Below are 54097 nucleotides of genomic sequence, written 5' to 3'. Positions count from 1 at the left end.
CCGGCCGGTCCAGCAAGCCGCTCAGGGACAGGGCGTCGAGCACGGGCGTCGCCACCTTCAGTGACATGCCGTGCAGCCCGGCCCAGAACCGAAGGCCCTGGCGCAGGGTTTCGCCCGGCTTGAGCCCGTCGACATGCCCCAGCCAGGCGATCGAGCCGGCCACAGGCGCCCGCCGTCCGGCGGCATCTTCCAGCCGCACGCTGCCGCTGTCGGGTTGGACAAACCCGGCCAAGGCACGAAGCAGGGTCGTCTTCCCGGTGCCGTTGGGCCCGGTCAGCAGCAGCGCCTCGCCCGGCTTGACAGTGAAATCGAGACCCCGCAGCAGCGGCCGCTCGCCCCGCGACAGGCCGACCCCGGCGACGCGCAGGGTGACCGGCTCGTGGACCAGGTCAGGCAGGAAAGAGGCGGGCTTGGCTGTCATGTCCCGCATGTCGCCCAAATGACAGCCATACGTCAACGGCGGGAACGCCGCATTGCCGCGCGCCGTTGCAGGGGTTAAAACCCGCCAAAACAAGTGGTCGCGTCAAACCGGCCACCCCTCCCCAAGCGGGCGCATCCGGCGCCTGCCCCGACGACAAGGACATGGCATATGGCCTCTCTCGACAGCTTTTCCTGCAAGCGCACCCTCACTGCCGCCGGTGAGACCTACACCTATTACGACCTCAAGGTCGCGGAAGAGAACGGGCTCAAGGGCGTGTCGCGCCTGCCGGCCTCGCTCAAGGTGCTGCTGGAAAACCTGCTGCGCTTCGAGGACGGCACGACGGTGACCAAGGCCGACATCCAGGCCATGGCCACCTGGCTGGAAACCCGCACGTCCAATCACGAGATCGCCTACCGCCCGGCCCGCGTGGTGATGCAGGACTTCACCGGCGTTCCGGCCGTGGTCGACCTGGCCGCCATGCGCGACGCCGCCACCAAGCTCGGGGCCGACCCGCAGCGCATCAACCCGCAAGTCCCCGTCGACCTGGTCATCGACCACTCGGTCATGGTCGATTTCTTCGGCGGCGCGCACAGCTTCGAGAAAAATGTCGAGCGCGAATACGAGCGCAATGGCGAGCGCTACAAGTTCCTCAAGTGGGGCGCCAAGGCGTTCGAGAACTTCCGCGTCGTCCCGCCGGGCACCGGCATCATCCACCAGGTCAACCTGGAGAACCTCGCCCAGGCCGTGTGGACGCGTGAGGAAGACGGCGAGAATGTTGCCTATCCGGACACCTGCGTCGGTACGGACAGCCACACCACGATGATCAATGCCCTCGCCGTGCTCGGCTGGGGTGTCGGCGGCATCGAGGCGGAAGCTGCCATGCTCGGCCAGCCGGTCTCCATGCTGATCCCGGAAGTCATCGGCTTCGAGCTGACCGGCAAGCTCCCGGAAGGCGCCACCGCCACCGACCTCGTGCTCAAGGTCGTGGAAATGCTGCGCGCCAAGGGCGTGGTCGGCAAGTTCGTCGAATTCTACGGCAAGGGCCTCGACAATCTGTCGCTCGAGGACGAGGCGACGATCGCCAACATGGCCCCGGAATACGGCGCCACATGCGGCTTCTTCCCGGTCGATCACGAGACCCTCGACTATCTCAAGTCGACCGGCCGCGACGACAAGCGCGTCGCGCTCGTCGAAGCCTACTCCAAGGCCCAGGGCCTGTTCCGTCCGGACTATGAGTCTGACCCGGTGTTCACCGACACGCTGCATCTCGACATGGGTGACGTGGTGCCGGCCGTGTCCGGTCCCAAGCGCCCGCAGGACTGGATCGAGCTGTCGAAGGCCTCCGAGGGCTTCGCGCGGATCATGGAAAGCGAGTACGGCAAGGGCGACGAGCTCGACAAGTCGGCGCCGGTCGAGGGCGAGGACTTCGAGTTCACCAACGGCAATGTCGCCATCGCCGCCATCACCTCGTGCACCAACACCTCCAACCCGTCGGTCATGCTCGGCGCCGGCCTGCTGGCCCGCAACGCCGTCGAGAAGGGCCTGACCGTCAAGCCGTGGGTCAAGACCTCGCTGGCCCCGGGCTCCCAGGTGGTCACCGACTACCTGGAGAAAGCCGGCCTCGACGACGATCTCGACGCCCTCGGCTTCAACCTCGTGGGCTATGGCTGCACCACCTGCATCGGCAATTCCGGTCCGCTGCCGCCGGCCATCTCCAAGGCCGTCAACCAGCATGACCTGGTCGCCACCTCGGTGCTCTCGGGCAACCGCAATTTCGAGGGCCGGATCTCGCCGGACGTGCGCGCCAACTACCTGGCCTCGCCACCGCTCGTGGTGGCCTACGCCCTGGCCGGTTCGATGAAGGTCAATCTGGTCAGCGATCCGCTCGGCCAGGACAAGGACGGCAATGATGTCTACCTGAAGGATATCTGGCCGTCCTCGCAGGAAATCGCCGACGTGGTGCGCTCGTCGGTCACCCCGGACATGTTTGCCAAGCGCTATGCCGACGTGTTCAAGGGCGACAAGGCGTGGGCCTCGATCGATGTCGCCGGCGGCCTGACCTACAATTGGGACCACACCTCGACCTACGTGCAGAACCCGCCCTATTTCGAAGGGATGACGATGACCCCGGAAGCCCCGGGCGATGTCGTCGACGCCAAGATCATGGGCCTGTTCGGGGACAGCATCACCACCGACCACATCTCGCCGGCCGGTTCGATCAAGGCCGACAGCCCGGCCGGTCACTACCTGCAGGACCGCCAGGTCCCGGTCACCGAGTTCAACTCCTACGGCTCGCGGCGCGGCAATCACGAAGTGATGATGCGCGGCACCTTCGCCAATATCCGCATCAAGAACCAGATGCTGGACGGCGTCGAGGGCGGCTATACCAAGAAGGATGGCGAGCAGAAGTTCATCTATGACGCCTGCATGGAATACCAGGCCGCGGGCACCCCGCTCGTGGTCTTCGGCGGCAAGGAATACGGCACCGGCTCGTCGCGTGACTGGGCGGCCAAGGGCACGCGCCTGCTGGGCGTCAAGGCGGTCATCGCGGAGAGCTTCGAGCGCATCCACCGCTCCAATCTGATCGGCATGGGCGTGCTGCCGCTGCAGTTCGCCGAGGGCCAGTCCTGGGACGGGCTGGGCATGACCGGTGACGAGACGGTGACCATCAAGGGCGTCGCCGAGCTCAAGCCGCAGGCCGATATGGAGATCGAGATTACCTTCCCGAACGGCGACAAGAAAACCGCCCAGGCGAAGGCTCGCATCGATACTGAGAACGAGCTGGAATATTACCGCCATGGCGGCATCCTGCACTACGTGCTGCGCAATCTTGCGGCCCAGTAGGCTGTCCTCAGTCGATCACGCAACGGCACTGCCCGCGTCACGTCCAAGTGATTGGTCGTCGCGGGCAGCGTCGCCTATCTAGTCGTCATGCGACTTGTTGCGTTGATATTGTCAGCCTGGCTGGTTGGAGCGGTGGCCCGGGCGGAAGGTCCGGCGATCGACCCGCCCGAGCTCTGGGCCGGTCCGGAAGCGCGGCGGCCGGTGCTGGTGGAGCTGTTCACCAGCCAGGGCTGCGGCCTGTGTCCCGCCGCCAACCGCTATCTCGGCCAGCTCGACCGGCGCGACAATGTGTTCACCCTCGCCTATGCGGTGTCCTACTGGGACATGTATGGCTGGGAAGACACCTACGCCCGCCCCGAATACGTCCAACGCCAGCGCAAATACCTGTCCCGTCTCAACGTGTCGCGCCTGTACACGCCGCAATTCGTGGTCGACGGCGTGCTCGACGCGCCCGGCTGGGAGCAGGACGCTGTAGCCGATGCGGTCGAACAGCGCCTCTGGGTGATGCCGGACAGCCCGATCATCGAGATCGAGGACGGCCCCTTCGGCTCCTACATCGTGCGCCTGTTCGGCGACGCCCCGGAAGAGGACCTCGATGTCTGGCTGGTCGCCTACGCGCCGGGCTGGCACCAGGTCGAGATCGCGGGCGGCGAGAATGAGGGCCTCGTGATGGACCATTACAACATGGTCAAATCACTCACTTACCTGGGCATGTGGTCGGGCGGCGAGGCCGAGTTCATGGGCGAGAGCCTGCGCCAGTACGGCATTGTCGCCATCGTCCAGGGCGCCCATGGCGGCCCGATCTACGGCTATGCCCGCATCGAGCCTGAAGGCGAATAGGCGCTAGCGCGGCGCCCGCTTCGCCAGGATCCGCTGCAGGGTGCGCCGGTGCATGTTCAAGCGCCGGGCGGTTTCCGAGACATTGTGGTCGCACAGTTCGAAGACGCGCTGGATGTGCTCCCAGCGCACCCGGTCGGCCGACATCGGGTTCTCCGGCGGTTCCGGCTTGTCCTGGGGATGGGCCAGCAGCGCCTTGATGACATCATCGGCGTCGGCCGGCTTGGACAGGTAGTCCACGGCGCCGGCCTTCACGGCGGCGACGGCGGTGGCGATATTGCCGTAGCCGGTGAGCATCACCACCCGGCAGTCCGCGCGCGAGGCGTGCAGCGCCTTGACGACGTCAAGGCCGTCACCGTCCTGCAGGCGCAGGTCGAGCACGGCGAAAGCAGGCGGGTTCTCGCGCGCCACTTCGCGGGCCTCGTCGACGGAACCGACCGCCGAGACGATGAAGCCGCGGCCCGTCATGGCACGGCCGAGGCGGGTCCGGAACGGGGCATCATCATCCAGGATCAGCAGGCTGCGGTCGTCGGGGAGCTGGTATTCGGGGTCGTTCACGCGCGTTCTCCTGGTCCGGATCTCTCGGCTTCAATGACTTACTAGACGACCACGGCAGGTGCCTCCACCCGCTTTCTCGGCCACGTCACGGTGACCAGGGCGCCGCCCGCGGGGCCGCCATTCCGGAAGGATACGACGCCGCCGCTGTTTTCGATCATTGTCTTGGCGATAAAGACGCCGAGACCCAGCCCGCCCTGGCCCGGCGTGCCTGATCTGGTGGTGATATAGGGCTCACCGATCTTGGACAGGATGTCGGCCGAGAATCCGGTCCCGTCATCGCACACGCGCACGCACACATGGTCGTCGTCCCAGCTGCCTTCGACGATAACCACACTGTCCGCGAAGTCGACCGAGTTCTCGATGAAATTGCCCAGTCCGTAGAGCACCTCCGGCATGCGGCGCAGGACCGGTGGCTCGCCCTCGCCGGCCGCCAGCTCGACCCGGATCACCGGGCCCAGGCCGCGCAGGGGCGCGCTGGCCTCTTCCAGGGCGGCGCGCAGATCGACCCGTTCGTGGCGCACATCGCTGACCGCCTGCTCCTGGCTCAGCCGCTTGAGGATGTCGCGGCACCGCCGGGCCTGGGTGACCATGAGCTCGGCGTCCTCGCTGAGCGGGCTGTCCGAACCGATCTCGCGCATCATCTCCTTGGCCGTCAGCTGGATGGTGGCCAGCGGCGTGCCCAGCTCATGCGCCGCCGCGGCCGCCAGCGTGCCGAGCGCGGACAGGCGCTGTTCGCGCGACAGGACGCTCTGGGTGGCGGCCAGGGCGGTCGCCATGCGCTTGCCTTCCTGGCTGACACGCCAGGAATAAACGGCGGTGAATGCAACGGCGATGAAGATGGCCGACCACAGGCCGAACACGTAAAAGCCGGGAAGCTCGATGCGCTCGCCGGCAATCCAGGGCAGCGGCAGGCTCCACAGCGACATGGCCCCGGAACCGGCCATCGCGATCAGCGCGACCCCGCCGGCCCAAGTCGGCGGCAGGGCGGCCACCGCGATCATCACCGGGGCCGCCAGCATGACCACGAACGGGTTCTGCAGGCCGCCGGTCAGCATCAGCAGAAGACACAATTGCACGACGTCGAAGCTGAGCTGGGCAAAGGCCTCCCAGTCCTTGGCGAAGCGCTGCGGCGGTACGGCCAGGGTCAGCGTCACATTGACCAGCACGCTGGCCAGGATGACGGCAATGCAAAACGCCAGTGGCAGGTCAAAGCCGAACAGGACATGGACCACGAAAACCGTCACGGTCTGTCCGGCGACCGCCAGCCAGCGCAGCATGACCAGGGTGCGCGAGCGCAGCCGCCCGAACACCGGGGTCAGCTGGGCATCGCCGCCATAGGGGTCCCAATCGCCATCCGTCATTGCATTTCTTCCTCATTCCCCGTCCTGTCATCCGGGGTGTTTCAGCATGCCGCAATGGACAGGGCGGCCTGCCCTACCTACCTTCGCAGGTGCAGCACGTCCCCGCCGCAGGTCGTCACCCTGCGCGGAACCAGTTTCGAGGAGCCTGCATGCCGCGTCCAGTCCTGTGGATCCTGATTGCCGCCCCGGTGGTCATGATGCTCACCTTCCTGACCCTGATGCTCAATGATGCCCGCAATGACGGCGCCGCTCCGGCCCCGACCCGGGTCAGCGGCGAGGCCGATATCGGCGGCCCCTTCACCCTGGTCGACCATACCGGCAGCACCGTCACGGAGGCGGATTTCCGCGGCCGGCCCATGCTGGTCCTGTTCGGCTATACCTGGTGCCCCGACGTGTGCCCGTTCTCGCTGCAGGTGATGGACGCGGCGCTTGGCCAGCTCGATGCCGAGGACCAGGGCACGATCCAGCCCATCCTGGTCACCGTCGACCCGGAGCGCGACACCGTCGAGCAGATGGCCTCATACGTGGCCTCCCCGGCCTTTCCGGACGGCCTGGTGGGCCTGACCGGCTCGCTCGAGCAGGTCGATGCCATGGCGTCCACCTACCGGGTGGCCGTGCGGCGCAATAATGAGGAGGGCGGCGAGGATTACCTGGTCGACCATTCCTCGTTGATTTACCTCATGGATAGCGAGGGCGACTTCGTCGACGTGTTCTCGCCGCAGGCCGATCCGCGCGAGATTGCCGCGCGCCTGCAACACTTCCTTGATGAAGACGTTTGATCATCCCGATCCCGGCCGCATGGCCATTCGCTAGGAGAGCCTGATGCTCTACAGCATGTACGAGTTCAATCGCATGGCGCTGGCCCCGTGGCGCGCCTATGCCAATGTCACGCGGCGCAGCCTGCGCGCGCCCTGGAACCCGCTGGCCGACACCATTCCCGGCCGCACCATGGCGGCCACGGCGGAAGTGTTCGAGCGCGCCACACGGCGCTACGGCAAGCCGGAGTGGATGATCGATTCAACCGAGATCAACGGCCAGTGCGTCGGCGTCACCGATCGCGTGGTGTGGAGCCGACCGTGGTGCGACCTGGTGCATTTCCGGCGCGAGCCGAAAGCGCTGCAGGCCGCAGCGGGCGACACGCCGCAGCCGAAAGTCCTGTTCGTGGCACCGATGTCCGGCCATTACGCGACGCTTTTGCGCGGCACCGTCGAGGCCTTCCTGCCCGATCATGAGGTCTACATCACCGACTGGCGCGATGCCCGCATGGTGCCGGTCAGCCAGGGCCGCTTCGACCTGGACGACTTCGCGGCCCACATTCGCGAGATGATCGGCGAGCTGGGACCGGACGTGCACGTCGTGGCGGTCTGTCAGCCCGGCCCGCCGACCCTCGCCGCCATCGCCATGATGGCCGAAGACCAGGACCCGAAGCGCCCGGCCTCGATGACCTTCATGGGCTCCCCCATCGACACCCGCCTGTCGCCGACCGTGCCCAACCAGCTGGCCCAGGAAAAACCCTTCGACTGGTTCGAGAGCAATCTGATCCACACGGTCCCGGTGCCCAATCCGGGCGCCATGCGCCGCGTCTATCCCGGCTTTCTGCAGTTGGCCGGCTTCATGAACATGAATCTGGACCGTCATGTCGACGCCCACTGGGACTTCTTCAATCACCTGATCGAGGGTGATGGCGACAGCGCCGAGAAGCATGTCAGCTTCTATGACGAATATCTCTCGGTGATGGATCTGAGCGAGGAATTCTACCTGCAGACCATCCGTGACGTGTTCCAGGAGCACAAGCTGGCGCGCGGCGAGCAATACCATCACGGCCGCCGGGTCGACCCGTCCCACGTCACCGATGTCGCCCTGCTCACCGTCGAGGGCGAGAATGACGACATCTCCGGCATCGGCCAGACGCAGGCCGCGCATACCCTGTGCGACAAACTGCCCAAGACGCTGAGCGATGACTATATCCAGGCCGATGTCGGTCATTACGGCGTGTTCAACGGCCGTCGTTTCCGCGAACAGATTGCCCCGCGCATGAAAGCCTTCATGCGTGAGCAGGGCGCCGAGGCGCTGGCCTCTCGCGACTAGTTCGGGGGTTGGTGGCTGACGCTCAGCCCGAGCCGCTCGAGGTCCAGCGTGCCGTCGGCCTGCTGGGCCTCCAGCTCACCTAACGGGATGGGCGGTGCAGGCTCGAGCTCGATGACCAGACCGCCGCCGCGCACGAGGAAATCACTCAGCGCCAGTGACAGGTCGCTGACCAGCGGCCGCGGGATCTCGGCCGGCGCCGTGGCCAGCCCCATGGCGACCAGCAGGGGCGCCTGGCTGCGCAACTCCCGCGCCGTCATGCCCTGTGGCCGTGCCAGCGCGGTGAGCAGGCGGTCGAGGAAGGACTGATCGGTCAGCGTCAGCCGCATCCGGTCGAGCCGGACGGTATCGAGGGCTGCCTTGCCCCGCTCTGCCGCCCCGGCCGCTCCCGCCGCCTCGAGATAAGCGTCATAGCCGCTGAGTTCCTGGCTGAAGTCGATCCGCAAGGCATCGCTCACATCGAGCGCGTTGACCCCGTCCGTGCGCAGCCGGCCGGTTTCACTGTCATAGATCGAGCGGGCGGTGACCGAGAAATCGAGCCCGTCATAGTCCAGCATGGCCAGCCACTGGCCGACCAGGGCGCCGCCCGGGCGGGTGGCATCGGCAGACAGCCGCCCTCCCGTCAGGCTGAATTCCGATACCAGACCGGTCCGGCTCTCTTCGACCTCTGCCCGGATCCGTTCCACGGTGACCATCAGCCCGTCCGCGTCAAAGGCCAGGTCGACGGCCTGCATGGTCTCGAAACCGCTCGTGGGGGTGCCCAGGGCAGCGCCGTAATAGGGGGCCAGCGGATCCTCGCCGCGATCCCCGGCAAACAGAGTGTCCATCAGGCCGGCAAACACCGAGGTTTCGATGCCGGACAGCGTCACTTCGCCGACGCGGATCGCCGGCGCCGCTTCGGTACCCGATTGCGACACGACGAAATTGCGCAAAGCGAAGGCGGCCAGTCGGCTGGTGTCCAGATCACCCAGCTCCAGGCTTTCCAGGCGGACATTGAGCGGATCACGGATATCGCCGTCATCGAGTTCGAGGCCGGAAAACCGGACCGTGTCGAAAGTGTATAATTCCCAGCCAACAAGACCTTCACCGCCGAGCCCGGCGGCCAGATGGTCGGCGATGTCGGCGGCCAGGGTGACATTGGGCCCGGCCACCTCGACGCGATCCAGAGCCAGCCGGCCTTCGGCCTGCGGAGCGGTGCGGATGTCCTCCAGAACCAGCCTGTCAAAGCGCAGATCGCCATTGTCGGCGAGCCGCGGTGCAACGACCGAGAGTCGTCCGACCAGGATCACATCGGCCTCGTCGCCGGCCGCCGTGTCCACCGGCTCGTGCGTGAACACGACTTCGGTGAAGACATGGGTATTGTCGGCCTGCTCGTAGCCGGCATGCATCACCGGTCCGTCGCCGGACTGCGCCACCAGGCCCATCCGCGCCAGCGCGTCGGCGGCCTCTCCGGTCGCGGCGTCGCGGTCCGAGCAGGCAGCAAGGAACAGGACGGCCAGGACGGTCAGGCAGGACATCAGGCGGGGCATACAAATTCCTCAGATTTCCAGGCGGGGGAACACTCGCGGCGCGGCACGGGCCGGCGGAACGGCCCCGGCCTACTGCCGGCCGAACATCCACATTTCGGGGTCGGGCGTCTAGTCGCGACCGGACAGGGCCGACAGGAACGCGCCGATCGGATCGCTGCCCTGTTCATCCTGCGTCGTCTGCTCTGCCTCGACCGGGGCCGGCACGCGGGCTTCGGCCATGGTCACGGCGGGCTGCGATGCGAGGCCGTGGCGCGGGGCGTCAGCCATGAAGGCACCGAAGACACGCGCCGGCGGGCCCCCGCCAGTGGCCCGGTCGGTCGGCGCGTTGTCGTCGTTTCCGGTCCACACGACAGTTACGAGGTCGCCGGCAAAACCGGCGAACCAGGCGTCGCGGAATTCATTGGTGGTACCGGTCTTGCCGCCCGTCACCAGGCCAGCCGTGGCAGCCCGGCGGCCGGTGCCTGCACGCACATTGTGCACCAGCAGATCATGCATGCGCGCCGTGGTGCGGGCATCGAGCACTGTCGGGTGATGGCCCGCCCCGCGCACATGGACCGTTTCGCCTTCGGCGGTCTCGATCCGGGTCACGCCATAGGCCGGGGCGAGCTGGCCGCCATTGGCGAAGGGAACGTAGGCCCCGGCCAGCTCCAGCGGCGTCACCTCGAACACGCCGAGCGCCAGGGAACGGTCGATGCGCATCGGGCTCTCGATGCCCATGCGGCGGGCCAGTCGCGCGACATGGCCGCGGCCGGTTTCCTCGGCGATCTGCACGGCGATGGAATTGGACGAGCGGGCGAAGGCCTCGCGCAGCGTCATGGCGCCGCCGTAATCGCCATTGTAATTCTGCGGCGACCAGTCGCCGACCTGCACCGGGACGTCGTCGCGCACCATCTCCGGCGTCAGGCCGGCCTCGAAGGCGGAAGCGTAGACGAAGGGTTTAAAGGCCGAGCCGGGCTGGCGGCTGGCCAGGATGGCGCGGTTGAACTGGGAACGGGCATAGTCCCGACCGCCCACCAGCGCCCGCACAGCGCCGTCCATGGCGAGAGAGACCACAGCCCCCTCGGATGCGCCTGCCGCGGCCTCTGCGTCGTCCAGAACGCCCGCAAGGGCCGCTTCGGCGGCGCGCTGGGCGTCAACATCGAGCGTGGTGAAGACCACCAGGTCGCCATGGTCGGGACCGGCCAGTTCGCGCACTTGCGGCGCCAGCCAGTCGATGAAGTATTGCGCGCCCTGGCTGGAGGCCCCGCGCGACACCAGGATCGGGATCTCGGCCGCGGCATTGCGCTCGTCCTCGCTGATGCGCCCGGTCTGGGCCATCAGGTCGAGCACGACGGTGGCCCGCGCCGCGGCGCGCTGGGCGTCACTGACCGGGCTGTAGCGCGAGGGCGCCTTGAGCAGGCCGGCCAGGAGAGCGGATTCGCCGAGCGACAGGTCGGAGGCCGACTTGCCGAAATAGCGCATGGACGCCGCCTCGACGCCCCAGGCACCACCGCCGAAATACACGCGGTTGAGATAGAGTTCGAGGATCTCGTCCTTGCTGAACCGGCTTTCCAGCCAGAAGGCGAGCATCATCTCCTGCACCTTGCGGCGCATCGTGCGCTCCGGCGTCAGGAACAGGTTCTTGGCCAGCTGCTGGGTCAGGGTCGAGCCGCCCTGGACCACGTGGCCGGCCCGGATATTGGCCAGCATGGCGCGGCTCAGGCCGATGAAGTCGATGCCGGGATGGCTGTAGAAACGCCGGTCCTCGACCGCGAGCACGGCGTCGACGAGGTCGGCGGGAATGTTCTCGAAGCTGATCTCATTGCCGTGCGCCGAGCCGCGCCGGGCAATCAGGCGGCCGCGATGGTCGACAAAGGTGATCGAGGCGGCCGGCTCGATCCGGGCCAGGCCGCTGGTGTCAGGCAGGTCGCGGGCCACCGAGACCAGCATGCCCGCCACGCCGAGGCTGCCGATGACACACAGCACGGCGAGACTACGAAACCACGGAAAGCCGCCGCCGCCCGAGCCGGAGGAGCGCCGGGAGGATGAAGGCGGATGAGTCCGCTTGGAGGCCGTCCGGGCCTTGTGCGACCGCCGGGCCATGTCCGTTCCTCGCCTGCCTGCAGGAGGTTTATCTGTCGCCATCGAAGTTAATGCCCCGTGAATGCCGGCCCGCAGGCCAAGCCCCTTGCACGGGCCCACTCCTCGCTCCACCATGTGGCCGAAGAGGGGCGTCACCATGTCGATTAAGCGATCACTTCTTGTCTTGGCCACGCTGATGGCCGCCGGCAGCCTGTCTGCCTGCGTGATCTATGAGGGGCGCGACGCGGTCTGCCCCAATGCCGATCCCAATTCGGACAACTGGCCCTATTGCGGCGGTGCCGCGCCGGGCGGGGCCCAGCCCGCCGACGGCTGGAACTAGGCCCCGGCCGGGTCGTGGACCCGGCTAGTCCGACTTCGCCTCGTCCTCGCTGAAACCTTCCTCGGCCCGCTCCTCGCGCTCGGCCCGGGCCTTGCGGTCGGTGCGCTGGCGCGCCGTGCGTGTCTGTTCGGGCGGGGCAAAACGGACAATCACCGTGCCGGGTGCGTCGGGAATATCGACGCCGGAGCCAAGCAGGGTCACCTGCCCCTTGGCCGAGCGCGCCAGGATCAGGTCGGCATTGTCGCCACTTTCTTCCAGGAAACGCTCCAGCGGGTATTCCTCCGACAGGCGGGTCGCCTTGAAGGTCCAGCCCAGCCACCAGTCGCGGGCCAGGCTGTCATAGCTGCGGCCGCGCCGGATCAGGGTGCGTCCGCGGGCGGTGTAGGAGATCGCCCGCTTGTCGTCCTTGGCCGGGTCGCTGCCATTGGCGGCATCGAAGGCGGACAGCTGGAACACGTGGCTGCGGCCCAGTTCGGGCGCGTAATCGACACACACCAGGGCGTTGTAGGCATCGTTCGAGGTGGTCGCCAGCAGGGCAGCAAACCGGCTCGGTTCGAGCCGCCACTCGGCATCCTCCGACAGGACCTCGCCATAGAACACCGAATGCCCGGCCAGCCGGGCCTCGCGCAGGCGGCGCCAACTGGTGTCGGCGATGGTGACGGCAATGTCAGCCTTCTTGAGCGCCTCGGCGAGGCCGAGGCTCCACGGGTTGGCGCCAACGATGAGCATGCGGTCGGGTCCTGTCTCGGTCAGGCGCAGCAGGCGCGCCAGCGGACCGGCGGCCAGGCCGGCCATGAACACCGACGCAAACACGGTGGCAAACACCAGCGGAGCCAGGATCGAGGTCTCCTCGCGGCCGACATCGACCAGTTCCGCTCCGAGGTGGCCGGCCGTGGCCGCGGCCACGACACCGCGCGGGCCGATGAAGCCGATAAAGGCCATTTCGCGCCAGTTGAGACCCGAGCCCAGCGTGGCCAGGAAGACCGCGACCGGGCGCACCAGCAGCATGAACACCAGCACGAAGGCCAGATGGTACCATTTCAGCGCCGTCACATCGTCGATCGACAGGTCGGCGGCGAGCACGACGAAGACGCTGGCCACCAGGATCGCCGCCAGGCCTTCCTTGAAGCGGCGCATCTCGTCGATGGAGGCGAGGCGGGCATTGGCCAGGACGAGGCCGAACAGGGTCACGGCGACGAGGCCGGTCTCCGCGGCCAGTTCCTCGGCGAGCGCGAAACAGACCAGGACAGCGCCCATGATCAGCGGCGATTTCAGCGGTTCGGAGACCCAGCCGCGGCGGAAGGCGTAGGACAGGCCATAGCCGAAGGCAAAGCCGAGCGCCGCGCCGATAATGGCGCCGACGACAAGCGCGAACACGGCCCCGGCGAAACTCTGACCGAGCGCGTTCTGGTGGATGACCTCGAAGGCAAAGACGGCGATCAGGGCGCCGATCGGGTCATTGACGATGCCTTCCCATTTCAGCACCGAGGCAACGCGGTGCGGCAGCTTGGCCTGGCGCAGCAGGGGCAGCACCACGGTCGGACCGGTCACCGTCATCAGGCCGCCGATCATGATGGCCAGCGACAATTCGATACGGGCCACGAAATACAGCGCCAGCGTACCCAGCAGCCAGGCGATCGGCAGGCTGATGAAGACCATGCGGCGTACCGGCTGGGAGGTCTCGCGCAAATCCCTGAGATTGAGCGTCATCCCGCCTTCGAACAGGATGATGGCCACGGCCAGGGCAATCATCGGCCTGAGATAGCCGCCGAAGGTTTCCGCCGGTTCCAGCAGTGGCGCGCCGGACATCAGGGTCCAGATCGGACCGAGCAGCAGGCCGGCCCCCATCATCAGGATGATGGAGGGGAAGCGCAGGCGCCAGGCCAGCCATTGAGCAAGGACACCTGAACCCGCGATGAGCGCGACAGTCAGGGTGAAGTCAGGCGGAGCGTGTAACATTTGTCCTCGTTAGCGCGTTTTGGAGGGGACGTCGCTACTTCTTGTTGTTTCGACAGAGGGAGATAATCCCGGCATGCCTGCCGAACAGACCACCCTCCTGACGACCCTGCTGACGACCCTCCTGGTCGTCGGCCCGTTCGCCATGCTGGGCGCGTTCGGCATTGTGCGCACGGCGCGCATGGTGACCCGGCTGGTCCTGCGCGGCAAGCTCATTGCCAGTCTCGGCCTGGCCGTCCTGATCTCCGTTCTGGGCGCCTTCGGCCTGCTCGGTGCCAGCGTCTCGATCGACACCGTCCTCGACCTGCTGAACAAGGCCTCGGACTAGTTCGCTTCGTCTGCCGTTTCCGGCGCTTCGACAAGCGGTTCGTGCAGGAAATCGAAGCCGATCGTGCGCTGGCCGTAATCGCCGTGCTCATAGGTGTCCGCCTGCTCACCGAACCAGTTGATCAGGTGCTGGTGCAGGTGCGCGTACAGCTCCTGCAGGCTGGTCTGGTCGAGCGGCAGGTCGATCTCGTAGGTGCCGCCCCTGGCAATCGAGATCTCCACCTTGTCCCCCTTCTTGGAACAGGTCAGCACCATGCGCAGCCAGTCCCCGGTGTGCGAGACCATGACGGCCAGACCGAAACTGATCGGCCCCAGCGGCAGGAAGCTGTTGCCGGACACCGAGAAGGCACCGCTGCGATAGGCACGCGGGGCCCAGGCGCCTTCCGGCGGCACCAGATAGACGCAGCGGCCCTGCTCATGGCCGCGCCAGGCGCAGAACCCGTCGGAGAGGTTTTCCGCGACGCTGCGGATGATGGCGTAATTGTCGAGGCTGAACCGGCCATAGCGCTCCGCCACCTCTGCCAGTTCGTCGAAACGCGATGGATCACTCATGGGCTACTCCCGTTACCTTCCGACTGAAGCTAATGTGTCCGCGCACCGAACGGGAGGGCCGAATGGCCAGTAAATTCATTCAGGTCGCCGGTTTGTCCGCTTTCGCCATGCTGTGCAGCTGTGCCGAGGGGGCGGGAGGAGTCGCGGAAATGCCGAACTGGACCACGCTGAACGGCGAGCCGCCGCTGGTGATCGCCCATCGCGGAGCCAGCGGCGAGCGGCCGGAGCACACACTCGCCGCCTTCCGGCTGGCCATCGAACAGGGCGCCGACGTCATCGAACCGGACCTGGTGATGACCCGCGACGGGGTTCTGGTGGTGCGTCACGACCGCTATCTCTCGACCTCCACCGATGTTTCCGAACGCCCGGAATTCGCCGACCGCCGACGAACCGAGGACGGGCGCGAGGACTGGTGGGTGGACGACTTCACCCTGGCCGAACTGCAGACCCTGCGCGCCGTGCAGCCGCGGCGCGGTCGCGATGATCAATGGGACGGGCAGTATCCGGTGCCGACCTTCGAGGCCGTGCTGGATCTCGCCTCCGAGCATGGGGTGCGTATCGAGCCCGAGGTCAAATCCCCGGCCCGGCTGGCCGAGCTCGGCCTCGACCCGCTGCCCGAACTGGTGCGCATCCTGCGCCAGCGCGGGCTCGACGGTGCCGACGCCCCGGTCATGGTGCAGTCTTTCGAGCCGCGTTTCCTGGCCCGTCTCGACGCCGAAATCGATACCCCACTGGTGATGCTGGTCTTCCCGATGTCGCAGATCGATCCGGACGCGCCGCCCGGCCAGCCCAGCGTCGCGCTCGACGACCTCGCCGCCTATGCCGACGGGGTCGGCCCGGCCAAGGCACTGGTCATGACCTCCGGGGGTGAGGACACCGGTTTCGTGGCCGAGGCGCATGCCCGCGGCCTGGTGGTGCACCCCTGGACCTTCCGCGATGACGACCCGGTCTCGCCCGAGCTGGATATCGAGGCCGAACTGCGCCGCGCCTACGAGATCGGCGTCGACGGCGTGTTCACCGACTTCCCGGCGACGGCCCGCGCCGTGCGCGAGGACTACTGAGCCCCATCCTGACGCGAGTGCCCTGCATCGAACACGCACGAAAAACGGCGCGGAGATCGCTCTCCGCGCCGTCTTCAGATCGTGATGATCCTGAGGTCCGACTATTCGTCGGCGAACTGCAGGTTCACGGCCTTCGGGCCCTTGCCACGACGGTCCGGCTCGGTTTCGAACTCGACCTTCTGCCCATCGGACAGGCCCGGCATGCCGGACGCCTGGACGGCAGAGATGTGCACGAAGACGTCATTGCCGCCCTCATCCGGGGTGATGAAGCCAAAGCCTTTGCTTTGGTTGAAGAATTTGACCGTACCTGTGGCCATGGGGGGAACCTTCCCTATGTGCACCGCGTCCGGGCATAAAAAGTGCTCAGTGTCAGCGTCCTGACACCGGTATTACGGACGTAGTAAGTCGGGGAAGGCTGAAGTCGTATTTGATCCGAAGCCAGGGGCAAGGCCCTTGGATTGCGGGGTAGGCGATCAGTATTCCGCTCGGCCTTAACGGCCGCCCGTGTGGGCGATATGCGCACGGATCGGAGCAGAACGCAAACGAATCCGGTGTGCCGCGGGTTTTTGATGATGTCCCGCGGTCCTGCCTGCAAGGCTTGACCATGACGCCCTGCAACAGGAGGCTCGGCGCATGTCCCGACGCCGCTTCCTCGACCGCACCCGCAGCCAGTGCGACCGCCAGCGCAAGAGCGGCGGATTCAATCCCGCCGGCATGATCCGGCTGGCCGGTTTCGGCGCGGCCCTGGTCGTGGCCGTCGGCGTCTATGTCGGTTTCGCGCGCCAGGGCGAGACCATTTACGACGGCCGCTGGGGTGTGCTGCAGCGCCTGGTCACGCCGCTCTTCTTCGGCATCAACGCGCTGGAACTCATCGTCTTTGCGCTCGTTGGGCTGGTCGCCTGGCGGATCTGGGCGCGCATGCGCTAGCACGGCAGGCCAACCCGCCACGCAATTGCCACTGGCCAGCCGGGCGATGCTTGGCTAAGGGCAGGGCCACACAGCATCAGCAGCACACACAGGGGTCATCATCATGGGCGTCAGGGTCGCGGTCTTCGGAGCCACCGGTGCGGTCGGCAAGGAAATGCTCACCATCCTCGCGGAACGCCTGTTCCCCGCCGACAAGGTGCACGCGCTGGCCAGCCGCAAGTCGATGGGCGTCGAGCTGTCCTATGGCGACCGCACGCTGAAATGCGAGAGCGTCGACGGGTTCGACTTCTCCAAGGTCGATCTGGTGCTGATGTCGGCGGGCGGCGAAGTGGCCAAGGACTGGGCCCCGCGCATCGCCAAGACCGGCGCCGTCGTGGTCGACAATTCCTCGGCCTGGCGCATGGACCCGGACGTGCCGCTGGTCGTGCCGGAGGTCAATCTGGACGCCATTGACGGGGTGAAGAAGAAGAACATCGTGGCCAATCCGAACTGCTCGACGATCCAGCTCATGGTCGCGCTCAAGCCGCTGCACGACCGCGCCGGCATCAGCCGCGTCTCCTGTGCCACCTACCAGTCGGTGTCCGGCGCCGGCCAGGCGGCGATGGACGAGCTGTGGACCCAGACCAAGGGCATCTATGTCAATGACGGCGTCACGCCGGATGCCTTCACCAAGCAGATCGCCTTCAACGTGATCCCGCACATCGACGTCTTCATGGAGGACGGCTCCACCAAGGAAGAGTGGAAGATGATGGCGGAGACCAAGAAGATCCTCGACCCGAAGATCAAGCTGTTCGCCACCTGCGTGCGCGTGCCGGTCTTCGTCGGCCACGCCATTGCCGCCCATATCGAGCTCGACGAGCCGCTGAGCGCCGACGAGGCCCGCGACCTGCTGCGCGAGAGCCCGGGCCTGATGGTCATCGACAAGCGCGAGGACGAGGGCTACGTCACCCCGGTCGAAAGCGTCGGCGAGTTCGCCACCTTCGTCAGCCGCGTCCGCGAGGACCCGACGGTCGAGAACGGCCTGGCGCTCTGGGTGGTGGCCGACAATCTGCGCAAGGGCGCGGCGCTGAATGCCGTGCAGATCGCCGAAGCGTTGAACAATCGGGGCTTGCTGCGTCAGGGGTGAGCCGTCGCACCCGTTTCCCCCGCCTTCATGGCGGGACCTCCAATCCTGCCATCACCCTCAATTCCTGCCACCCGTCACGATCATCCGGTCCGAGGCCCGCCATGAAGGCGGGGGAAACGGGGTGCGTTGACAAAAAGGAGCGCCCGGAGCGCCGGCACCTATCCATTCATCTCTTGCCGAGAGTCCGCCTCAGAGGGTGAAAGCTGTCAAGGGTTTCAACCGCTTAACGGCCCCGCGGGCCCTTGACAGCTTTCACCCTCTGAGGCCCGCTGGCTGACAAGAGATCAATGGTCTTTTCCGCGCACGGCGCGATCCCTACCAACGTCTCCGACCCTTCGTCATCCCACGGGGCCGCGCAGCGGCATCCGGGGGACCTCAGCTATCAGGTTGGCGGGACGAGCGAAGTTCTTCCGGCGGGCCTGTTGGGTGAGGTCCCCCGGATCCCGGCTTCGCCGGGACCGTGGGATGACGATAGTTTGGGCGCGGCTTTAGGCAGGGCCACTTCTCGTCCCCCCATTCCCGCACCCCTCCCATTCGCAAGAAATGGGTCGCAATGGCGACGCCGAGGCTCTAAGTGCGGTTTCTGACCCGTGCCGGAGCCCGCCATGTCATCGTCCACACCCGAACACCACAAGGCGGCCATTGCCGGCCTCACCGGCTATCTGATCTGGGGCCTGTCGCCGCTCTTCTTCAACCTGCTGGACTTCGCCACGGCAGTGGAGATCGTGCTGCACCGGGTGATCTGGGCGGTGCCGCTGCTGCTGGGCGCACTGATCGTGTCAGGCAAGCTGAAGCCGGCGCTGAAGGCGCTGGCGGACCGGCGCACGCTGATCACCCTGCTGACCACGGCGGCGCTGATCTCGGTCAACTGGTGGCTGTTCGTCTATGCGGTGAATTCCGGAAACGTCCTGCAGGCCTCGCTGGGCTATTACATCAACCCGCTGGTCTCGGTGGCCTTGGGCGTGGTCATCCTGCGCGAGCCGCTCGGGCCGTTCCGCATCGCCGCCATTGTGCTGGCCGCCATCGGTGTGGCCAACCAGGTCATCACCGTCGGCGTGGTGCCGTGGATCTCGCTGACCCTGGCCTTCACCTTCGCCAGTTACGGCTATCTGCGCAAAGTCGCCTCGGTCGACGGCCGGGTCGGGCTGTTCTGGGAAACCGTCTTCATCCTGCCCTTTGCGGTCGTCGGCCTGGCCTGGCTGCAGGCCACGGGCGGCGGGCATTTCTTCACCACGCCCGGCCAGGCCCTGCTGCTCATGGGCACCGGCCTGATCACCGTGGTGCCGCTCCTGTGCTACATCATTGGCGCGCGCGGCCTGCGCCTGTCGACCATGGGCGTGCTGCAATTCATCGCCCCGAGCCTGCAATTCGCCATCGGCGTGATGAATGGCGAAACCTTCACGGTGTCGCACATGATCACCTTCGGCTTCATCTGGGCCGGGGTCATCGTCTTCGTCTATTCCATCATCCGCCGCGAGCGCCGGGCCGCCGTGCCACCGCTCGCCCCGGCGGGAAAGTAGGCGCCAAACGCCTTCCTGCGTCTTGACGCCCGCCTGTGGCGGCGTTCTGCTGGGCCAGTGACGTGACCCGGGAGCCTGCCGCATGACCGACTTCCCCGCCCCCCAGCGCATCGCCACCAATGGCATCGAACTGTCCGTGCACATCGCCGGACCGGAGGACGGGCAAGCGCTCCTGCTGGTCCATGGCTGGCCGGAGCTGGCGTATTCCTGGAAGCACCAGCTGCCCATCCTGGCCAATCACGGCTACCGGGTGATCGCACCGGACCTGCGCGGCTTCGGGGGCTCGGACGCGCCCAGCGCCGCCTCGGCCTATGGCATCGACACGCTGGTCGGCGACCTGACCGGCTTGCTCGACACGCTGGGCCACGAGACGGCGGTGTTTGGCGGGCATGACTGGGGCGGCATCATCACCTGGCATGCCGCAATGCTGGCGGCCGACCGGGTGGCCGGGGCGATTGGCGTCAACACGCCGCACCTGCCGCGCGGGGCGGAACCGCCGACGACCTATTTCCGCGAGTTGGGCGGCGATGACCACTACATCCTGCGCTTCCAGGAGCACGGCTATGCCGAGGCCATCTTCGAGGACCGCGAGGACGAATTCTTCGAATTCATCTTCGGTTCGGCGCCCAGGGCCGACCAGCTCGACAGCCTGTTCCCGGGGATCACCCACATTCCGAAGAAGTTCCAGGAATTCGAGAGCCGCGACGAGAGCCGCATCGTGGTCGGGCCGGAAGACCGCAAGGTGTTCGCCGACGCCTACCGCAAGACCGGCTTCGGGCCGGGCCTCAACCTGTACCGGAATTTCGATGCCAACTGGGAGCGCATGGGCGGCGTCGACCACCGCCTCGACATGCCCTGCCTGATGATCGCCGCCGAGTGCGATTTCATGCTGCCGCCCAAGCTGGCGGGCTGGATGCCGGCCCTGTGCACCGACCTGGAAATGAAGACCATCCATGATTGCGGGCACTGGACGATGTGGGAGCACCCCGAACAAGTGACCGCCGACATGCTGGACTGGCTGCAGCGCCGCTTCCCGGCCGGCGGCCAGCCCCGCAGGGACTCCGAAAAGCTAACAAAAGCCTAACGATTTCCGTCAACTCCGCCATATTTAAATCCCCGAATCGACTCGCATTCTTCATATTCCGGAGTCAGTCTGGTGGCCTGGGAAAACGGGCTATGGGGGCTCTTCATGAGCTATTTCTGGCTGCATCACGACGGTGTCGAACTGTCCGAACTGGCTTTGACCGGACCGTTCAGTGACGAAACCCTGGCGCTCGCCTTCGACGCGCTGGCGGCCTGGCCGGACTGGTCACCGACGCGCCAGATCCTGGTCTCGGCCGAGGCGGCAACCGGCTCGGGCAGCCTCACCGTGTCAGGCTTCATCCAGTACCGGGCCTTCCTGCAGGCCTGGGACACCCAGTTCCGGCCCGTCAGCGGGGCGCGCACGGCCCTGGTCATGCCGGACCCGCTCAAGCACACCCTGGCCCAGGTCTGGGAAGGCCTCGCTCGCGACCAGGTCAGTGTCGAGGTCAACGTGTTCCGCGACCGCCGCTCGGCCGTCGACTGGCTGCTCGGCGAACGCCGGGTCGATGCGCGCCCGCCGGGCGGGCACACCGCGGCCCTGGCCGGACAACGGCATATCCGCTCGGCCCTCTGAACGCCCGTACGGGAACAAAAGACATCCGATTCCGTTGTGAAATCGTACCCATGGGTATGGTTAACGGCGTTCGCGCCAGTCACGGCCGGAGCAAAGTCGGATCGAGCCGACAGCTCTCCCGGTCATCGGAGCTCGCAATGAACAAGATTGGCTGGACCTTCCATGATGCCCGCCGGATCGCGGAACTGGTGCTCGACGGCACGGTGACGGCGGCCGGTCTGCAGGCCGCCTTCCAGCGTCTGGAGAAAAGCCCCAAATGGGACAAGGACTGGCAGATCATGCTCGTCGCCGGACCCGGGGCGCGCCTGGAAGAGCTGACTCTGCCGGCGCTGCGCCTGCACCAGAGCTTCATCCTCGGCTGGAACCTGCGCCACCGCCGCATGCGCGGCGCGCGCACTGCCTTTGTCAGCAATGACGCGCTCAAACTGGCCATCGCCCGCCTGTGGGAGACCGTCAGCCGCCTCGAATCCGCCGTCAATGTCGCCGCCTTCGACGACCGCGACGCCGCCATGGACTGGCTGCGCCCGGGCGTCGACGACCGGCCGCGCCTCGACGTCATACCGGGCGGGCGCGGCGAGGAAATGCGCGTGGGACAGGTCTAGAGACAGCCGTACACCGCCTCGATAAGACGCGTCGGGCGCGGATCCCCGGCCAGGAAATGCTGCTGCCGGTTCATCACATAGGCGCCTGACAGGGCCCGCACCGGATCGGCAAAGGCGCAGGACCCGCCCCAGCCGGAATGCCCCACGGCCTTGGCTTCCGGGCCATAGAAGCCCGGTTTCTCGTTGCGCATCACGCCGGCGGCCCAGGACAGGTCGAAGGGCAGCACCTTGTCCGGCCCCTCGACGCGTTCGCGCACCAGCGCCGCGAAGGTCGCCTCCGACAGGAAAGCCTCTCCCTCGAAATCTCCGCCCTGCGCATAGATCGCCATCAGCCGGGCCAATGCACCGGCGGTGGCGTGCGCATTGGCTGCGGGAAATTCGGCCTGGCGCCACTCCTCGGCCCCGCGCCGGCCCGGCGAGGACCACGGCTTGAGAAAGGCCAGCGTCCTGTATTCGTTGATTTCACCGAGGCTGGGCACCTGTTTCGGCATGGCGTGCTCGGCCACCCGGTTGTGCTCTTCGAGCGGTGTGCCGACGAAAAAGTCGATCCCCTTCGGCCCGCACATGTCCTCGCGCAGGATGGCACCGATCGAGCGCCCGTCCGTGCGCAGGGCCAGCGCATCGGCGATGAAACCGAACGTGACCGGGTGATAGCCCGAGCCCGTGCCCGGCGGCCACAGCGGCGCCTGTTCGGCCAGCCGGGTCTCGATCAGCTCGCGGTCGAACCAGTCGCCGGCCTCCATTTGCTGGGCGATGCCTGACAGTCCGGCCTGGTGCGACAGCGCCTCGGCGACCGTGATCGCAGCCTTTCCTTCGGCGGCGAACTCCGGCCAGTACTTGGCCACCGGCGCCTCGTAATCCAGCAGGCCGCGTTCGACGAGCCGTGCCATGACCAGCGCCACCACAGCCTTGCCGGTGGAGTAGACCGGGACCAGCGTGTCGGCCTGCCAGTCCCGCGACTTCTTGCGGTCGGCCCAGCCGGCATGGATGTCGATCACCACTTCGCCGTCGATGCGCACGGCAAAGCCGGCCCCGATCTCGTCATGCTCGGTCCAGTTGGCGAGGAAGGCGTCGCGCACCGGCTCGAAGCCGGGGGCGACCTGGCCGTGTACGGCCGGTGTTGAGGCGTTTGTCATAGCGTGAGGGCTAACCGCACCGCGCCGCGCGATCAAGCGTTCGGGCAAGCGGTCCCGGATTCAGCGGACCAGGTCACCCACCGCTTCAGCCTCGAGCGTGAGCAGCGGCTGTTTCAGCACATCGACCGCCGGCACCAACGGCAATTCGCGGCCGTTCCACTGCTGGGCCCGCTTGACCACGGACAGCGTCGCGGCACAGGCGTGCTCGAGCGCCGGCTTCGGCTCGTCGCCGGCGACAATGCGCGCGGTGAAGGCCGCGGTCAGCACGTCGCCGGTGCCGTGCGGCGCCTTGGGGCAGCGCTCATGGGTGACCAGCCAGGCTTCCTGGCTGTCGACATAGAGCACCCCGATCTGGCCCTGCCGGGGCAGGGACGACACCAGGACCGGGCAGTCCAGCGACTGCGCCGCCCGCACCATCGACGCCAGATCAGTCAGCGCGCGACCGGTGATATGGCCGAGTTCGAAGGCGTTCGGCGTGACCAGGTCGGCGCGCGGCACCAGCTGGTCCTTGATCGCCGCGGCAATGGCCGGCTGGATGTACAGCCCGCCCGGCGCGTCACCCATGATCGGGTCGACGACCACCATGGGCTGGTCGCTCCAGGCGCGCCCCCACTCGTTCCGGCGCTCGCTCTTGCGCACCACGTCGATCACCGAGGCGGCGTCGAAGACCTGGCCGACATCGGCGAAATATCCGGTCAGGACCACGTCGGTGACGTTGAGCATGCCCTGCTCGACAATGCCCGACAGGATGCCCTGCATCATCTCCTGTTCCACCATGCCGCCACCCGGCTCGCCCCAGCCGGGGTGGCGGCCATACAGCACGGTCGGCACCAGCATGGTGTCGACCCCGCCGGCATTGAGCACGCGCTGCGACGCCCCGCCGCCGACCAGCGAGGCGCTCACATGACTGGACAGGATCAGGGCCATGGGCATGATTTCCATGCTATAGCCGATTTCCAGCCGACCCCAAGCGCTTCATGAAACGACTGATCCGTTCCGCCCTCTTCGTGCCCGCCGCCAAGCCGCGCGCGATCGACAAGGCCGCCCATGCCGGCGCCGACCTGATGATTCTCGATCTCGAGGACGCGGTCGGGCCGGAGGAAAAGGCGGAAGCGCGCGACCGGGTCGCCGACGCGCTGGCCCGCTGGGACGTCTCCGGGGCCATCCGTGCCGTGCGCATCAATGCGCTCGACAGCGAGTGGGGCCAGGCCGACCTGCGCGCGGCCGCCCGGGCCGACGCCATCGTCCTGCCGAAGGTCGACCAGGTCGGCGATCTTCATGCCGCCCGCTCGGCCCTGAGCTCGCACGGCTCCTCGATCGCACTGTGGGCCATGATCGAGACCCCGCGCGCCCTGCTCAATGCCGACTCGATCGGCAGCGCCACCGGCACCGGCCTGGCCGGGCTGATCGCCGGCACCAATGACCTGTGCAAGGAATTGCGCTGCACCGCGGCGCAGGACCGCATCGCCCTGGTGCCGCACCTGGCGCGCATCGTCTGCGCCGCCCGGGCCAACCAGTTGTACGCCCTTGACGGCGTCTACAACCAGTTCCGCGACCCCAAGGGCTTCCGGGCCGAAGCGGAACAGGGGCGTACGCTGGGCTTTGACGGCAAGACGCTGATCCACCCCGGCCAGGTCGACCTGGCCCACCTGTATTTCGGCCCGACGCCGGATGATCTGGAACATGCCGCCCGCATCGTCGCCGCCTTCGCCGACCCGGAAAATGCCGGCAAGGGCGTGATTTCGCTGGACGGCGAAATGGTCGAACGGCTGCACCTGGACGCCGCCCGGGCCCTGCTTTCCGCTGGCAGCGGCAATGACGGATAGGCCCGCACAGGCCACAATAAATGCAGATCAAGCCTTGATGTTGCCCGCAAAGAGCGGCTTTCATCTAGGTCAATTGAGGGAAAATGCATGAGCGACAAGACAATCATCTGGCATAATCCGCGCTGCTCCAAGTCGCGCCAGACCCTGGCCCTGCTGCAAGCGCGCGGCGGCGAACTGGAAATCCGCGAATACATGGACGACACGCCGAGCGTGGACGAACTCAAGGCGGTGATGAAGAAGCTCGGTTATACCTCGGCGCACGAATGGCTGCGCAAGACCGAACCGGACTACCGCGCCCTCAGCCTCAAGGCGACCGAGGACGAGGAAGAAGTGTTCAAGGCCATGACCGAGTATCCAAAGCTGATCGAGCGCCCGGTCGTGATCTATGGCGACAAGGCCATGATCGGCCGTCCGCCGGAGCAGGTGCTGGAACTGTTCTAAACCCGCTGGCGCGCCAGTCGCCGCACGGTCCGCCGAGGTGCGCCGGTGAGCACGCCTGACCTCACGCCGCCTCGCGTGGCGCCGGGCCGAGGATGGCCTGCATCGCCTCGCCCAGCATGACCGCCTCTTCGGCCCGGGCCGAGCCGCGCCGCCAGGCGACGCCGATCTCGCGGCCGGCGACGGGTGGATCAAAGCGCTTGACGGCCAGGTCCATGTGATCGACGAGGCCGGCGTCCACGGCCATCTTCGGCAGCAGGGTGGCGCCGAGCCCGGATTTCACCATGTGCACCAGCGTATGCAGGCTGGTGGCGGCAAAATCGCCGCGCGCCGTGCCGGTCGAACAGGCGGCCAGGGCATGATCGCGCAGACAATGCCCGTCCTCGAGGAGCAGGAGCGGCTCGTCCTCGAGGTCGCGCGCCGACAGGCTCTGCGTGTCGGCCAGCGCATGGTCCGGCGGGCAGGCAAAGAGAAACTCGTCCGACCAGATCGATCGGGTCTCGATCTGTTGCGCCTCGTAGGGCAGGGCCACCAGGGCGGCGTCAATGCGGCGCTCGCGCAGCGCCTCGTAGAGATGCTCGGTGAGGTCCTCACGCAGGAAGAGCTTGAGCTCCGGGAAGCGCGATCGCAGGGCCGGCAGGACACGCGGCAGAAGGAAGGGTGCGATAGTCGGGATGACGCCGAGCCTGAAGGGACCGTTGAGCGGCTCCCCGGCCGCCTGTGCCGCCGTGACCAGGTCTTCCGCCTCGGCCATCACCCGGGTGGCCCGCTCGAGCACCGCCTCTCCGGCCGGGCTGAGGACCGCGCCGCGGGCGCCGCGCTCGACCAGATTGGTGCCGAGGATGGTCTCCAGCTCCTTGATCGCCGCGCTCAGGGTCGGCTGGGTCACGAAAACCGCCTCGGCGGCACGGGAGAAACTGCCGTGTTCGGCCAGGGCGATGAGGAATTGCAATTGGCGCAGGGTCGGGAGCTGGGACATGGTATAGATAATACCTATGCGCTACCCAAAAACAATCCATTGGATTTATCTGAACGGATCACGCATATCGCCGTTACCGAACAACAGGCCCTCGGGCCACCATGCAAAACGGAGAATTCATATGCTGGGTATTGGCGACAAGCTCCCCGATTTCGAAGTCACTGGCGTCAAGCCGCGCTTCAACGCACACGAAGAGAACGGCGAGTCGGCCTTCGAGCCGATCACCCAGGACAGCTTCGGCGGCAAGTGGAAGATCATCTTCTTCTACCCGAAGGACTTCACCTTCGTCTGCCCGACCGAGATTGCTGCCTTCGCCGGCCTGAATGACGAGTTCGCCGACCGCGACGCGGTTGTCATGGGCGGCTCCACGGACAACGAGTTCTGCAAGCTGGCCTGGCGCCGTGACCACCCGGATCTCGACAAGCTGCCGATCTGGCAGTTCGCCGACACCACCGGCTCGCTGGTCGACAGCCTGGGCATCCGTTCGCCCGAAGGCGTGGCCTACCGCTACACCTATATCGTCGACCCGGACGGTGTGATCCAGCACGTCTACGCGACCAATCTCAATGTCGGCCGCAATCCGGAAGACACGCTGCGCGTCCTCGACGCCCTGCAGACCGATGAGCTGTGCCCGTGCAACCGCTCGGTCGGCGGCGACACGCTGGCAGCCTGATCGGCAACGATCACACGTAAAGACGGGTTGATCCTGCCCTGATCCCCGTCCGGCCCCGGAACCTGTTTCCCCCCAAGCGGGTTCCGGGGCTCTTTATTGCCCTACCATTGCGAACAATTCGCAAATCAGACTTACAGGAGTTCCTGATGAGCCTCGACGATCTGAAATCCGCCCTCCCCGACTACGCCAAGGACCTCAAGCTGAACCTGTCATCCCTGGCGCGCGAGACCGATCTCGACGACCAGAAGAAATGGGGCACATTCCTGGCCTCGGCGCACGCGGTCGGCGAACCGAGAACCCTTGCCGCGCTCACTGCGGAAGCGGAGGCCGTGCTCAGCCCGGAGGCCTTCCAGGCCGCCAAGGCCGCCTCGGCGATCATGGGCATGAACAATGTCTATTACCGCTTCATCCACCTGTCGAAGAACAAGGAATACGGCACCCTGCCGGCCAAGCTGCGCATGAACGTGCTGGCCAATCCCGGCGTCGACAAGGCCGATTTCGAACTCTGGTCGCTGGCCGTTTCCGCCATCAATGGCTGCGGTCTGTGCATTGACAGCCACGAGGCCGAACTGCGCAAGCACGGCCTGAGCTCGGCCCAGATCCAGACCGCCGTGCGCATTGCCGCCACGGTCAATGCGGTCTCCCGCGTTCTGGCCGCAGAGGTCTAAACCGACCCAAAAACGGCCCTTCCGAAGCTCTTAAGAAGCTCTAACAAGCCGTTAATTCGTCGTCATTTATCCGCGCGCTAACGATGAGTTGCGCGCGGATAAAAAACTCCGTACAATGAATGTATGTCGATGATTGACCATACGTTCGATCCGCTCCCGAAGCGGACCCCGGAGGACCGCCACGAGGTCCAGACCGGACAGGGCTGGTTCTCCAGCAAGACCATGGACCGTGCCGCCCATTTCGCCGATGTCAGCTGGACCCGCGTTGCCGCTCCGGCCGTGCTCAGTCTGGCCTGCGTTGTCGCCGGCTTCGCCATGAGCGGCGGCCTGCTGCCGGCCCTGCTGGTGATCGGTGGCGGCCTCGGCAGCCTGTTCAGCCTGCCCGCTGTCGCCCTCAAGGCCACCGTCAGCCTGTACCGCGCCTGACACCTCGCCCGGACCACACACCCGCCCCTTTGCCACTCCCAACGACCTCCGCCGATTGACGCTCGACGTACACTGGCTAGTGTGCGCTCGGTGAGGGATGCGTCCGTTTGCGACGCGGGGAACAAGGAATTGCGTCATGGGTTGGTGGTTCGGAATCAAACTCTGGCAGCGCGTGCTCGTCGCCCTTGTCCTGGGCGTCGTCTTCGGCCTGCTCGCCTCCAACACGATGGGCCAGGAAGCCGCCACGGTGTGGATCGAGACCTGGGTCAAACCGGTCGGTGACCTCTTCATCACCCTGATCCGCATGCTCATCGTGCCGCTGATCTTCACCACCCTGGTGGCCGGCGTGATCGCCATGGGCAAGCCCTCCAAGCTCGGCTCGCTCGGCATCAAGACCATTGCCCTCTACCTCGCCACAACCTTCTTCGCCAACGTCATCGGCCTGACCTTTGGCGCCATCCTGCGCCCCGGCGCCGGTGCCGATCTCGGCGATGTCGAGGCTGTCCCGGTGTCCACCGAGGCGCCGTCCGTGGTCGATCGCCTGCTTGCCGTGGTGCCGACCAACCCGGTTGCCGCCCTGGCCGACGGCGACGTGCTCGCCATCATCTTCTTCTCGCTCCTGCTCGGCGTCGGCATCCTGGGCTCCGGTGTCGCCGGCAAGCCGCTGGCCGACCTGTTCAATTCCGCTTCCGACGTGGTCCTCAAGATCACCCACTACGTCATGGAAGTGGCGCCCTTCGGCGTGTTCGCGCTGGTCGCTTATACCGCCGCCAGCCAGGGCCTCGAAGCGCTGCAGTCGATCATCGTCCTGATCGTGGCCGTCTATCTCGGCCTGATCACGCACGCCCTGATCACCTACGGCATCCTGATACGCTTCATCCTCGGCCTGCCCTTCTTCCGCTTCCTCAATGACATGACCGATCCGATCGCGGTGGCCTATTCGACGGCCTCGTCCTCGGCCACCCTGCCGGTGACCATTGCCGCGGCCACGGACAATCTGGGCATCAAGAAATCGGTGGCCGGCTCGGTCCTGCCGCTGGGCTCGACCATCAACATGGACGGAACGGCGCTGTACCTGGGCATCCTGGCCCTCTTCACCGCCCAGGCCTTCGGCTACGACCTGACCTTCATGAATTACGTGATGATCGCCTTTACCGCGGCCATCGTCTCGATCGGCGCCGCCGGCATCCCGTCGGCCTCGCTCTTCCTGCTGGCCATCGTGCTGGAGACCTTCGGCGTGACGCCGGAGCACACGGCAATCATCGTCGGCTTCATCCTGCCGGTCGACCGCATCATGGACATGGCCCGCACCGCAGTGAACGTCACCGGCGACGCCGCCGTGGCCACCGCCGTGGCCAAGTGGGAAGGCCAGCTCGACGAGGAACAGTTCCGCGCCGCGCCGCAGATCTAGGTCGGGCCTTGCCCGTCGCTTGGCCGGCCTGATCCGTTCGCGGGCGGCGGGCGTACTTCCTTCGACATCCCGAAGGAGTTCGCCATGCCTGCCGCCCTGCGCATCCCCATCGCCCTCGCCAGCCTCGCCCTGCTGGCGCTCATCGCGTGGGCCATGGCGACCGGCAATTTCTCCGCCGCCGGGGCGTGGCTGACCAGCGACCCGTGGGGTCTCGTCACCCTCGCCGACCTGTATCTCGGCTTCGCTTTCATCGCTGTCATCATCGCTGCCGTGGAGCGCAAACCGCTCGCCGCCGTGTTCTGGATCACACCCCTCTTCGTGCTGGGCAATCTATGGACAGGGGTGTGGCTGGTCGTGCGCGGCGGCCGGCTGTGGCGCCGCCTTAACGAAAACCTTGGCGCCAGCCGCTAAACTCACCCGTTCGGACCGCTAGCGGCCTGATTTGGCGGAGCTACGAGATGGAGGACAGGATGAACAAGCCGATCTTTGCCTTCGGGACGGTGGCCAAGGCCGCCCTGATCTGGCTGACGCTCGCCCTGGTCTTCGCCTCGGCCTATGGCGCCCTGCTGTCTTCGCGCCCGGCTCCGCCGGCGCTGTTCGTCGACAGCGCACAGATGGATGCCGCCTCGTCCGACCGGGACGAGCTGACGCAATGGGCCGGCGCCGACTAGGCCAGACCCGCCTTTCCTTGACTCCGCCTGCGGCAACGCGTAAACGCCGCCCGATCACGCAAGCTTTGATGCTTGTCTTACCGGCACATCCGCCCGCCTGGGCGAGGGAGGTCGGCGAGAACCCTGCTCGGCGAAGGTTTCGCTCAGCGGGGCCATTTTGCATTGCGTGGAACGGATCGAGGATTTGGACGAACCATGTTCGACACACTGACAGAACGACTGGGCGGCGTATTCGACAAGCTCACCGGACGCGGTGCGCTGTCGGAGAAGGACGTCGATGCAGCGCTGCGCGAGATCCGCGTCGCCCTGCTCGAGGCCGATGTCGCCCTGCCGGTCGTCAAGACGGTGACCAAGCAGATCCGGGAACGCGCTGTCGGCGAGGACGTGATCCGCGCCGTCGCCCCGGGCCAGCAGGTCATCAAGATCGTGCACGACGCCCTGGTCGACCTGCTGGGCGGCGAAGGCGAGCCGGAAGGTCTGGCCATCGAGGGTGAGCCGCCGATCGCCATCCTGATGGCCGGCCTGCAGGGCTCGGGCAAGACCACCACATCGGCCAAGCTGGCCAAGCGCCTCAAGGACCGCCACAAGAAGAAGGTCCTGCTGGCCTCGCTCGACACCCGCCGCCCGGCCGCCATGGAACAGCTGCAGCAGCTGGCCGGCCAGGTCGAGGTCGGCTTCCTGCCGATCGTGCCGAACCAGCGCGCCGTCGAGATCGCCAAGCGCGCCATGACCGCCGGCCGCCTGCAGGGCTATGACGTGGTCATCCTGGATACCGCCGGCCGCACCTCGATCGACGAGGACATGATGGCCGAGGCCCAGTCGATCGCCCGCGAGACCAATCCGCGCGAAACCCTGCTGGTCGCCGACGCGCTGACCGGCCAGGACGCGGTGGAAACCGCGAAGCGCTTCCACGAGCGCCTGCCGCTGACCGGCCTGGTTCTGACCCGGATGGATGGTGACGGGCGTGGCGGCGCCGCCCTGTCGATGCGCCATGTCACCGGCCTGCCGATCAAGTTTCTCGGCGTGTCGGAAAAGCCGGACGGGCTGGACGCCTTCGACGCCAAGCGCGTGGCCGGCCGCATCCTCGGCCGAGGCGACATCGTCTCGCTGGTCGAGAAGGCTGCCCTGGAGGTCGACCAGGACAAGGCCCAGCGCATGGCCAAGAAGATGGCCAAGGGCAAGTTCGACCTGGAAGACATGCGCGAACAGTTCGGCCAGCTCAAGAAGATGGGCGGTCTCGGCGGCATCATGGGCATGCTGCCCGGCATGAACAAGAAGGCGCAGGCCCAGATGGGCGCCGCCGGCATGGACGACAAGATGCTGACCCGCCAGGAGGCGATCATCCTGTCGATGACCCCGGCCGAGCGCGCCAAGCCGGAGATTCTCAAGGCCAGCCGCAAGAAGCGCATCGCCGCCGGTTCCGGTGTCACCGTTGCCGACGTCAACAAGCTCATCAAGATGCACCGCCAGATGGCGGACATGATGAAGAAGGTCAACAAGAAGGGCGCCAAGGGCCTGGCCGGCCTGATGGGCGGCATGGGCGGCAAGATGCCGCCCGGCATGTCCGGAGCCCTGGGCGGCATGAATCCCGATGATTTCGGTGCCGCCACCCAGGACCTGCTCGGCGGCAAGTCGCCGGCCGATACCAAACCCCAGCTTCCCGGACTGGGCGGCGCGCCGCTCGGACCGGACGGCCTGCCCTTGGGCCTGCCGAAGAAATAACCCGAACCACCCCTATCCAAACGACTGAAACTGAAGGAACTCCCCCATGTCTCTTAAAATCCGTCTCGCCCGTGGTGGCGCCAAGAAGCGTCCGTACTACCGTGTCGTCATCGCCGACAGCCGTTCGCCGCGCGACGGCCGCTTCATCGAGAAGGTCGGCACCTACAACCCGATGCTCCCGAAGGACGGCGACCGCGTCCAGCTGGACATGGAAAAAGTGAAGGCCTGGCTGGCCAAGGGCGCCAAGCCGACCGACCGCGTCGCGCGCTTCATCCACCAGGCCGATGCCGACGCCTATGCCTGGGAGCACGGCAACAACCCGAAGAAGGCCGAGCCGGGCCAGAAAGCCAAGGAACTCGCTGCCGAGAAGGCCGAGAAGGAAGCCGAGCGCAAGGCTGCCGAGGAAGAGGCCAAGGCTGAAGCCAAGGCTGCTGCCGAAGCTCCGGCTGAAGAAGCCCCGGTGGAAGACGCCGCGGCTGAAGAAGAAGCCAAGTCCGAATAGGACTGGCTCCGGACGACGCTGCTACGTGGTCCTTCCCCTTGATGGAGAAGGTGTCCGCGCAGCGGACGGAAGGGGTGAATCCCGGTGCTGGACCCGTCTGGCACCTGGCCCCCACCCCCTCCGACCCCGCCTACGCCGAGGCTCCGGCGGGCCCACCTCCCCAACAAGGGGGAGGACCTGATTGAGTGACCGCTACCATGACCCAAGCCGCCGACGACCTCGTCTTCATTGCCGCCTGTGCCGGTGCCCACGGCGTCAAGGGCGAGTGCAAGGTCAAGAGCTTTGCCGGTAATCCGGCCGACGCTTTCGGCTACGGCCCCTTCCTCGACAAGGACGGCGCCGGGATCCTGACGCCTAAGAGCGCGCGCCCGGTCAAGGACGGCTTCGTCGTCCGCTTCGAGGAAGTCACCGACCGCGACCAGGCCCAGGCCCTCAAGGGCACCCAGCTCTTCATCCCGCGCAGTGTGCTGCCGGAACTCGAGGACGACGAATTCTACCATGCCGACCTGATCGGCCTCGCGGTGCAGGCGCTTGACGGCAGCCCCATGGGCACGCTGCGCGCCATCCACGATTACGGCGCCGGCGACTTGCTGGAAATCACCGGCACGCCCGACCGCAAGGGCAGCTGGATGCTGCCCTTCACCCGCCAGTTCGTTCCGCATGTCTCGCTCGACGACGGTGTCATCACCATCGACCCGCCGGAAGATGTGGGCTCGAAGGCCGAGGAAGAGGCGGGGCAGTCGGACGACACCTGATCGCCTGCGGGTGCGATATAGATTTCACCCGGGCGCAGCCGAACGATGTTCAGAGCTCGCCTGGCTGTCCGCGCATCGACCTTCGCGCCCTACACGACCTCTGTGCCGAACAATCGACCTGTCCTGTGCCGACTTGGATAAATGGCGCCGCGGCGCCTCTCAACCCATTGATCTCTTGCCGGGAGTCCGCCTCAGAGGGTCAAACATGTCAAGGGTTTCAACCGCGTAGCGGCCCTGCGGGCCCTTGACATGTTTGACCCTCTGAGGCCCGCTGGCTGACAAGAGATCAATGTCCATCTTTGCGCACAGGACGCATCCACGCACTCTAAAGGTCGTCATCCCACGGTCCCGGCGACAGCCTGGATCCGGGGGATGTCGGTACAGAGTGTGGGGGAGGCGGCCAGCAAGCAGGAACAAACGCCGCCCCCACGCGCACCACTCACCATCCCCCTCCCCAACGCCCCCCATCCCTGCTACACGCGCGCCATGACAAAGCCCGCCACGCCTGCCCTGCCTTGGACCGCGACCGCGCTGACGCTCTTCCCGGAGGCCTTCCCCGGCCCCCTGGGCGTGTCGATCATCGGATCAGCTGCGAATCGTGGGTTGTGGGCGCTTGAAACTGTGGACATCCGGGATTTTTCCCGTCATAAGCACCGCTCCGTGGACGACACCCCGGCCGGCGGAGGCGCTGGTATGGTGCTCAGGCCGGATGTTGCTGCGGAAGCGATCGATACGGTGCAGTCCCGCTGGTCAGGTGGGAAACGGCCGTTGATCTACTTGACGCCGCGCGGACGACCGCTCAACCAGGCCCGGGTCCGGGACTGGGCGAACAGTCCGGGCGTTGTCGTGTTTTGCGGGCGTTTCGAGGGCCTCGACCAGAGGGTCATCGAAAGCCGCGAGATGGAAGAGGTCAGTGTCGGCGATGCCGTTCTGGCCGGTGGCGAAGTGGCCGCACAGCTCCTCATCGAGGCCTGTGTCAGACTTCTCCCCGGCGTGCTCGGTGACCCGGCTTCGGCCGAGGATGAAAGTTTCGAGGGTGATCTCCTCGAGTATCCTCACTACACGCGCCCGCGTGTCTGGGAGGATCGGGAGATCCCGGAGGTCCTGCTGTCGGGGCACCATGGCCAGATCGAGGCCTGGCGCCGGGAGCAGGCGGAAGAGATTACGAAGGCGCGTCGCCCGGACCTCTGGACGAGGCACAAGGCCCGCAAGGAGAATGCACGATGAACATGATCGAGCAGATTGAACAAGAAGAAGCCGCCCGCGTCCTGGGCGACAAGCAAATCCCGGATTTCAGTGCCGGCGACACGCTGCGCGTCCATGTTCGCATCAAGGAAGGCGAGCGTGAGCGGATCCAGGTGTTCGAAGGCGTCTGCATCGCCCGCAATGGCGGCGGCCTGAACGAGAGCTACACGGTCCGCAAGATCTCCTTCGGTGAAGGTGTCGAGCGCGTCTTCCCGGTGTACTCGCCGAACGTCGAGCAGATCGAGATCAAGCGCAAGGGCAAGGTCCGCCGCGCCAAGCTGTACTACCTGCGCGATCGCCGCGGCAAGTCGGCCCGGATCGCCGAGCGCACCACCGGCCGTGGCGTCGAACGCCGCGAGCCGAAGAAAAAGGGCTAAGCCCTCTTTCAACGCGCACACACGCGACCCGAAGACCCCCGCTGGTGCTGCCGGCGGGGGTTTTTCGTGTTGAGTGCTCCGGCAATCCGGGACGTCGCCGCGAAGCGGGCATGCGCCTTGACAGCGCTGGACCCCGATGGCGAACTCCCGGCATGAAAAGAATGGATTGGGGTGCGCAGATGCGCCCGATCTCCAAAACCCGAGTCGGTGGCGAGTAGCCGGTCAACGCCCGTCCCCAAGGAGCCCCCATGTCGCAAGCCGAAGCCATCGACCCGGCCCCCAGCGAGCAACACATCTGGGTCGGCCACCCATCCCAGCTCAGCCATCTCGGCCTCTACATCGTCTGCCTCGTCTTCGCCTGGCTGGTCATCCCGGTCTTCATCGCCTTGTGGACCTGGATTGCGACCCGGGCCGTCAAGTACGAGCTCACCACCCAGCGCATCCGCTTCTCGACCGGTGTGTTCACCCGCGAGGTCGACGATATCGAGCTCTACCGGGTCAAGGACTACCGCATCGAGAAGCCGTTCTGGCTGCGCCTTGTCGGCCTCGGCCACATCATCGTCCTGACCTCCGACCAGACCACGCCGGAGCTGAAGATCCGCGCCATCGCGAAACCGGAAGCCCTCGCCGACCTGATCCGCGAGCATGTCGAACGCCGCCGCGACGCCAAGCGCGTCAGCGAAATCGACATGGAATAGGCGACCGGGAAGGCCGGACGTCGAATTCCCCTACCATTGCCCGCCAAGGTTGCTACTCTGCCTGTTGATCCAGCGGGGAGGGGACTAGTGGCGGGGATACTTTATCGTAGCGTGATCGGCGTGCTCATCGTGGCACCCTGGGCGGTGATGGGCGTGCATTGGCAGACCGAGCACAGGGCGCACGAGCTGACGGAGGCCACGGCTGCCGAGGCCGCCCCGATAGCCGCCGGCGAAGTACCGGAATCCGCCGAATTCGGCCCCGTGCCCGGTTTCGTCGCCGCGCTCCAATTGCCCACTCCGGACGTTTACCAGCATGAGCCGGAATCCGGGGTACGCTACCTGTTGCGCCAGATCGAGCACGATGCGCGCCCAGCCGAGCCTGACTATTTCTTCCGACTGGCCTCCGAGCCGGTCTCGACCGCCGGGCTCGACAATGTCGCCAACGTCAACATCACCTTCGACCCCGCCTTTCAGAGGCTGACATTCCATTCCCTCCAGGTGATACGCGACGGCGAGGTCCAGGACCGCCGGGACACCACGTCGATCGAGTTCGCCCGTCGCGAGACGCGACTGGAACGGCGCATGTTCGACGGTCGTGTCACGGCCATCGTCCGGTTCGACGATATCCGCCTCGGTGACATCGTCGAGTACAGCTATACGATCAGCGGCCGCAATCCCGCCGTACCGGACCATGACGCGCGCACGCTGTGGCTCGGTTTCGCCGCGCCGGTGGAGGCGACCCTGGTCAGGAGCCACTGGCCGTCGGACCATCCGCCCAGCTGGCAGTTGACCGGACCGGACTTCGAAGCCGACGTGATCGAGGTCCGCGAAGGCGACAGCATCACGCTTTCGGTTGGTCCGACCGACATGCCCAGCTTTCCCGGTGAACGCAACGCGCCGGGGTGGGCCAAACAGGCTCCGGTCATGCGGGTCGCCAACTTCGAAGACTGGGCCGATGTTGCCGCGTGGTCGCAGGATTTCTATCGTCCGGTTGCTTCCCCTGAAGTCCTGGAGATTGCGGCCAGGATCCGGGCCGAGCATTCCGATACCGACGAACAGGTCATTGCGGCGCTGCGTTTCGTGCAGGATGAAGTGCGGTATCTGGCAACCCTGTTCGGGGCTGGCGGCTATGTTCCCCAGTCCCCGGCAGCGACGCTCGAGCGCCTGTACGGCGACTGCAAGGCCAAGACCCTGCTTCTGCTCAGTCTGCTGGAGGCCCTCGGCGTCGAAGCGGAAGCGGCACTTGTACACACCGGCAATGGGCGCGGCCTGCCGGATGTTCTGCCCAGCCACATCCAGTTCAATCATGTCATCGTGCGCGCCCACATCGACGGCCGTACAGTCTGGCTGGATGGAACCGAGAGCGAAACGGGCGGTCAGCTCGACACGCTCAGCCAGCCGGATTTCGGTTACGCCCTTCCGATCAGTCAGGACAGCACCGGCCTGGTCGCCATGACCCCCGTCGATCCGGGCGAAACGGATTATCTGGTCCGCGAGCAGTTCGACCTGACGACCGGTCCCCAGTCCGCCACGCTGGCCTTCACAATGGTCGGACAGGGCGATGGCGCGAACGGTTTGAGGGCAGTTCTGGCACGCTCCGGTCGGGCCGATTTGCAGCAAAGCTTCATCGACCGCTACCGGTCGCGCTATGGCAGCGTCACAGCGATTTCGGACCTGGTGGTCGAGGATGACCGGCAGGCCAACACCCTGACCTATGCCATGACCCTCGGGCTCGCGGATCCGATCAGTGAACACGAGGACGGCGCGCGCAACCAGTTGAGCGGCCAGGCGACGATCCGGCTGCCGGCCAGTCAGAACGCTCAGCGCGAGCGGCGCTTTCCCCTCAAGCTGAACTACCCGGGCAGCTTTCGCTCGGAAATCGAGGTCATGTTACCGGACAATGCAGGCGACTGGATCATCGAAACCCCGGCCCGCCAGCTGGACCATGACGCCTTCAGCTTCGCGCTGGAAACCCGCCGCGAGGGCGATACGGTCCGGATCGATTACGACATGCGCGTCCTGCAGCCCTACGTGTCCGCCGAGGCGGCGGGAGAGGTTCTGGACCTCAACGAACAGATCGCGCAATTGTCCCGCTGGTCGCTCATCGAGGAGTAGGCTCGGCCTACTCCGCCTCGTCCTCGATGCGGTGCATGTCGTCGTCGGACAGGCCGAAATGGTGGCCGATCTCGTGCACCAGAACGTGCGCCACCAGTTCGTCGAGCGGCACGTCGCCGCGCTCGGCCCACTCGTCGAGGATGGGACGGCGGTAGAGGAAGACGCGGTCCGGCTCGGGTGACGGGTCGATGACCGACTTGCGCGCCAGGTCGACACCCATATAGACGCCGGTCAGCTCGAACGGGTTGTCCAGCCCCAGCTCGGCGAGGGTTTCGTCATCGGCGAAGTCGGCGATGAAGATGTCGACGCGGCCGCACATCTTGCGGAACCCGTCCGGCATGCTGGCCCAGGCAGCGCTGGCCAGGTTCTGGAAATCCTCGATCGAGGGTGGCAGGAGGGCAGGTGTTTCAGGCAAAGAGCTCATGCGCGCCCTATATCGTGTGCCGGAGCCACCGCCAAGCCGGCTTGCCCCGTGAACAAATATGGAACACTCTGGAAGTCATGGACCTGCAGGACGTCTCCTCCTCCGCCAATCCGGCGATTGACGACGCCCAGGCGCTGATGCGCGGCGCGGCCCGGCTGCTCTGGCAGCTGGGCTATTCGGCGATCCCGGAGTTCAAGCTGCCGGACGGGCGCCGGGCCGACCTGGCGGCCCTCGGGCGCAAGGGCGAGATCACCATCGTCGAGGTCAAGTCGGGCATCGCCGACTTCCGCGCCGACGGCAAGTGGACGGAATATTCCGGCTATTGCGAACGCCTCTACTTCGCCGTCTCGCAGCGCTTCCCGCACGACCTCATACCGGACGAGGCCGGCCTCATCGTGGCCGACGGTTTCGGTGGCGCCATCGTGCGCGAAAGCCCGGTCATGGCGCTGGCCCCGGCCCGTCGCAAGGCCCTCACCCTGCGCTTCGCCCGCGCCGCCGCCGACCGCCTGATGCGGGCCGGTGAACCGGGTGCCTGAGGCCTAGGTCTTCACCCGCCACGGCGGATCGATACGGTTTTCGCCGGCAAAGTAGAGCTTGATCCGATGCCCGTCCGGATCGCGCAGTTCCGCTTCTCGCCACAGCCATGACTGGTCGGTCGGCGGCAGGTCGAACACCACCCCGCCCGCCTCCAGGCGCGCGGCGGCTGCGTCCAGCGCCTCGGCGCTGTCGCTCTCCAGATAGATCACGGCGCCGGGCACCACCTCGCCGGCCTCGACATGGATCGAGAAGGTATTGTCTCCGTCCGGCGCGAGGAAGCGGCAGTAATGCGGGCTGTCCACGAGCAGGCGGAAACCCAAACCCGCATAGAAACGCTTCGAGCGGGCGATGTCGGTGACCGGCAGGGTGATCTGGTTGAGCTTCATCAGCGCGGCTCGCCATTGTCTGGAAGCTCGGCCGGCTCGACGACCCGCCGGTCGGCGATGCGGTTGAGCGGGCGCAGCAGGCGATCGATGGTGAGATCCGACAGCAGATAGGCCCAGCCGTCGGCATCGCCATTGATCTGCGCCGCCTCGGTCTCGACATCATCGGTCAGGGCGACCGCCTCGATCAGCGCCCAGCGCGTCTCGCCCAGGGCTAGGACATCGATATTGACGCGCAGGCCGGCGAACGTCTCGGCGCTGTGGCGGGCGATAATGTCACCGTCCAGGCGCTCGGCCCGCCGCACGTCACGGAATCGCACCCGCGACAGCGTGTTGGCCGGGCCATTGCCGGCGCCCGAGGTGATCGGTGTCCAGCCGCGCGGCTGGCGCAGCGCGAAATTGCGCGTCGAACGGGCCGGACGCTCCAGCACATACTCGGGACCGCTTTCCGGGGTGATGGTGGCGCGCGCGATCTCATTGTCGCCCAGGGCCAGGAAATCCAGGTCGAGCCAGGCCGAGGCATCGGCAATCTCCGGACGCTCGACAACGGCTGTCCTCTGGCGGGCCGCATAGACGCGCGGATCGCCCGGCGTGCGGAAATAGATGCGGCCGTCGCGCGAATGCCCGAGCAGCAGGTCGGCCAGGACGATGCCGTCGACATCGCTGATGCGCACCCGGGTGCCGCCACCCGCCTCACCCGGATCCGCCACCCCGAGGCGGACATGCTTGTCCGGATCCGCGGTCAGCGAGCCGCTGTATTGCAGACTGGCCAGATAGGCATCGAGCCGGGCCAGCTGGTCGGCCACCACCGGGTGGCTGTCGCGGCTCGGCATGACCCAGATCCCGGCATCGCGCTCGACCTCGAAACGGCCCTCGGCACCGTGGATCTCGAAATGGTGGGCCCGCGCGGCATTGTCCGACCAGCCGGCCAGCACCGGCCCGGTGACTTCCGGCTGCCAGCCCCGACGCGCCTGCGACAGGGTCACCACGCTGGCAAGCACGAGGCACACCATGGCCAGCCCGCCGACGAGGGCGAGATGGCGGCCGCGGCGTTGGTCCATGACCTGGCTCATCCCGCTGTCCTCCGCCGTCGGCGCCAGATCAGACCGCCGAGCCCGGCCAGCACGACGACGAGCGGCGGCACGGCAATTGTCCACATTTGCAGGCGGGCATTGAGGGCGTCGATATCGCGCCGGAAATCGCGCTCGATATCCCGCAGCCGGGCCTGGGTTTCGGCGATCTCGGAGCGCAGCCGCGCCGCCTCGGCCCGCTCTTCCGGGCTCGACAGGGCGCTCAGCGCCGTCGCCCCGCCGGAGCCCTGCAACGCCGACAGCCGCTCCTCGGCCTCCGCGATCTCGGTCTCCAGCGCCGACTGGATCTCGATATAGCGCGCCTCGGCTTCCGAGCGCAGCGCCTCGACACGGGTCATCGGTCGCAGCGACGGGGCCCGCGAACGCACTTCGATGAGCGCCGGGTCGCCGGCCGCGATATCAATGAGGTTGAGCGCCAGCGTCAAATTGTCGGCGACAATACTCTCGCCGAATTGCGGGTCGCTGCGGATGTAATAGCTGTCATCGAGCCAATCGACATCGGCCATGATGGTGATGCTGACCGGCCCTTCGGAGCGATCGAGGTGATCGGCCGGGTTGAACACGCGCTCGCCCGCAGGCGGTCCGTCCGGATAGGCCGTGCCCATCTCGCCACCGATACGCACGCCAAGGATCACCGGCTCGGGCTCGACGTGGTAATCGCGCAGCAGATCGTCCGGCCCCGGGGCCCCGGCGGCGATGTCGGCATCGATGACCGCACCGTCGGCCGAAGTGGCGATCAGGGGCGTGATGTCGAGATCGGCCTGGGTCAGCGGGCGCAAGGCCCCCGGGGAGCCGAAATTGATGCCGAGGTCGAGCGAAGACGTCGCCAGGTCGGTAGCCGAGACCCGTTCCGGTCCCACCGAAAACCACAACGGGTAAGCGCGCCGGCGCGAGCGGCCGTCGCTTTCCACGATCTCCACCGGCAGGCCGAGCGAGCGATCCATGGCCACGGTCTGCGGGTCATAGCCCACCCCCCAATTCGCCAGCAGCGGCGCCAGGGCACTCGACCGGCGGGCATTGATCGGCGGCAGGCCGTCCGCTCCGGGGCGCAGCGCCATGTGGGCCAGCGGGTCGACCATGACCACGGCTCGCCCGCCCGCAAGCACGAACTGGTCGAGCATGTAGATCTGGCTGTCGCTGAGCTCCCACGGATGCATGACCAGTACCGCCGGTACCTCCGGCAAGATTTCGAAATCGCGGTCCAGCCAGCGCAGGTCATAGGCCGAATTGAGTTCCTGCACGAAGCGGTTCGGCGCTCCGCCGTCCGGCGACAGCGGGAGTCCGGTGATCACCGCCAACCCTGGCCGCGTCGCCTGCTGCAGGTCGGAGAGCAGGCGCGTCAGATCGTATTCGAGGCGTGCTTCGGCATCTTCGCGGAACAGCGGCACCACGGCGCGGTCATCGACCGAGTTGCGCGCCACCAGGCCGAAATAGATCGCTTCACCGGTTTCGGTCGGCACCGCCACCAAGCCCGCCGCCAGCGCCGCGTCCTCGTCGGCCGAATAGGGCTCCGGATCGATCTCGGTGATGCGGATCAAACCGCCGGAGCGGTCGGCATAAGTGTCAAGAAACTCGCGTACGCGCCGGGCATAGCTGCGGATGGCGGGGTATTGGGCGGCGGCCGAGCGCGAATAATAGAACTGCCATTCCACCGGCTCGTCGAGGCGGTCGATGATGGCGCGGCTGCCCGGTGCCAGCCGGTAGAGACCGCTTTCGGTCAGGTCCACACGCCATGGACCGGCGATCTGTCCCGCCAACTGGTTGCCGGAGAGGAACAGCACGACAAGGCTGGCCAGCATCAGCGGTGTGTAAAACGCCCGCTTCATCGGCCACCTCCCCGGCGCCCGGCCACGAGCACGCCCGCACAGGTCAGCGCCATGGCGATGAGACCGGCAAAGTAGATCATGTCGGCGAGACCGATGACGCCATGTCGGAAGGCGTTGTAGTGATCCAGCGCGCTCAGCCCGGCAATCGCCTCGGCGACCAGGGCCGGGGCGCGCTCGCCGAGCGCCGCCAGCACCAGCGGCAGGCCGGCCATGGTCAGCAGGAAGGCGGCTCCGGTCCCGAGCACGAAGGCGATGACCTGGTTGGCCGTGGTGGCCGACAGGGCCTGGCCGACCGCCAGATAGCCTCCGGCCAGCAGCAGGGCGCCGAGATAGCCGGTGATGATGGCGGCATTGTCGGGATCGCCGAGATAATTGACCGCCACCCACATCGGCACGGTCAGCACCAGGGCGAGACCGGCCACGCTCCAGGCGGCGAGGAACTTGCCCAGCGTGCCGGCCCACAGCGGGATCGGCAGCGCCATCAGGAATTCCAGCGTCCCGCGGTCACGCTCCTCCGCCCACGAGCGCATGGCCAGGGCCGGCATCAGGATGACCAGCAACCAGGGCAGGAAGTCGAACAGCGGCGCAAGATCGGCCCGGTTGGTCTCGAAGAAGCCGCCGATATGGAAAGCGAAGGCGGGTGCCGCGAAGGCGAAAACGGCAAGGAACACATAGGCCAGCGGGGTCTGGAAATAGGCCCCGAGCTCGCGGCGATAGATGGCCAGCAATGCCGACATCAGGCCACCTCCTCCTGCATGTCGGGCAGCGGCAGGGTGAGCTGGCGGAAGGCCGCCTCGATCGTGCCCTCCGGCGTCACCGCGGCGAGCCGCTCCGGCGTGTCGTCGAACAGCAGGCGACCGCCGGCGATGATGATGGCGCGGCTGCACACGGCCGGGACCTCTTCCAGGATATGCGTGGAAATGATGATCGCCTTGTCCGGCGCCATGTCGCGGATCAGGGCTCGCACCCCGTCCTTCTGGTTGGGGTCGAGCCCGTCGGTGGGTTCATCAAGCACCAGCACGGCCGGATCGTGGGCAATCGCCGCGGCCAGCGCCGCGCGCCGCCGATAGCCCTTGGACAGGGTGGCGATCGACTGGTCGGCCATATCGCCGAGCCGGGCCCGCTCGAGCGCCCTGTCGGCGGCCCGGTTAAGCGCCACCCCGCCATAGCCGCGAGCGCGCAGGCCGAAGCGCACGAAAGTGCGCGGTGTCATCGACGGATAGGAGGGCGCGCCCTCCGGCAGATAGCCCAGCCTGGACTGGGCGGTCAGGCGTTCGGCAACACTGTCATGGCCGACGATCAGGGCGCGCCCGGAATCCGGCTCCAGCGCCCCGGCCAGCATTCGCATGGTCGTGGTCTTGCCCGCGCCGTTGGGGCCGAGAAAGCCGAGCACTTCGCCGCGTTCCAGCGTGAAGCTGACATCATCGACGGCGCGACGATCACCGAAGGATTTGCAGAGGCTTTCGGCTACCAGCATGGGGGGTGATGCTCGTGAAATGACCTGAACCTAGCGTTAGCGTGCTCGTCGCGTCTTGGCCAGTGCCAAGGCAAGTCGTCATTTTTTCGGGCTGAATTGGGGTTGTCGACCGATCCGAAATGCCGGGATCCGGGGGGGCTGGGGGGGCTGTCAAAACCTGGATCCGACACATTCCGTGACCGGCCGACGAGTTGGACGTTGGCCACCGCACATGGCCGGAAGAGGCCGAGAATGTGGCGCCTTTGCGGCAAGGGGTGAAATGTTTGTAAGCTGTCATCCAGACGAATCAGCCAGGGGAGACACCGCGTGCCGGCTCACTCGCAACCTGCCCGTCCCGCGCCACAGCTCGTCATGTGGACGCGCCGCGAGCTCGACGAGATCCTGCGGCTCTACGGACGCTTCGTGGCCCAGGGCGAATGGAAGGACTACGCCATCGACGGGCTGCGCGACCAGGCCGTGTTCTCGATCTTCCGGCGCCACAGCGAAATGCCGATGTACGCGGTGATCAAGGCGCCCGCCGACCAGGCCCGCCAGGGCCAGTACCGTGTCGTGTCAATGTCCGGCCAGGTCCTCAAGCGCGGCCATGAACTCGGCCAGGTGCTCAAGGTCTTCGACCGCAAGCGCTTCCAGGTCATCGACTGAGCCTGCGACAGCGCTGGCAACGAAAAAACCCCGGAGCGTGGCTCCGGGGTTTTCGTTCTGGTCTTGCAGGTCCGGTCCGCTATTCGCGGCTGCCCAGCAGGGACAGGACGATCTGGAACATGTTGACGAAGGCAATGTAGAGGTTCAGCGCGCCCATATTGGTGAGCACCGCCATCGAACGCTGGTCGCCTGCGACTTCGTAATACATCACCTTCAGGTTCTGGGTCTGCCAGGCGGTGACGCCCGCCATCAGCACCAGGATGCCGAACTGCAGCAGCAGTTCGAGGCCGGCCGACTGGAAGATGAAGATGTTGAGCACGCCGAGCAGGACGGCGCCAATCATTCCCATGAACAGGAAGGAGCGGATCGGGCCCAGGTCCATCTTGGTGGTGTAGCCGAACACGGACAGGCCGAGAAAGGCACCCGCGGTGATCACGAAAGCCTGCACGATGGTGGCCCAGCTGACAGCAAGCGTGCGGCCGCCCGCGGTCTGCACGCCTTCAGGCGCCATGCCGCCGGCCATCACGACCCAGATACTCAGGCCGGTACCAATCAGGGCGACAATGGCCCAGTACAGCAGCGCGCTTCCGGTCGGAGACGGATTGCGCATGAAGAACATCGAGCCGAACAGGAGCGCGATCGGGCCCCACTGCACGAGGAGCAGCAGCGGCGTGCCGTAAACCAGCATGGTCAGCGGCGTATAGGTGCCCACCGCGAAAGCCAGCGCGGCCGAGATCAGCAGGCCGAGACCCATCTTGTTGTACACGCCCAGCATGAAGCTGCGCAGGCCGGCATCACGGGCCATGTCCATGGCGGGCTGGCCGGCATAGGCACGGGAAAAATCGTTCATCGTGTCTCTCTCTTTGTACGCACGCCCTGAACGGACGCCTTGGCCTGTAATATCGGGTCGATCGGGCCCGTTGACAAGGTGGGCTGCGACATTGTCGTCACGCGGACCCGTCCCGCCCGGCGGTTTGCAGGACGCGGCGAAACCGGCTTATCTCCCCGGCCCCGCCTCGTCGAGGAATTCACGCCATGAGCCTTCGCCTGTTCGCCGCCCTGCCAGTGCCGCACGAGATCGGCCGCGATCTCGCCCGCTTCCAGAAAGGCGTGCCCGGTGCGCGTTGGCGGCCCCTGGCCAACCTGCACATAACCTTGCGTTTTTTTGGCGAGATCAGCGAAACAGCGGCGGCCGACCTTGATGCCGAACTGGCCAGCATCAGCGCCCGGCCGATGACGCTCCGGCTGCGCGGCGCCGACTGGTTCGGCAAGGCCGAGCCGCGCTCATTGTGGATCGGCGTGGAACCGGATGATGGCGTGCGCCGGTTGGCGGAAAAGTGCGAGCGTGCCGCCCGCCGGGCGGGACTGGCGCCGGAAGGTCGCAAATTCGTGCCGCACGTGACCCTCGCCTATTTGCGTGGCACCCCGCCGGACAAGGCCAGCAAGTTCGTCGAGCGCATCGGCACCTTTACCAGCGACTCTTGGCACGCCACCCATTTTTCGCTGTATTCCAGCTGGCTGACGCGCGGCGACGCCAACATCTACGAACCCGAAGCCGACTACCCGCTGGGCTGAGCCTACTGCCCGTCCAGGGCCGGCTCGTCGGCGCGTGGCTCCGCCTCGACCTCGGCTTCGCTCTGCGCCGTGCCGTCCTCGATCAGCGTCGGCGGCACCTCGACCACGGGCTCGGGCGGCATGATGTCGAACGCGTCCTCCAACACCACCAGCTGCCACTCATCCTCGTGGCGGGCGAGCCAGAAGATGTCGCCATAGGCGTCGGATGCGAGGCGGCCATCCTCGCACCCCGAGGCGGCCAGGCCGCTCTCGCCGGCGGCTGCCACGATCCAGGCACACACGGTGTTGGAATGCTCGGCCACCAGCGTCCAGCGGGCCGTGTGGTCGAGCGCTTCGGCCATCGCCTCGCCACGCGTCCGGGTCACCGCTGCATCCATCTGGCACCCCTCGGTCACGCCACGGCCGGCCTGGTGCTGCTGCACGGCAACGCCGGCAGCTCCGGCGGTCAGCAGGGTGCGACAGGCCGAACTGGACAGCGCCCGGTCGAACGGGGCTGCCCCGAGCTGCCCGCCGAGACGCGCCACCATGGCCTCGCCGGTCGGGCTCAGCTCACAGTCCAGCGCATTGCAGTCCGGCGCTACCTTGCGGGCATGCCGAACCACCAGGATATGCCGGTCGGCACGCTCCAGCATGCCGTGACTGGCCGGATCGGCGAGCGCCAGCAATTCCGGCCGGTCGAAATCGGTCGCTGGTGATGCGCCGCATGCCGCCAGCATTGCAAGGCCCGCCAGGGCCGCCAGGTGTTTCATGCCATTCCCTCCCGCCGGACCGTCTCAGACTTCGTCCGGTTCGCGCTGCAGACGCAGACGCGCTGTCACCTTGGTACCGCCCCCCGGGGCCGGATCAAAGGTCAATCCGCCATCCATCAGGCGGGCCAGCCGCCAGGCGATGGACAGGCCGATCCCGGGGTCGGCGCTCTCCTCGAGGCGTTCCAGCGATGACACGCGCTGGCGTATCTCCTCGGTCATCCCCGGGCCGGTATCGATGACCCGGATCTCGACAATCTCGTGATCGCTGTCGCGGGTCACCACACCGGCCTCGATGCGAACCTCGCCCTCGGTGGTGTACTTGATGGCGTTTGACAGCAAATGGGTGACCAGCTGCCGGATGCGCATGGCGTCGCCGATCACCGGATCGTCGAGCGCTTCCTCGGTCACCACCTTGAGCTCCAGGCCGCGCTGGGTTGCCAGCGGGTCGAACCGCGCCCGCGCCGAATGCAGCACGTCGCGAAGGGTCAGCGCATGGCTGCGCAGGACAATGTCGTCCTGCTCGAGCTGGGACAGGTCAACCACGTCATTGACTCGGTTGAGCATGGCCTGGGTCGACTGTTCGAGGGTCAGGAGGAGCTTGCGCTGGTCATCCTTGAGCTCGGTATTGGAGAGCAGGCTGGCCAGACCGAGAATGCCGTTGAGGGGGGTGCGCATTTCGCGGCTGAGCGTGTGCAGGAAGCTCGACTTGGCGCGCCGGCTGGCCCGCTCGGACAGGGCTTCCGACTTGAGTTCCTGTTCCAGCTGTTGGCGGGCCCCGAGCTCACCGGTCAGTTCGTAATTCGATTTCCGCGCCTGCCTGAGCATGCCGCTCAGGCGCTGGATGAGGTGGACAAAGCCGAACAGGACAATGGCGACGACGGTCGCCTCGACACCCATCCGGATATCCCGGTTGATGCCGTATTGCGTGTCCGCCAGCCCGCCCGAGTTGAACCCCGTGACCACGATCAGGACCAGATCGGCGGTATGGAAGGTGGCGTAGATGGCGAGACCGATGACGATGGAGCGGACGCCGAGATCACCGCCAGCGGCCCGCACCGACTCGATATTGCGCAACAGCACGACAATCGCGACGACCGAAGCCGCCACGAAGAATATGTCCATCGTGCCCGTAAACAACATGTCTGGTCGCACTCTCCTCACTCAACCGCCAGGCGGTCCGGACCGGTGTCCTCGTCTCTTCTCTATCCTCAGCTGCGAAGAACTGGGCTGGCACGCTTGCGGCTGCACTTCGGACTGTAAAGAGAATCGCTCGCAAATGAATTAAACATTCATGGGGTTGTCAAAGCGATGGGAAACTGCCGTCAGTTGTTGCGGCCCAGCTTGCGGTTGCGTCTTGCGAGCAGCTGAAGCCTGAGCGCATTCAGCTTGATGAAGCCGGCGGCGTCCTTCTGGTCATAGACATCATCTTCCTCGAAGGTCACATGGGCTTCCGAGTACAGCGAGTGGTCCGACTTGCGGCCGACGACATTGACCGAGCCCTTGTAGAGTTTCAGCCGCACCTCGCCGGTGACGTGGCCCTGGCTGTGATCGATCGCCGCCTGCAGCATTTCGCGCTCGGGCGAGAACCAGAAGCCCTCATACAGCAGCTTGGCATAGCGCGGCATCAGCTCGTCCTTGAGGTGCGCGGCACCGCGGTCCAGGGTGAGCTGCTCGATGCCGCGGTGGGCGGCCATCAGTATGGTCCCGCCGGGGGTCTCGTAGATTCCGCGCGACTTCATGCCGACAAAGCGGTTCTCGACCAGGTCGAGCCGGCCGATGCCGTGGCGTCCGCCCAGCGTGTTGAGCTGGGTCAGCAGCGCCGCCGGCCCCAGCGCCTTGCCATTGACCGCCACCGCATCGCCGGCGCGGAACTCGATGGTGACGTATTCCGGCTGGTCCGGCGCCTCTTCCGGGCTGACCGAGCGCTGATAGACCATTTCGGCGGCCTCCTTGGCCGGGTCTTCCAGAACCTTGCCCTCGGACGAGGTGTGCCAGAGGTTGGCGTCCACCGAGAACGGCGCCTCGCCCCGCTTGTCCTTGGCCACGGCGATGCCATTGGCCTCGGCATAAGCGATCAGCTTGGTGCGCGAGTTGAGATCCCATTCACGCCAGGGCGCGATCACCCGCAGATCCGGGTCGAGCGCATAGACACCGAGCTCGAAGCGCACCTGGTCATTGCCCTTGCCGGTGGCGCCATGGGCAACCGCATCAGCCCCGGTGGCATGCGCGATCTCGACCAGGCGTTTGGCGATCAGCGGCCGCGCGATCGAGGTCCCTAGCAGGTAGAGGCCTTCGTACACGGCATTGGCCCGCACCATCGGAAACACGTAATCGCGCACGAATTCGTCGCGCAGGTCCTCGATGAAGATCTCCGACACGCCAGCGGCTTGCGCCTTGGCCCGGGCCGGATCGAGCTCTTCGCCCTGGCCGAGATCGGCGGTGAAGGTGACGACCTCTGCCTGATAGGCGTCCTGGAGCCATTTCAGGATGACCGAGGTGTCGAGGCCGCCGGAATAGGCGAGCACGACTTTCTTGACGGGTTTCGAACTGGACATGCAATCATTCCCTTGCCTGGCAGGCTCGCCTAGCGGCCCTCGAGGCAACAGGCAAGGGAAAACCGGCCGCCGTCACGATCTGGAACGCGGCACTGCCGGAGGAGTGGACAAGACTGGCAAAGCGGCCATTCTGCAGCCATGAGTCAGCCCCCCGACCAGCTCCTGTCCGGCTATGCCGGCCGCCGGGCCCGCTTCGAGCATGACCGTCCGGACCAGGACATGGTGCGCGCGCGGCTCGACCGGCTGTGCGCCTGGGCCGGCAAACAGGGCCTCGACACTGTCGGCGATCTGGTCGGCCATCTGCACGCCAACGGCATCGAGACCGACCTGCCGCGGCTGGCTGCCCTGCGTGAGCCGGACGCCGCACCGGATACCCGCCTGCGCACCTATCTCGACGAATACGGCCTGCCGGATGACGCCCTGGCACTGCTCGAACGCAGCCTGTCCGGCGAGCTCGCCGTGGCCCATTTCGACCGCTTCCAGGCCCGTCTGGCCAACATGTTCGCCTTTGCCCGCGAATATTCCGGCGGCGAGCTGGCCGATTACATTCCCGAACTGGCCAAGCAGAACCCGGACAGTTTCGGAATGGCCGCCTGCACGATCGATGCCCAGCGCTTCGAGCTTGGCGATGCCAGCCAGCCCTTCTGCCTGCAGTCGGTGGTCAAGCCGCTCAACTACGCTCTCGCCGTCGGCCTCAACGGCAGCAATTTCGTGCACCAGCATGTCGGCCGCGAGCCGTCCGGCCGCCGCTTCAACGAGCTCGCGCTTGATCCGGACTGCCGCCCGCACAACCCGATGATCAATTCCGGCGCCATCATGACCTGTTCGATGATCCGGCCCGGCCAGCCGGTCGAGGACCGCCTCAACCTGGTGCGCCGCTTCGTCAGCTCGGCAGCCGGCGGCCTCGACTGCGGTTTCGATGAGGAGGTCTACACGTCCGAACGCGACACCGCGGATCGCAATGTCGCACTGGTCGAGCTGATGGCGAGCCGCCATGCCTTCCCGGAAGCCACCGACACCCTCGCCACGCTCGATCTCTACTTCCGCACCTGCGCCCTGACCCTGGACTGCCGCGCGCTGTCAGTGGTCGCGGCGATGCTGGCCAATGGCGGCGTGTGCCCGCTCACCGGCCACCGCGTCATCGCCGCCGACATCGTGCGCGATACCCTGTCCCTGATGCTGACTTGCGGCATGTACGACTATTCCGGGGAATTCGCCTTCACCGTCGGCCTGCCGGCCAAGTCGGGCGTCTCCGGCGGGCTGATGATCGTCGTCCCCGGCGTGGCCGGATTCGGCCTGTGGAGTCCGCCGCTCGACCGCCAGGGCAATCCGGTTCGTGGCGTCGCCTTCTCCCGTCGCCTCGTCGACGCCTATCCCTTTCACATCTTTGCCGGTGTCACGGCCGACTGACCGGCCGCCGCCGCTGGACAAGCGGCCTCTCCGGCCCCACCTTTGCCTATTCATGGATCGGAGTAGCGCATGACCCGTCGCCTTGCCCTCATCACCGGTGCCTCGGCCGGCATTGGCCGCGCCCTGGCCCGTGAGTTCGCCAGCCACGGCTGGGACCTCGCCCTCGTAGCCCGGCGCGAGGACAGGCTCGTGGCACTTGCCGCCGAGCTCGAGGACACGCACGGCATCACCACTTACGTGATCGCCGCCGACCTGTCTCTGGCCTCCGCCCCCGACATCATCCTGCAGCGCATCGGCGCCGAGGACCGCGTTGTCGATGCCCTGGTCAACAATGCCGGCTACGGGCTGGCCGGTACCTATGTGAAGACGAGCTGGGAGGAACAGTCCAACTTCCTCCAGCTGATGCTGATCAGCTGCGCCGAGCTGGCGCACCGCGTGCTGCCCGGCATGCAGGCCCGCCGGCAGGGCTGGATCCTCAATGTCGCCTCGGTCGCCGGCCTGCTGCCCGGCTCGCGCGGCCACACGCTCTACGCCGCCGTCAAATCGGCCCTGATCAAGTTCAGCCAGTCGCTGCACTTCGAGAACACCCACCACAACATCAAGGTGACGGCGCTGTGCCCGGGCTTCACCTATTCGGAGTTCCACGACGTCAACGAGACCCGCGGCCTGGTGTCCAAACTGCCCAAATTCATGTGGATGTCGGCCGAGGAGGTGGCGACGATCGGCTATGAGGCGATGCAGCGCAATCAGGTGATCTGCGTGCCGGGGACCTGGAACAAGTTCATCACCGGCCTGACCCAGATCCTGCCAGCGCCGGTATCGCACTGGCTGATGGAGCGCAGTTCCGAGAAAGTCCGGCGCAGCGACACCAAGCCGGACAGCCCGGCTGGCGAGGATGCGCAGGCCTGATCGTCGGCAGTGCTTGATCTGCGGGCCACGGGCGGCGTAGAAGCGGCGCCATGACCCGCCCTGCCATGCCTTCCAGCGACCCCCGCCTCATCATCGCCCTCGACCTGCCGACCATCGATCAGGCGTCCGCCCTCGTTGGCCGCCTCGGCGACGCCGCCAGCCATTACAAGATCGGCCTGCAATTGCTGCCGATTGGCGGCATGGAGCTGTGTGCCCGGCTCAAGGCTGACGGCAAGGCCGTGTTCCTCGATTACAAGCTGCACGACATCCCTGCGACGGTCGAGAAGGCCACCCGCTCGATCACCGGCGCCGGCGCCGACCTGCTCACCGTGCACGCCGAGCCCGCCGTCATGCGCGCCGCCGCAGCCGGCCGGGGAGACAGCGAGCTCAAACTGCTCGGGGTCACGGTGATGACCTGCTATGACGACGAGATGCTGGCCGAGATGGGCTATGCGATGAAAGCTCGCGACCTCGTGCTGCGCCGTGTCGAACAGGCCCTCGAGGCCGGTCTCGACGGCATCGTGGCCAGCGCCCACGAGGCCCGCGAGATCCGCGAGCGCTTCGGCCCCGACTTCCTCATCGTCACCCCGGGCATACGTCCCGCAGGCGCCGAGGCCGGGGACCAGAAACGCGTCGCCACCCCGGCGAGCGCGCTTCGGGACGGCGCCACGCACCTGGTGGTCGGTCGCCCGGTCAATGCCGCATCCGACCCGGCTGCCGCCGCGCGTGCCATCATCACTGAAATGTCTGAAGTAGCGAGCGCCTGAGCCCGGCTCAGCGAGGGGTGATCACTCTCACCCGGCGCCGATCCGGCTGCGTCACCCGGAGAACCTGGCGGCGCCGGTCGTAAGCATCCATGCGGCGGACCACCGGTCCGCTGCGATAATAAGCTTCCGGACTTACCCAGCTGCCGCCGCCGGCATCGATCAGGATCAGGCCGCGATAACTGTATAGCGGCGGCCCGTAACGCTCGACGCCGCCGGCCAGACCGTCGCGGAAGAACCCGTCACGCAGGGTCACCGGGCCGGTTCCTGAATGGGCCTCGTAATGGCGGCTTTCGCGGTGATCGGACCGGCGCTCGAAGGCCACCTCGCGCCGCTCCTCGCTCACCGGCCAGGCCGACTGCGCCGGCAGCGCGGCTGGCTGGAATGTCGAATACTGTCGGGCTTCGCGCACCGGCGGAGGCGCGGCAAGCGCGGTTGTGCGCGGCGAGACCTGGCGAGCCGCCTCGCTCCGGTCCGGCATTTCGGTAAAGCGGCAGGGCGGTCCGGCATAGCTGCCGGCCAGGGCCGCTTCGATATCGGCAGCGCTGCACTCGCGCGCCGGCGCCGGCGCCTGGCCGTGTGCCACCAGCGGCAGGCCGAGCAGGGTCAAGCCCACAACGGCCAGCCCGAACAGAAAAACGCGCACCTGTTTCATAAAGGCACACTATGCCTGTCGCGGGCGGCCGCAAAGCGCTTGCACGTGACAGGCGAACGGCGCGGTCCGCCTTCCCTCGAAAGCCGGGCTGGAAGCCTAAGACCGGGGCTTCCTAGAAGTCATGCGCGATGCCCTTTTTCTCCCAATCGCCGTAGCGCGTGGGCTCGGGCCCGTTGCGGCCGCCATATTCTTCCGGCTGCTCTTGCTCTTCCTCGGCCTTGCGGCGGCGCTCAGCGGCCTCGTGCAGGGCGCGCTGCGCCGCGGCGCTCAACGGCTTGTCCGCCGCGGCAGGGGCATCGCCGGCGCCGGCGGCGGGGGGATTGGAGACCGTGTCGGTCCCGTCTTGCTGATCGGACTGGGTCATACCAGATATCTAGGGCGGCACACGCCGGCCGCCAAGTCGCCGGTACCGCCGCTCGAGAACTCTGACGAGGCCCGTATGACTGCGAATACATTGCGAACCTTCATGCTGCTGGCGGCCATGACCGCCCTGTTCATGGGCATCGGTTATCTGCTCGGCGGTCCCGCCGGTGCCGGCCTGGCCCTGGTCGTGGCGGCCGGCATGAACCTGTTTGCCTGGTGGAATTCCGGCGACATGGTGCTGCGCATGCACGGCGCCCGCGAGGTCGCGCCCGACACGCGCGACCCCAAGCTGCGCCAGTTCGTGACCGATATCGAGCATCTCGCGAACCGCGCCGCCCTGCCGATGCCGCGGGTCTACGTCATCGACAGCGACCAGCCCAATGCCTTCGCTACCGGACGTGACCCGCGCCACGCCGCGGTCGCTGCCACTGCCGGCCTCTTGAACCGCCTCGACCGCGAGGAAGTGATGGGCGTGATGGCGCACGAGCTGGCGCACGTGAAGAACCGCGACACGCTGACCATGACGGTGACCGCCACCCTGGCCGGTGCCATCGCCATGCTGGCCAATTTCGCCCTTTTCTTCGGCGGCAATAACCGCGCCGGCCTGTTGGGAACGATCGCCCTCATGGTGTTTGCGCCGATGGCCGCCATGCTGGTACAGAGCGCCATCAGCCGGGCCCGCGAATACGAGGCCGACCGCGTCGGTGCCGAGATCATGGGCAAGCCCATGGCCCTCGCCTCGGCCCTGGAAAAGATCGAGCGCTCTGCCCGCCGGACGATGAATGTGCAGGCTGAACGCAACCCGGCCTCAGCCCACATGTTCATCATCAATCCGCTGAACGGCCAGCGCATGGACAATCTCTTCTCCACCCACCCCGACACCGCCAACCGTATCGCCCAGCTGCGCCGCATGGCCGGCGCCGCAGCCGAGCCGCCGGCGGGTCCGTGGAACCAGCGCGGGCCGTGGGGGTAGGAAAACGCTTCAAACGTTTTTCCTTGTCATCCCGGCTGCATGGCCCGCGAAGGCGGGCCGAAGGGCCGGGACCTATAAACTCGCCGCTTCTCCACCTCGCACGCATGCCAGACACCGGGATGATAGGTCCCGGACTTCCGCCCCGCCTCCGCGGGGCAACCATCCGGGATGACATTGGAAAGATATCAATCGGCCCCCGGCCCCCATTGGCGTCAGGTGCATTCAACGAAAAAACGGGCGCCCTCAGCGCCCACACGTGCCCATTCATCTCTTGCCGAGAGTCCGCCTCAGAGGGTCAAAGCTGTCAAGGGTTTCAACCGCGTAGCGGCCCTGCGGGCCCTTGACAGCTTTGACCCTC

58 protein-coding genes (1 of these 58 cut by a window edge) are annotated in these 54097 nt (G+C 66.6%); 35 read left to right on the top strand and 23 right to left on the bottom strand.

Annotated features, from left to right (window positions below; genetic code table 11):
- Window positions 1-421: the 5' portion of a heme ABC exporter ATP-binding protein CcmA gene (gene ccmA, locus ACXYMR_RS05350; RefSeq protein ID WP_458941724.1), read on the bottom strand. Its footprint begins 248 nt before the window's first position; only the first 421 of its 669 coding nucleotides appear in the window; the start codon lies at window positions 419-421; the stop codon falls past the left edge of the window.
- 168 nt (window positions 422-589) lie between these two features.
- On the opposite strand from ccmA, the gene acnA reads away from it, so the two are divergent.
- Both acnA and ACXYMR_RS05340 read left to right on the top strand, forming a co-directional pair.
- On the top strand, window positions 590-3265 hold the full coding sequence (gene acnA / locus ACXYMR_RS05345; protein ID WP_458941723.1) for an aconitate hydratase AcnA: 2676 nt from the start codon (window positions 590-592) through the stop codon (window positions 3263-3265).
- A 108-nt stretch (window positions 3266-3373) separates the two neighbouring features.
- Window positions 3374-4105: a DUF1223 domain-containing protein gene (locus ACXYMR_RS05340; protein WP_458941722.1), complete on the top strand. Its 732-nt coding sequence runs from the start codon at window positions 3374-3376 to the stop codon at window positions 4103-4105.
- A 3-nt stretch (window positions 4106-4108) separates the two neighbouring features.
- Here ACXYMR_RS05340 and ACXYMR_RS05335 read toward each other — a convergent pair whose 3' ends face one another.
- Together ACXYMR_RS05335 and ACXYMR_RS05330 are read right to left on the bottom strand one after the other, a co-directional pair.
- Entirely contained in the window at window positions 4109-4660 is a 552-nt protein-coding gene (locus ACXYMR_RS05335; protein WP_458941721.1) for an ActR/PrrA/RegA family redox response regulator transcription factor, read from the bottom strand.
- A 41-nt stretch (window positions 4661-4701) separates the two neighbouring features.
- Entirely contained in the window at window positions 4702-6021 is a 1320-nt protein-coding gene (locus ACXYMR_RS05330; RefSeq protein ID WP_458941720.1) for an ActS/PrrB/RegB family redox-sensitive histidine kinase, read from the bottom strand.
- A 149-nt stretch (window positions 6022-6170) separates the two neighbouring features.
- Between ACXYMR_RS05330 and ACXYMR_RS05325 the strand changes: the two genes are divergently transcribed.
- Together ACXYMR_RS05325 and ACXYMR_RS05320 are read left to right on the top strand one after the other, a co-directional pair.
- On the top strand, window positions 6171-6800 hold the full coding sequence (locus tag ACXYMR_RS05325; RefSeq protein WP_458941719.1) for an SCO family protein: 630 nt from the start codon (window positions 6171-6173) through the stop codon (window positions 6798-6800).
- Between the two features lie 43 nt (window positions 6801-6843).
- The gene (locus ACXYMR_RS05320) at window positions 6844-8109 is read left to right on the top strand and encodes a polyhydroxyalkanoate depolymerase (protein ID WP_458941718.1); all 1266 of its coding nucleotides are present in this window, start codon (window positions 6844-6846) and stop codon (window positions 8107-8109) included.
- Here ACXYMR_RS05320 and ACXYMR_RS05315 read toward each other — a convergent pair.
- Both ACXYMR_RS05315 and ACXYMR_RS05310 read right to left on the bottom strand, forming a co-directional pair.
- Window positions 8106-9635, bottom strand: coding sequence for a hypothetical protein (locus ACXYMR_RS05315; RefSeq protein ID WP_458941717.1), 1530 nt, complete (start codon window positions 9633-9635; stop codon window positions 8106-8108). The genes ACXYMR_RS05320 and ACXYMR_RS05315 overlap by 4 nt on opposite strands.
- A gap of 108 nt (window positions 9636-9743) precedes the next feature.
- Window positions 9744-11717: a transglycosylase domain-containing protein gene (locus ACXYMR_RS05310; protein WP_458941716.1), complete on the bottom strand. Its 1974-nt coding sequence runs from the start codon at window positions 11715-11717 to the stop codon at window positions 9744-9746.
- 136 nt (window positions 11718-11853) lie between these two features.
- Here ACXYMR_RS05310 and ACXYMR_RS05305 point away from each other — a divergent pair, with 136 nt between their 5' ends.
- Window positions 11854-12036 carry a hypothetical protein gene (locus ACXYMR_RS05305; protein WP_458941715.1) on the top strand — a complete coding sequence of 61 codons (183 nt, stop codon included), beginning with the start codon at window positions 11854-11856 and terminating at the stop codon, window positions 12034-12036.
- A gap of 24 nt (window positions 12037-12060) precedes the next feature.
- Here the strand turns inward: ACXYMR_RS05305 and ACXYMR_RS05300 are convergent, their stop codons facing one another.
- The gene (locus tag ACXYMR_RS05300; protein ID WP_458941714.1) at window positions 12061-13995 is read right to left on the bottom strand and encodes a cation:proton antiporter; all 1935 of its coding nucleotides are present in this window, start codon (window positions 13993-13995) and stop codon (window positions 12061-12063) included.
- 73 nt (window positions 13996-14068) lie between these two features.
- Here ACXYMR_RS05300 and ACXYMR_RS05295 point away from each other — a divergent pair, with 73 nt between their 5' ends.
- Window positions 14069-14320, top strand: a complete 252-nt coding sequence (locus ACXYMR_RS05295; RefSeq protein WP_458941713.1) for a hypothetical protein — start codon at window positions 14069-14071, stop codon at window positions 14318-14320.
- Here ACXYMR_RS05295 and ACXYMR_RS05290 read toward each other — a convergent pair.
- Window positions 14317-14871 (bottom strand): hypothetical protein, encoded by a 555-nt coding sequence (locus ACXYMR_RS05290; RefSeq protein WP_458941712.1) that lies wholly within the window; start codon window positions 14869-14871, stop codon window positions 14317-14319. The two genes, ACXYMR_RS05295 and ACXYMR_RS05290, sit on opposite strands and share 4 nt — an antisense overlap.
- A gap of 62 nt (window positions 14872-14933) precedes the next feature.
- On the opposite strand from ACXYMR_RS05290, the gene ACXYMR_RS05285 reads away from it, so the two are divergent.
- A complete protein-coding gene (locus ACXYMR_RS05285; protein WP_458941711.1) occupies window positions 14934-15932 on the top strand; it encodes a glycerophosphodiester phosphodiesterase family protein in 999 nt (332 codons plus the stop codon).
- 101 nt (window positions 15933-16033) lie between these two features.
- On the opposite strand, the gene ACXYMR_RS05280 is transcribed toward ACXYMR_RS05285, so the two are convergent.
- Window positions 16034-16249 carry a cold-shock protein gene (locus ACXYMR_RS05280; RefSeq protein WP_458941710.1) on the bottom strand — a complete coding sequence of 72 codons (216 nt, stop codon included), beginning with the start codon at window positions 16247-16249 and terminating at the stop codon, window positions 16034-16036.
- Between the two features lie 316 nt (window positions 16250-16565).
- Here ACXYMR_RS05280 and ACXYMR_RS05275 point away from each other — a divergent pair, with 316 nt between their 5' ends.
- From ACXYMR_RS05275 to ACXYMR_RS05250, 6 genes are all read left to right on the top strand, one after another.
- Window positions 16566-16859: a hypothetical protein gene (locus tag ACXYMR_RS05275; RefSeq protein ID WP_458941709.1), complete on the top strand. Its 294-nt coding sequence runs from the start codon at window positions 16566-16568 to the stop codon at window positions 16857-16859.
- Window positions 16860-16962: 103 nt separating this feature from the next.
- Window positions 16963-17985, top strand: a complete 1023-nt coding sequence (locus tag ACXYMR_RS05270) for an aspartate-semialdehyde dehydrogenase (RefSeq protein ID WP_458941708.1) — start codon at window positions 16963-16965, stop codon at window positions 17983-17985.
- A 605-nt stretch (window positions 17986-18590) separates the two neighbouring features.
- Entirely contained in the window at window positions 18591-19505 is a 915-nt protein-coding gene (rarD, locus tag ACXYMR_RS05265; RefSeq protein ID WP_458941707.1) for an EamA family transporter RarD, read from the top strand.
- Between the two features lie 82 nt (window positions 19506-19587).
- Window positions 19588-20589 (top strand): alpha/beta fold hydrolase, encoded by a 1002-nt coding sequence (locus ACXYMR_RS05260; protein WP_458941706.1) that lies wholly within the window; start codon window positions 19588-19590, stop codon window positions 20587-20589.
- 105 nt (window positions 20590-20694) lie between these two features.
- A complete protein-coding gene (locus tag ACXYMR_RS05255) occupies window positions 20695-21162 on the top strand; it encodes a hypothetical protein (protein WP_458941705.1) in 468 nt (155 codons plus the stop codon).
- 137 nt (window positions 21163-21299) lie between these two features.
- Window positions 21300-21764: a hypothetical protein gene (locus tag ACXYMR_RS05250; RefSeq protein WP_458941704.1), complete on the top strand. Its 465-nt coding sequence runs from the start codon at window positions 21300-21302 to the stop codon at window positions 21762-21764.
- On the opposite strand, the gene ACXYMR_RS05245 is transcribed toward ACXYMR_RS05250, so the two are convergent.
- Entirely contained in the window at window positions 21761-22900 is a 1140-nt protein-coding gene (locus ACXYMR_RS05245) for a serine hydrolase domain-containing protein (protein WP_458941703.1), read from the bottom strand. The two genes, ACXYMR_RS05250 and ACXYMR_RS05245, sit on opposite strands and share 4 nt — an antisense overlap.
- Window positions 22901-22960: 60 nt before the next feature.
- Window positions 22961-23842 carry a PfkB family carbohydrate kinase gene (locus tag ACXYMR_RS05240; RefSeq protein WP_458941702.1) on the bottom strand — a complete coding sequence of 294 codons (882 nt, stop codon included), beginning with the start codon at window positions 23840-23842 and terminating at the stop codon, window positions 22961-22963.
- A gap of 35 nt (window positions 23843-23877) precedes the next feature.
- Here ACXYMR_RS05240 and ACXYMR_RS05235 point away from each other — a divergent pair, with 35 nt between their 5' ends.
- Window positions 23878-24726: an HpcH/HpaI aldolase/citrate lyase family protein gene (locus ACXYMR_RS05235; protein WP_458941701.1), complete on the top strand. Its 849-nt coding sequence runs from the start codon at window positions 23878-23880 to the stop codon at window positions 24724-24726.
- 87 nt (window positions 24727-24813) lie between these two features.
- Window positions 24814-25167 (top strand): arsenate reductase (glutaredoxin), encoded by a 354-nt coding sequence (gene arsC, locus ACXYMR_RS05230; protein WP_458941700.1) that lies wholly within the window; start codon window positions 24814-24816, stop codon window positions 25165-25167.
- Window positions 25168-25228: 61 nt separating this feature from the next.
- Here arsC and ACXYMR_RS05225 read toward each other — a convergent pair whose 3' ends face one another.
- On the bottom strand, window positions 25229-26143 hold the full coding sequence (locus ACXYMR_RS05225; RefSeq protein ID WP_458941699.1) for a LysR substrate-binding domain-containing protein: 915 nt from the start codon (window positions 26141-26143) through the stop codon (window positions 25229-25231).
- Between the two features lie 121 nt (window positions 26144-26264).
- On the opposite strand from ACXYMR_RS05225, the gene ACXYMR_RS05220 reads away from it, so the two are divergent.
- The 13 genes from ACXYMR_RS05220 (at window position 26265) to ACXYMR_RS05160 (ending at window position 37406) form a co-directional block, all read left to right on the top strand.
- On the top strand, window positions 26265-26816 hold the full coding sequence (locus ACXYMR_RS05220; RefSeq protein WP_458941698.1) for a peroxiredoxin: 552 nt from the start codon (window positions 26265-26267) through the stop codon (window positions 26814-26816).
- A 146-nt stretch (window positions 26817-26962) separates the two neighbouring features.
- Complete coding sequence (locus ACXYMR_RS05215; protein ID WP_458941697.1) at window positions 26963-27484, top strand: carboxymuconolactone decarboxylase family protein; 522 nt, start codon at window positions 26963-26965, stop codon at window positions 27482-27484.
- A gap of 129 nt (window positions 27485-27613) precedes the next feature.
- Window positions 27614-27910: a hypothetical protein gene (locus ACXYMR_RS05210; protein ID WP_458941696.1), complete on the top strand. Its 297-nt coding sequence runs from the start codon at window positions 27614-27616 to the stop codon at window positions 27908-27910.
- A gap of 136 nt (window positions 27911-28046) precedes the next feature.
- Entirely contained in the window at window positions 28047-29321 is a 1275-nt protein-coding gene (locus tag ACXYMR_RS05205; protein WP_458941695.1) for a dicarboxylate/amino acid:cation symporter, read from the top strand.
- A gap of 84 nt (window positions 29322-29405) precedes the next feature.
- Window positions 29406-29732, top strand: coding sequence for a hypothetical protein (locus ACXYMR_RS05200; protein ID WP_458941694.1), 327 nt, complete (start codon window positions 29406-29408; stop codon window positions 29730-29732).
- 59 nt (window positions 29733-29791) lie between these two features.
- Window positions 29792-29992 carry a hypothetical protein gene (locus tag ACXYMR_RS05195; RefSeq protein ID WP_458941693.1) on the top strand — a complete coding sequence of 67 codons (201 nt, stop codon included), beginning with the start codon at window positions 29792-29794 and terminating at the stop codon, window positions 29990-29992.
- Between the two features lie 195 nt (window positions 29993-30187).
- Window positions 30188-31714, top strand: a complete 1527-nt coding sequence (gene ffh, locus ACXYMR_RS05190) for a signal recognition particle protein (RefSeq protein WP_458941692.1) — start codon at window positions 30188-30190, stop codon at window positions 31712-31714.
- A gap of 46 nt (window positions 31715-31760) precedes the next feature.
- The gene (gene rpsP / locus ACXYMR_RS05185) at window positions 31761-32216 is read left to right on the top strand and encodes a 30S ribosomal protein S16 (RefSeq protein ID WP_458941691.1); all 456 of its coding nucleotides are present in this window, start codon (window positions 31761-31763) and stop codon (window positions 32214-32216) included.
- A 197-nt stretch (window positions 32217-32413) separates the two neighbouring features.
- A complete protein-coding gene (gene rimM, locus ACXYMR_RS05180) occupies window positions 32414-32971 on the top strand; it encodes a ribosome maturation factor RimM (protein ID WP_458941690.1) in 558 nt (185 codons plus the stop codon).
- A gap of 486 nt (window positions 32972-33457) precedes the next feature.
- Window positions 33458-34198, top strand: coding sequence for a tRNA (guanosine(37)-N1)-methyltransferase TrmD (gene trmD / locus ACXYMR_RS05175; protein WP_458941927.1), 741 nt, complete (start codon window positions 33458-33460; stop codon window positions 34196-34198).
- Window positions 34195-34593: a 50S ribosomal protein L19 gene (gene rplS / locus ACXYMR_RS05170; protein ID WP_458941689.1), complete on the top strand. Its 399-nt coding sequence runs from the start codon at window positions 34195-34197 to the stop codon at window positions 34591-34593. Before trmD ends, rplS begins: the two co-directional genes overlap by 4 nt.
- Window positions 34594-34841: 248 nt before the next feature.
- A complete protein-coding gene (locus ACXYMR_RS05165; protein WP_458941688.1) occupies window positions 34842-35291 on the top strand; it encodes a PH domain-containing protein in 450 nt (149 codons plus the stop codon).
- A gap of 87 nt (window positions 35292-35378) precedes the next feature.
- Window positions 35379-37406 carry a DUF3857 domain-containing transglutaminase family protein gene (locus tag ACXYMR_RS05160; protein ID WP_458941687.1) on the top strand — a complete coding sequence of 676 codons (2028 nt, stop codon included), beginning with the start codon at window positions 35379-35381 and terminating at the stop codon, window positions 37404-37406.
- 7 nt (window positions 37407-37413) lie between these two features.
- Here the strand turns inward: ACXYMR_RS05160 and ACXYMR_RS05155 are convergent, their stop codons facing one another.
- Window positions 37414-37830, bottom strand: coding sequence for a metallopeptidase family protein (locus tag ACXYMR_RS05155; protein WP_458941686.1), 417 nt, complete (start codon window positions 37828-37830; stop codon window positions 37414-37416).
- A 77-nt stretch (window positions 37831-37907) separates the two neighbouring features.
- On the opposite strand from ACXYMR_RS05155, the gene mmcB reads away from it, so the two are divergent.
- A complete protein-coding gene (mmcB, locus tag ACXYMR_RS05150) occupies window positions 37908-38366 on the top strand; it encodes a DNA repair putative endonuclease MmcB (RefSeq protein ID WP_458941926.1) in 459 nt (152 codons plus the stop codon).
- Window positions 38367-38369: 3 nt separating this feature from the next.
- Here the strand turns inward: mmcB and ACXYMR_RS05145 are convergent, their stop codons facing one another.
- From ACXYMR_RS05145 to ACXYMR_RS05125, 5 genes are read right to left on the bottom strand one after another with little or no spacing between them, the layout of a single operon-like run.
- The gene (locus ACXYMR_RS05145) at window positions 38370-38753 is read right to left on the bottom strand and encodes a VOC family protein (RefSeq protein WP_458941685.1); all 384 of its coding nucleotides are present in this window, start codon (window positions 38751-38753) and stop codon (window positions 38370-38372) included.
- Window positions 38753-39823, bottom strand: coding sequence for a DUF4340 domain-containing protein (locus ACXYMR_RS05140; RefSeq protein WP_458941684.1), 1071 nt, complete (start codon window positions 39821-39823; stop codon window positions 38753-38755). Before ACXYMR_RS05140 ends, ACXYMR_RS05145 begins: the two co-directional genes overlap by 1 nt.
- A complete protein-coding gene (locus ACXYMR_RS05135; protein ID WP_458941683.1) occupies window positions 39820-41667 on the bottom strand; it encodes a Gldg family protein in 1848 nt (615 codons plus the stop codon). The genes ACXYMR_RS05140 and ACXYMR_RS05135 overlap by 4 nt, the downstream gene beginning before the upstream one ends.
- Window positions 41664-42404 carry an ABC-2 transporter permease gene (locus ACXYMR_RS05130; RefSeq protein WP_458941682.1) on the bottom strand — a complete coding sequence of 247 codons (741 nt, stop codon included), beginning with the start codon at window positions 42402-42404 and terminating at the stop codon, window positions 41664-41666. The genes ACXYMR_RS05135 and ACXYMR_RS05130 overlap by 4 nt, the downstream gene beginning before the upstream one ends.
- Entirely contained in the window at window positions 42404-43144 is a 741-nt protein-coding gene (locus ACXYMR_RS05125) for an ABC transporter ATP-binding protein (protein WP_458941681.1), read from the bottom strand. The genes ACXYMR_RS05130 and ACXYMR_RS05125 overlap by 1 nt, the downstream gene beginning before the upstream one ends.
- A 306-nt stretch (window positions 43145-43450) precedes the next feature.
- Between ACXYMR_RS05125 and ACXYMR_RS05120 the strand changes: the two genes are divergently transcribed.
- Window positions 43451-43786: a DUF2794 domain-containing protein gene (locus tag ACXYMR_RS05120; RefSeq protein WP_458941680.1), complete on the top strand. Its 336-nt coding sequence runs from the start codon at window positions 43451-43453 to the stop codon at window positions 43784-43786.
- Between the two features lie 79 nt (window positions 43787-43865).
- On the opposite strand, the gene ACXYMR_RS05115 is transcribed toward ACXYMR_RS05120, so the two are convergent.
- Window positions 43866-44636, bottom strand: a complete 771-nt coding sequence (locus tag ACXYMR_RS05115) for a Bax inhibitor-1/YccA family protein (RefSeq protein ID WP_458941679.1) — start codon at window positions 44634-44636, stop codon at window positions 43866-43868.
- A gap of 185 nt (window positions 44637-44821) precedes the next feature.
- On the opposite strand from ACXYMR_RS05115, the gene thpR reads away from it, so the two are divergent.
- The gene (gene thpR, locus ACXYMR_RS05110) at window positions 44822-45361 is read left to right on the top strand and encodes an RNA 2',3'-cyclic phosphodiesterase (protein WP_458941678.1); all 540 of its coding nucleotides are present in this window, start codon (window positions 44822-44824) and stop codon (window positions 45359-45361) included.
- 2 nt (window positions 45362-45363) lie between these two features.
- On the opposite strand, the gene ACXYMR_RS05105 is transcribed toward thpR, so the two are convergent.
- From ACXYMR_RS05105 to ACXYMR_RS05095, 3 genes are all read right to left on the bottom strand, one after another.
- Complete coding sequence (locus ACXYMR_RS05105; protein ID WP_458941677.1) at window positions 45364-46110, bottom strand: histidine phosphatase family protein; 747 nt, start codon at window positions 46108-46110, stop codon at window positions 45364-45366.
- Between the two features lie 24 nt (window positions 46111-46134).
- A complete protein-coding gene (locus ACXYMR_RS05100) occupies window positions 46135-47250 on the bottom strand; it encodes a sensor histidine kinase (protein WP_458941676.1) in 1116 nt (371 codons plus the stop codon).
- Between the two features lie 182 nt (window positions 47251-47432).
- Window positions 47433-48665: an argininosuccinate synthase gene (locus tag ACXYMR_RS05095; protein WP_458941675.1), complete on the bottom strand. Its 1233-nt coding sequence runs from the start codon at window positions 48663-48665 to the stop codon at window positions 47433-47435.
- Window positions 48666-48803: 138 nt separating this feature from the next.
- Between ACXYMR_RS05095 and glsA the strand changes: the two genes are divergently transcribed.
- The 3 genes from glsA to pyrF all read left to right on the top strand — a co-directional run bounded on the left by glsA (window position 48804) and on the right by pyrF (window position 51751).
- Entirely contained in the window at window positions 48804-50075 is a 1272-nt protein-coding gene (glsA, locus tag ACXYMR_RS05090) for a glutaminase A (RefSeq protein WP_458941674.1), read from the top strand.
- A gap of 69 nt (window positions 50076-50144) precedes the next feature.
- The gene (locus ACXYMR_RS05085; RefSeq protein ID WP_458941673.1) at window positions 50145-50984 is read left to right on the top strand and encodes an SDR family NAD(P)-dependent oxidoreductase; all 840 of its coding nucleotides are present in this window, start codon (window positions 50145-50147) and stop codon (window positions 50982-50984) included.
- Between the two features lie 50 nt (window positions 50985-51034).
- Complete coding sequence (gene pyrF / locus ACXYMR_RS05080) at window positions 51035-51751, top strand: orotidine-5'-phosphate decarboxylase (protein ID WP_458941672.1); 717 nt, start codon at window positions 51035-51037, stop codon at window positions 51749-51751.
- Between the two features lie 7 nt (window positions 51752-51758).
- Here the strand turns inward: pyrF and ACXYMR_RS05075 are convergent, their stop codons facing one another.
- Together ACXYMR_RS05075 and ACXYMR_RS05070 are read right to left on the bottom strand one after the other, a co-directional pair.
- Window positions 51759-52403 (bottom strand): hypothetical protein, encoded by a 645-nt coding sequence (locus ACXYMR_RS05075; RefSeq protein WP_458941671.1) that lies wholly within the window; start codon window positions 52401-52403, stop codon window positions 51759-51761.
- A gap of 112 nt (window positions 52404-52515) precedes the next feature.
- Complete coding sequence (locus ACXYMR_RS05070) at window positions 52516-52767, bottom strand: DUF1674 domain-containing protein (RefSeq protein ID WP_458941670.1); 252 nt, start codon at window positions 52765-52767, stop codon at window positions 52516-52518.
- A 75-nt stretch (window positions 52768-52842) separates the two neighbouring features.
- On the opposite strand from ACXYMR_RS05070, the gene htpX reads away from it, so the two are divergent.
- The gene (gene htpX, locus ACXYMR_RS05065; RefSeq protein ID WP_458941669.1) at window positions 52843-53739 is read left to right on the top strand and encodes a zinc metalloprotease HtpX; all 897 of its coding nucleotides are present in this window, start codon (window positions 52843-52845) and stop codon (window positions 53737-53739) included.
- Window positions 53740-54097 lie beyond the last annotated feature (358 nt).

Source organism: Maricaulis sp. CAU 1757 (assembly GCF_054482675.1).
This window is presented reverse-complemented; position numbering and strand designations above follow the sequence as displayed.

Coding starts and splice junctions, on each gene's coding strand:
- ACXYMR_RS05255 (WP_458941705.1), top strand. CDS start 20,695: ATGAGCTATTTCTGGCTGCATCACGACGGTGTCGAACTGTCCGAACTG.
- ACXYMR_RS05145 (WP_458941685.1), bottom strand. CDS start 38,753: ATGAAGCTCAACCAGATCACCCTGCCGGTCACCGACATCGCCCGCTCG.
- ACXYMR_RS05075 (WP_458941671.1), bottom strand. CDS start 52,403: ATGAAACAGGTGCGCGTTTTTCTGTTCGGGCTGGCCGTTGTGGGCTTG.
- ACXYMR_RS05300 (WP_458941714.1), bottom strand. CDS start 13,995: ATGTTACACGCTCCGCCTGACTTCACCCTGACTGTCGCGCTCATCGCG.
- ACXYMR_RS05320 (WP_458941718.1), top strand. CDS start 6,844: ATGCTCTACAGCATGTACGAGTTCAATCGCATGGCGCTGGCCCCGTGG.
- ACXYMR_RS05135 (WP_458941683.1), bottom strand. CDS start 41,667: ATGAAGCGGGCGTTTTACACACCGCTGATGCTGGCCAGCCTTGTCGTG.
- ACXYMR_RS05295 (WP_458941713.1), top strand. CDS start 14,069: ATGCCTGCCGAACAGACCACCCTCCTGACGACCCTGCTGACGACCCTC.
- ACXYMR_RS05215 (WP_458941697.1), top strand. CDS start 26,963: ATGAGCCTCGACGATCTGAAATCCGCCCTCCCCGACTACGCCAAGGAC.
- ACXYMR_RS05105 (WP_458941677.1), bottom strand. CDS start 46,110: ATGAAACACCTGGCGGCCCTGGCGGGCCTTGCAATGCTGGCGGCATGC.
- rpsP (WP_458941691.1), top strand. CDS start 31,761: ATGTCTCTTAAAATCCGTCTCGCCCGTGGTGGCGCCAAGAAGCGTCCG.
- mmcB (WP_458941926.1), top strand. CDS start 37,908: ATGGACCTGCAGGACGTCTCCTCCTCCGCCAATCCGGCGATTGACGAC.
- ACXYMR_RS05085 (WP_458941673.1), top strand. CDS start 50,145: ATGACCCGTCGCCTTGCCCTCATCACCGGTGCCTCGGCCGGCATTGGC.
- ACXYMR_RS05250 (WP_458941704.1), top strand. CDS start 21,300: ATGAACAAGATTGGCTGGACCTTCCATGATGCCCGCCGGATCGCGGAA.
- ACXYMR_RS05310 (WP_458941716.1), bottom strand. CDS start 11,717: ATGGCCCGGCGGTCGCACAAGGCCCGGACGGCCTCCAAGCGGACTCAT.
- ACXYMR_RS05165 (WP_458941688.1), top strand. CDS start 34,842: ATGTCGCAAGCCGAAGCCATCGACCCGGCCCCCAGCGAGCAACACATC.
- ACXYMR_RS05130 (WP_458941682.1), bottom strand. CDS start 42,404: ATGTCGGCATTGCTGGCCATCTATCGCCGCGAGCTCGGGGCCTATTTC.
- ACXYMR_RS05140 (WP_458941684.1), bottom strand. CDS start 39,823: ATGAGCCAGGTCATGGACCAACGCCGCGGCCGCCATCTCGCCCTCGTC.
- ACXYMR_RS05305 (WP_458941715.1), top strand. CDS start 11,854: ATGTCGATTAAGCGATCACTTCTTGTCTTGGCCACGCTGATGGCCGCC.
- ACXYMR_RS05205 (WP_458941695.1), top strand. CDS start 28,047: ATGGGTTGGTGGTTCGGAATCAAACTCTGGCAGCGCGTGCTCGTCGCC.
- arsC (WP_458941700.1), top strand. CDS start 24,814: ATGAGCGACAAGACAATCATCTGGCATAATCCGCGCTGCTCCAAGTCG.
- ACXYMR_RS05235 (WP_458941701.1), top strand. CDS start 23,878: ATGAAACGACTGATCCGTTCCGCCCTCTTCGTGCCCGCCGCCAAGCCG.
- glsA (WP_458941674.1), top strand. CDS start 48,804: ATGAGTCAGCCCCCCGACCAGCTCCTGTCCGGCTATGCCGGCCGCCGG.
- ACXYMR_RS05195 (WP_458941693.1), top strand. CDS start 29,792: ATGAACAAGCCGATCTTTGCCTTCGGGACGGTGGCCAAGGCCGCCCTG.
- ACXYMR_RS05315 (WP_458941717.1), bottom strand. CDS start 9,635: ATGCCCCGCCTGATGTCCTGCCTGACCGTCCTGGCCGTCCTGTTCCTT.
- ACXYMR_RS05270 (WP_458941708.1), top strand. CDS start 16,963: ATGGGCGTCAGGGTCGCGGTCTTCGGAGCCACCGGTGCGGTCGGCAAG.
- trmD (WP_458941927.1), top strand. CDS start 33,458: ATGACAAAGCCCGCCACGCCTGCCCTGCCTTGGACCGCGACCGCGCTG.
- rimM (WP_458941690.1), top strand. CDS start 32,414: ATGACCCAAGCCGCCGACGACCTCGTCTTCATTGCCGCCTGTGCCGGT.
- ACXYMR_RS05125 (WP_458941681.1), bottom strand. CDS start 43,144: ATGCTGGTAGCCGAAAGCCTCTGCAAATCCTTCGGTGATCGTCGCGCC.
- thpR (WP_458941678.1), top strand. CDS start 44,822: ATGAGCCTTCGCCTGTTCGCCGCCCTGCCAGTGCCGCACGAGATCGGC.
- rarD (WP_458941707.1), top strand. CDS start 18,591: ATGTCATCGTCCACACCCGAACACCACAAGGCGGCCATTGCCGGCCTC.
- ffh (WP_458941692.1), top strand. CDS start 30,188: ATGTTCGACACACTGACAGAACGACTGGGCGGCGTATTCGACAAGCTC.
- ACXYMR_RS05200 (WP_458941694.1), top strand. CDS start 29,406: ATGCCTGCCGCCCTGCGCATCCCCATCGCCCTCGCCAGCCTCGCCCTG.
- ACXYMR_RS05225 (WP_458941699.1), bottom strand. CDS start 26,143: ATGTCCCAGCTCCCGACCCTGCGCCAATTGCAATTCCTCATCGCCCTG.
- htpX (WP_458941669.1), top strand. CDS start 52,843: ATGACTGCGAATACATTGCGAACCTTCATGCTGCTGGCGGCCATGACC.
- acnA (WP_458941723.1), top strand. CDS start 590: ATGGCCTCTCTCGACAGCTTTTCCTGCAAGCGCACCCTCACTGCCGCC.
- ACXYMR_RS05070 (WP_458941670.1), bottom strand. CDS start 52,767: ATGACCCAGTCCGATCAGCAAGACGGGACCGACACGGTCTCCAATCCC.
- ACXYMR_RS05220 (WP_458941698.1), top strand. CDS start 26,265: ATGCTGGGTATTGGCGACAAGCTCCCCGATTTCGAAGTCACTGGCGTC.
- pyrF (WP_458941672.1), top strand. CDS start 51,035: ATGACCCGCCCTGCCATGCCTTCCAGCGACCCCCGCCTCATCATCGCC.
- rplS (WP_458941689.1), top strand. CDS start 34,195: ATGAACATGATCGAGCAGATTGAACAAGAAGAAGCCGCCCGCGTCCTG.
- ACXYMR_RS05210 (WP_458941696.1), top strand. CDS start 27,614: ATGATTGACCATACGTTCGATCCGCTCCCGAAGCGGACCCCGGAGGAC.
- ACXYMR_RS05260 (WP_458941706.1), top strand. CDS start 19,588: ATGACCGACTTCCCCGCCCCCCAGCGCATCGCCACCAATGGCATCGAA.
- ACXYMR_RS05115 (WP_458941679.1), bottom strand. CDS start 44,636: ATGAACGATTTTTCCCGTGCCTATGCCGGCCAGCCCGCCATGGACATG.
- ACXYMR_RS05240 (WP_458941702.1), bottom strand. CDS start 23,842: ATGGAAATCATGCCCATGGCCCTGATCCTGTCCAGTCATGTGAGCGCC.
- ACXYMR_RS05100 (WP_458941676.1), bottom strand. CDS start 47,250: ATGTTGTTTACGGGCACGATGGACATATTCTTCGTGGCGGCTTCGGTC.
- ACXYMR_RS05285 (WP_458941711.1), top strand. CDS start 14,934: ATGGCCAGTAAATTCATTCAGGTCGCCGGTTTGTCCGCTTTCGCCATG.
- ACXYMR_RS05275 (WP_458941709.1), top strand. CDS start 16,566: ATGTCCCGACGCCGCTTCCTCGACCGCACCCGCAGCCAGTGCGACCGC.
- ACXYMR_RS05095 (WP_458941675.1), bottom strand. CDS start 48,665: ATGTCCAGTTCGAAACCCGTCAAGAAAGTCGTGCTCGCCTATTCCGGC.
- ACXYMR_RS05290 (WP_458941712.1), bottom strand. CDS start 14,871: ATGAGTGATCCATCGCGTTTCGACGAACTGGCAGAGGTGGCGGAGCGC.
- ACXYMR_RS05280 (WP_458941710.1), bottom strand. CDS start 16,249: ATGGCCACAGGTACGGTCAAATTCTTCAACCAAAGCAAAGGCTTTGGC.
- ACXYMR_RS05245 (WP_458941703.1), bottom strand. CDS start 22,900: ATGACAAACGCCTCAACACCGGCCGTACACGGCCAGGTCGCCCCCGGC.
- ACXYMR_RS05325 (WP_458941719.1), top strand. CDS start 6,171: ATGCCGCGTCCAGTCCTGTGGATCCTGATTGCCGCCCCGGTGGTCATG.
- ACXYMR_RS05330 (WP_458941720.1), bottom strand. CDS start 6,021: ATGACGGATGGCGATTGGGACCCCTATGGCGGCGATGCCCAGCTGACC.
- ACXYMR_RS05155 (WP_458941686.1), bottom strand. CDS start 37,830: ATGAGCTCTTTGCCTGAAACACCTGCCCTCCTGCCACCCTCGATCGAG.